The sequence below is a fragment of the Gordonia jinhuaensis genome, assembly GCF_014639795.1.
GTDB lineage: Bacteria > Actinomycetota > Actinomycetes > Mycobacteriales > Mycobacteriaceae > Gordonia_B > Gordonia_B jinhuaensis.
Genome location: NZ_BMGC01000024.1, coordinates 1 through 56538, shown reverse-complemented (window position 1 = coordinate 56538; position 56538 = coordinate 1). Strand labels below are relative to the sequence as shown.

Below are 56538 nucleotides of genomic sequence, written 5' to 3'. Positions count from 1 at the left end.
GTACATCCCGAGACCGGTCGCAAAGGTTTGTTCGTCAACCCGGGTTTCACCTCGCACATCGTCGGTGTCTCCGATGCGGAGAGCCGCGCGATCCTCGACATGCTCTACGCCCATCTGACGAAACCCGAACACATCGTGCGACACCGCTGGCGGCTGGGCGATCTCGTGCTGTGGGACAACCGCAGCACCGTCCACTACGCCAATCGCGATTACGGCGACGCCCGCCGCGTGATGCACCGCATCACCCTGGCCGGCGACGTGCCGGTCGGGCCGAGCTGATCACGGCCACTGGGCCCCGCCTTCAGGAGGCTGCGGGTGTGATGGTTCCAGACAGCCGCCAGAAGCCTTGGCTGGCCATGTCCGGTCGGGTGGCGGTCAGTCGAGCAGTTGCTTCTTCTGCACCTTGCCCATTGCATTGCGGGGCAATGCGTCGACGTAGCGAATCTCCCTCGGCCGCTTGTGATGTGACAGCTGGTCGGCGACCAGCGCGATGAGTTCGGTCTCCGGTACCCGATCACCCACCACATAGGCCACGATGCGCTGGCCGAGATCGTCGTCGGGAATCCCCACCACGGCGACCTCCGAGACGGCACCGTGCCCGAGAAGTACGGTTTCGATTTCGCCTGCGCCGATGCGGAATCCGCCGCATTTGATCAGATCGGTGGAAGCGCGTCCGACGATCCGGTGCATGCCGTCGGGGTCGATCACCGCGACGTCGCCGGTGGCGAACCAGCCATCGTCCAACCAGCTCTCGGCAGTTTCGGCCGGGCGGTGTAGATACCCCGAGGCGACCATCGGTCCGCGGATGTGCAGATCGCCGACGGTCTCACCGTCGTGCGGCAGATCCGTTGCACCGGAATCGACTTCGGGGCTGCGCAGGCGGGTCTGCACCCCCTCGAGGGGAAGCCCGACCCATCCGGGTCGTCGCTCGCCGTCGACCCGCGTACTGATGGTGATCAGTGTTTCGGTCATCCCGTATCGTTCGACGATCCGATGTCCGGTCAGTTCGGCGATCTGCTCGAACACCGGAACCGGGAGTGGAGCGCTGCCCGAGATGAGCAGCCGGGCAGACGAGAGAGATTGTGCGGCTTCGGGATCGGCGGCAACGCGAGTCCACACGGTGGGCACGCCGAAGAACATCGTGGCACCGTTGTCGGCGGCACGTGCGTAACCGTCCGGTGTCGGCTTCACGGTGTGGATCACTCGGCTGCCGCGACGAAGTGGGCCGAGGACGCCGAGCACCAACCCGTGTACGTGGAACAGCGGAAGACCGTGGGCGAGTGTGTCATCCGCCGACCAGTCCCATGCCTGCGCGAGTGCGTCGAGCCCAGCGGCGATCGCCCGGCGAGTCACCGGAACGCCCTTGGGCAGGCCGGTGGTGCCCGAGGTGTAGAGCAGCAACGCCACCGAGTCGTCGGGCGGTTCGGGATGGGTATGCCATGAACGTGCGTGTCGTCGAACCGGGATGGCGGGCAGCGACGACGTGACAGGCGCCGGGTCCAGCCACGCCTGCGCACCGGAGTCGTTGAGGATGTGGGCCAATTCGCGCTCACCGGAATCCGGCGGCACCGGCACGATGGTCACTCCGGCCTTCAACCCGCCGATGATCGCGAGAATCGTCTCCACACTGGGCGTCGCGAGTACCGCGAGCGTGTGTGCACCGCGAATGCGTTCGGCGGCAGCGGTGGCGGCACCGACCAGATCCTCGCGCGAGAGCACATCGTCGCCGACGGTGATCGCCGCCGGCTGATCGGGTGCGTCAGGGGTCAGCAAGGGAAACAGCACGTGTCTCACTCTGCCACGGCGCTATGGGGCCGCGACCTGATGGCAAAAATCGTCCCCGTGAGCGGAGCGGAGGGGAATGTTCCCTCGGCGTCCGTCACGGGGACGATTTTTGCTACTGGACTTCGCTGAGTCCGTCGAGCGTCAGCCCTTGATGAACTCTTCGAGTTCGGTGCGGGCGACGTCATCGGCGAGCTGCTTGGGCGGGCTCTTCATCAGGTACGACGAGGCCGGGTAGACCGGTCCACCGATGCCGCGGTCCTTGGCGATCTTCGCCGCGCGCACGGCGTCGATGATGATGCCGGCCGAGTTGGGGGAGTCCCACACCTCGAGCTTGTACTCGAGGTTCAGCGGCACGTCACCGAAGGCACGACCCTCGAGGCGGACGTAGGCCCACTTGCGGTCGTCGAGCCACGCGACGTGGTCCGACGGTCCGATGTGGACGTTCTTGTCCTCGATCTTGCCGGCGAGCGAGCCGGTCAGGTTGGAGGTCACGGCCTGGGTCTTGGAGACCTTCTTGGACTCCAGACGTTCACGCTCGAGCATGTTCTTGAAGTCCATGTTGCCGCCGACGTTGAGCTGGTAGGTGCGGTCGAGTGCGACGCCGCGATCCTCGAACAGCTTGGCCATCACGCGGTGGGTGATGGTCGCGCCGACCTGGCTCTTGATGTCGTCGCCGACGATCGGGACGCCGGCGTCCTCGAACTTCTTGGCCCACTCGGGGTCAGAGGCGATGAACACCGGGAGTGCGTTGACGAAGGCGACGTTCGCGTCGATCGCGCACTGGGCGTAGAACTTGTCGGCCTCATCCGAGCCCACCGGCAGGTAGGAGACGAGCACGTCGACCTTCGCGTCCTTGAGCGCCTGGACCACGTCGACACCGTCGCCGGGAGCCTCGGTGATGGTCTGGCGGTAGTACTTGCCCAGGCCGTCGAGGGTGTGGCCACGCTGCACGGTGACGCCGGTCGGCGGCACGTCGGCGAACTTGATGGTGTTGTTCTCGCTGGAGAAGATGGCGTCGGAGAGATCGAAGCCGACCTTCTTGGCGTCCACGTCGAACGCGGCGACGAACTCGACGTCGCGGACGTGGTACGGGCCGAACTTGACGTGCATCAGACCGGGCACGGTCTGGTTCTCGTCGGCATCGGAGTAGTACTGAACGCCCTGCACCAGGGATGAGGCGCAGTTGCCGACGCCGACAATCGCGACGCGCACCGGCGTGCTTGCAGTTGTGTCACCCATGGTCGGGTTCCCCTTCTACTTTCTCTGTTACTTGTGAGTCGCCGGACGATCCGGACGCGGATGAGCGGGCCGAGGCTTGGGCGGTTGCCTCACCTGGGCCGGCTGGAGTGGAGTCGACGTCGTCGGCGTGATCCGCCGATTCGGCCGCGATGAGCTCGTTGAGCCAGCGAACCTCACGCTCGCTGGTCTCCAGGCTCAGCTGATGGAGCTGCCGCGTGTAGCGGTCGACTGTGCGGGTGGACCGGCCGACTGCTTCGCGAAGTCCTTCGCGACGCTCTTCGACCTGACGCCGCCTGCCCTCGAGGATCCGCATCCGCGCAACGGCAGGGGTGCGGCTGAAGAAGGCCAGGTGGACGCCGAAGCCATCATCGGTGTAGTTCTGCGGCCCGGTGTCGGCGACCAGCTCGGCGAAGCGCTCCTCACCCTTGGGGGTGAGGGTGTAGACGCGACGTGCGCGGCGTTTGACCGTGCCCGTCGGGCCGGCCTCTTCGACGATCAAGCCGTCGGCCTGCATCCGGCGAAGCGTCGGATACAGCGATCCATAGGAGAACGCCCGGAACGCACCGAGCAGACCTGTGAGGCGTTTGCGCAGTTCGTAGCCGTGCATCGGCGACTCGAGCAACAGGCCCAGGATTGCCAGTTCGAGCATCGCGGGCCCCTTTCTCGTGGTCTCCGGTGTAGTCGACGGGTTCGTTCCCAACCGCTAGGTCGTGGTGACCCGTATTGCCGATGCTACTCGCGTATGTATCGGGCCGATATAACCGCTGCGGTGGACTGAACACTAACACACGGAATCGGCCAGTTGTCCAGAGCCGAACCTCCGGGTGTCGTGGTGTGCGCCACCCGGTAGCGGCCACAGCGCCGAGAGCCGACGTACCCTTGACGGGTGCAGCGACAAACCGTGGACTACGCCCTCCGGCGGCGATCCGTGCTCGCGGCCGTTCGTTCCGGTCGCACGGCGGTTGCCGAGGTCTGCGATGCAGATCCCTACCTCCTGCGCGCCGCGAAGTTCCACGGCCGCGGCAGCGATGTCGTGTGCCCGATCTGCCGTAAAGAGCAGGTCACGCTGGTGTCCTGGGTGTTCGGCGACTCCCTGGGCGCGATATCGGGTTCGGCTCGCTCAGGTGAGGAGATCACCGAGCTCGCAGCCACCCACGAGGAATTCAGCGTGCACACCGTGGAGGTCTGCCGCACCTGCCACTGGAACCATCTGGTCCAGTCGTATGCACTCGGCCGGCCGGCGACCGGCAAACCCCGACGCCGCCGCCGCGCAGCGGGGCACTGAAACTCCCGCCGCGCAGCGGGGCACTGAGAACCGAGCCGCGCAGCGGGGCACTGAAACTCCAGTCGCGCAGCGGGGCACGTGATCGGCGCTGTGTGCCGATCGCACCGGGCCCGCCCACCCGGATTCAGGCTGTCGAACCCTCGCGCTGACATGCGACGACCTCGACGATCGGTGTGCTTTCGGGCACCAGCAGTCCGTTGTGGTCGGTTCGGCCCGCTATCTTGGATGGTCGGCGCGGTTTGCTCGGTTTGGGGCTGCTGTGCCGCGGCGTGTGTTGGCGCCGAACGAGTAGTGCGATCGGAGAGACATCAGTGAGCAACCGTCCCGGCGGAGCCAATGGGCGTAGGTCCGCGCCGAGAGAAGGCTCGGGCCGAAACAAGGCCGTCGCGTGGACGGTCGGGATCATCGGCAGCATCGTCCCGATCGTGGTCATCGTCGGCGTCGTCGCCTTCCTGTTCACCTATATGACGGTCTCGGTGCCCAAGCCCGGCGACATCAAGCAGAACCAGGTCGCCACCATCACCTACGACAACGGCGCCACGCTGGCGACGATCGTCCCGCCCGAGGGCAACCGCACCGACGTGGCGCTCAAGGACATCCCCGAGGGTGTGCAGAACGCCGTCATCGCCGCCGAGGATCGCGAGTTCCGCACCAACTCCGGCTTCTCTGTCCGCGGCTATGCCCGCGCTGTGCTGGGCAAGCTCACCGGCAACGATTCCGCCGGCGGCGGCTCCACCATCACCCAGCAGTACGTGAAGAACGCCCTGGTCGGCGATCAGGTGAGCTATCAGCGCAAGTTCAAGGAACTGGCGGTGTCGACGAAGATGGCCACTTCCTGGTCGAAAGACCAGATCATGGAGGCCTACCTCAACACCATCTACTTCGGGCGCGGAGCCTATGGCATCGCCGCGGCGTCCAAGGCCTACTTCAACAAGGACGTCAAGGATCTGACCGTCCCTGAGGCGGCGGTCCTGGCGTCATCCATCCGGTCGCCCTCCTACTACGACCCGGCGGTCAATCACGATGCCGCCGTGGGCCGCTGGCATTACGTGATCAACGGCATGGTCAAGATCGGCGCGATCACGCAGCAGCAGGCCGACACGATGGAGTACCCGAAGGTGCTCAACCAGAGCCCCACCGAGGTGGGGGTCACCCAGGGCCCCGCAGGTTTGATCAAGAGTCAGGTGCTCAGTGAGTTGTCGTCGCTGAACATCTCCGAGCAGGAGGTGCGCACCGAGGGACTCAAGATCACCACCACGATCGACCCGCAGGTACAGCGCGCCCTGGTGAACAACGCCAACGGCAAACTCGACGGCGAGCCCGACAACCTGCGTACCGCCGCGGTGTCGATCGACCCGCGTACCGGCGCGGTCCGTGGTTACTTCGGCGGCAACGACGGCCAGGGCTACGATTACGCGCAGGCCGGTCTGCAGACCGGTTCGTCATTCAAGGTCTTCGCGCTCGCCGCAGCGCTCGAGCAGGGAATCCCGCTGTCGAAGGTCTACAGCTCGGCGCCCTACACCACCTCCACCGGCCAGGACATCGAGAACTCCGACGGTGAGAGCTGCGGGAGTTGCAACCTGGCGGTGGCGCTGAAGATGTCGCTGAACACCGTCTACTACCGGCTGATGATGGACCTCGACGGTCAGGCGCGCGCCGTGGCCGACGCCGCCCATCAGGCCGGCGTCGCCGAGAGTTTCGGCGACATCGCCCACACGCTGACCAACGCCGACGGCAACGTCGAGGGCGGTGTGGTCCTCGGGCAGTACCCCAGCCGGGTGATCGACATGGCCTCGGCCTACGCCACATTCGCCGCCTCGGGTATCTACCGCGCGCCGCATTTCGTGCAGAAGGTGGAGACCTCCGACGGCAACGTCCTCTATGAGCGCACCCCCGACAAGGGTGAGCGCCGGTTCCCCGCCAAGGTCGCCGACAACCTGACCGCGGCGATGGAGCCGATCGCCGCGTATTCGCGCGGCCACGCTCTCGACGGCGGGTCGCGGCCGTCGGCGTCCAAGACCGGTACCACCCAGCTGGGCGATACCGGATACAACAAGGACGCCTGGATGGTCGGCTACACCCCGCAGCTGTCCACGGCCGTGTGGGTGGGCACCGACAACGGTGCCAAACTGCTCAACTACTCGGGCAGCATCATCTACGGTTCGGGGCTGCCGTCGGACATCTGGCAGTCGGCGATGGACGACGCGTTGCAGGGCCAGGAGATCATGCAATTCCCCGAACCGGCCGAGGTCGGCGGTCAGGCCGGTGTTCCGACGACGTACCAGCCGACCACCACCTACGCGCCCAGCACCACTGAGCAGCGCACCGCGCCCTCCCCGACGCAGACCCAGGAACAGACCCAGCCCGCACTGCCGAGTTACATCCCGCCGGAGTTGACGATCGCACCGGGCATCACGATCCCGCTTCCCGGCGGCGGTCAGCAACAACAGACGACCGAGCAGGCGCCGGACGACGAACAGGGCAACGGCGTCAACAACAACGCGGTGCCGGGCGGGGGTGCCGGCACCGCCAACGACGAGGGTGACGGCGCCGGCCGCAGCGGTAACGGTGTCCGGACCGGTACCGGGGCCGGTGGTGGCGGATAACCGTCACCCTCGCGGGGCGCCCGGACCCGCCGGGGATCCAGACGAGTGGGAGTGGGCCGCCACCCCGGCGGCCGACCTGCGGGAGAACACCGAGCTGGTCATCCCGTCTCGATCGGACGGGATCGTGCGCTCGGCCACGAAACTCGTCGGCGGGCCACTGGGACGCCACGGGGTGGTCGGGCGCGCACGGCTGACCCCGCTGCGTGTGATCCTCGCTCTCGCGCTGGTGGGACTGGCGTTGGGCTGGTCGACCAAAGCCGGTTGTCTGCAGCAGCACTCCGGTTCCGACGGCTTGTCGCTGGACTGGGACCATCATCGTCAGTACATCGCGATGTGCTACACCGACACGGTCCCGCTTTACAGCGCCGAGCGACTCGATCGCGGTGCCTTCCCCTACAAGCTGTCGTGGACCGAGTCGAAAGCCGGCGGTGGCGAACAGCAACGCTTCATGGAGTACCCGGTGATCACCGGTCTCTACATGTACGGCGCGATGCGGGTCGCCAAGGCGTGGACCTGGATGCACGACAACTGGGGCGTGCCGGCTGCGCTCGAGGTGGTGCTCTTCTTCACCGTCGTCGCATTCGGGCTGGCGCTGTTCTGGCTGGTCACGGTGTGGGCCACCGCGATACTCGGGGGCAGACGTATCTGGTCGACGTGGCTGGTTGCCTTGTCGCCGTTGGTGTTCGTGCACATCTTCACCAACTTCGATGCGATCGCCACGGCATGTCTGGCTGTGGCGCTGCTGTTCTGGTCGCGCCGGAACCTGTGGGCCGCAGGCGTGTTCATCGGGCTCGGGACTGCGGCCAAGCTGTATCCGGCGCTGGCGCTGCTGGTTCTGTTGGTGCTGTGTCTGCGCACGGGCAAGGTGCGCGAGTTCGCGGTGACAGCGGTGTGCGCGGTCGCGACGTGGCTTGTGGTCAACGTGCCGATCCTCGCTCTCTACCCGCGTGGATGGTGGGAGTTCTTCCGGCTCAACTCCGATCGCAACCCCGACGTCACCTCCCTGTACCGCGTCGTCACGGAAGTGAGCGGCTACGACTGGGGCGCCGGCGGCGGCTCGACACCCACACTGGTCAACGCGATTTCGTTGGCGCTGTTCGTGCTCGTGTGCCTGTTCGTCGCGTTCCTGGGATTGCGCGCGCCGACGCGTCCGAGGGTGGCGCAACTGCTGTTCCTTCTCGTCGCGGGATTCCTTCTGGTCAACAAGGTCTGGAGTCCGCAGTACTCGCTGTGGCTGGTCCCGTTGGCGGTGCTGGCCATACCCCATGCCCGAATCCTGTTGACCTGGATGACCGTCGACGCACTCACCTGGATTCCGTTGATGGGCATCTTCCTGCCCGCCGACGCCCGATGGTTGCCACCCGGCTGGTTCTTCACCTTCCTCGTGGTGCGTGCAGTGCTGGTACTCGGCCTGTGCGCGCTGGTGGTGTTCGAGATCTATCGACCCGAATACGATCTGGTGCGCAATCCCGAACCGGGTGTGCGGATCGCCGACCCGATCGGCGGCGTGCTCAACGATTCCCAGGGTGAGACGGTGCGGCTGCGTGCGGGATCGTGGCAGCGGGCCGACACGGCACGCGCGTCGGGCTGACCTGTCGCGTCACGAAGTCCCAGACGCTGGTCACCACGTGCGGATGACCAGCGCAGCACCCCCGAGTACCGACAACATCAGTGCGGCGCGCGAGACGGTCGTCGCCGAGACCCTGCGCGAGAGCGGGATGGCAACGGCGAACCCCACCAGCACTGGACCGAGCAGCAGTCCGGCCACCGCCGCATCGTGCGGTGAGGTGCGGTTTCCGGCAGCCAGCAACGCGAGGGTGGCCACCGAGAGCACCGCGAAGATCGCCGACAGCGTCGAGCGCACGGTCGCCGCCGAGGGCCCCCGATAGGTGAGTGCGACGGGCGGCCCGGGAAGTGCGGCAAGGTAATTCAGCATCCCTGCACCGACACCGGCGGCAAGGGTCGTGCCGCCGGTGATCGGTACGCGCGCTCCGGCGAGTCCCGCGATCCCCGAAGCCACCACCACCGTCCCGACGCACATCATGAGGATGTGGGCCGGCAGCGCCTCGGCGATCGCGAATCCCACCGCGGTTCCCGGGACTGCCGCCGCACAGCACCGTTGGACGAACGGCCAGTCGACGTGGCTGCGTTCGCGCGTGGCGGTCAGCGTGCAGACGGCCGTCGCGAGCCACAGCAGCGTTCCCGGGATCACCTGCGGCCACAGCACGATCAGCACCGGTGCGGCGACGATGCCGAAGCCGGAGCCGGTGACCCCCTGCACGGCGGCGGCCACCACCACGGTGACCACGGCGGCGGCGAGCGACAGTGCGAACATGCTCCTATGATCGTGGCGGGCTGTCTCGACGAAAAGATCCAGAAGCAGCCCAACCGGTGGTGCCAGTAGGGATGGGTGGGCGGTCGATGGGCGATATGGACGACGAGTTCGCGGGCCTGCTTCTCGACCAGTCCTCGGCGGTACCGCTGTACCGGCAGGTGCGTGGTCTCCTCGAAGACCAGCTCGCACGCGGTGTTTACGGGCCATCGCGGCCGATGCCCTCGACCAGATATCTCTCGTCGGCACTGGGGGTCTCGCGCAACACCGTGGCGCTCGCCTATCAGGAGCTCACGTCACTGGGGCTGGTCGAAAGCAGGCCGAGATCGGGGTTGTATCCAGTCGACGTCGCACAACGCAGCGTCGCACGAGCGCGTCCCCGATCGGTCTCGGCGCCAATGGACTGGGGGCAGCGGCTGGAGACCCACCGCGCTCAGCTGCCCCAGTTGCCGGTCACTCGCGCGCCGGCGTTTCCCGACTGGCAGGACTATCCGTATCCGTTCATCAGCGCCCAGCCCGAACTCTCCTCGTTCCCCGCACGGGCATGGCAGCGCGCGATGGTCGAGGCGCTGCACACGCCGCATCTGGCTTACAGCGTGCGCGACGCCGGTGACCGCGACGATCCACTGCTGGTGCAGACGCTGTGCGACGAGATCCTCCCGCCTCGGGGGGTGGATGCCTCACCGGATGAGGTACTCATCACTTCCGGTGCGCAGCAGGCGATCTCGCTGATCGCCGATGTTCTGCTCACTCGGCAGTCGACGGTGGCCGTGGAGAACCCGGGCTATGTGGACGCCTGGCACATCTGCGCACGCATCGGTGCGTCGGTGGTCCCGGTGGCCACCGACCACTGGGGTGCTGCGATCGAGAACGCCCCGCATTTCGACGCGATCTATCTGACCCCGAGTCACCACCACCCCACCAACGTGACGTTGAGTCTGCCGCGCCGGCGCCTGCTGATGGAGATGCTCGCCGAGAGAGACGCATTCGTCATCGAGGACGACTACGACAGCGAGTTCCGGTTCCGTGGTCAGCCCACACCGTCACTCAAGGCGATGGACACCGCCGGTCGTGTCCTCTATGTGGGTTCGTTCTCCAAATTCCTCGCCGCCGGTGTGCGACTCGGGTTCGTCGTCGGCCCGCCGGAGGTGATCGCTGAGTTGCGAGCCGAGCGCCATCATCGGTCCAAACATCTGCCCGGTCATCTCCAGCGCGCGATGGGCATCTTCATCGAATCCGGCGACTATCACCGGATGCTGCGCAGTCAGCGTCGGCGGTTGCGCACCAGCTGGGAGACGTTGACCGACAGCGTGCTCCGTTACCTGCCCGCCGCCGAGGAATCGAGCGGCTTTCCGCCCGGCGGGGTGAGTCTGTGGTACACGGCCCCGCCCGAGATCGACTGCAAGAGATGGGCGTTACGTGCCCGGGAGCGTGGGGTCATCGTCGCCGATGGGTCGCGCTACTACTTCCCGGGCACGTGGCGCAATTCCAACCTGCGGATCGGATACAGCTCCATCAAAACCGAGTTGATCGAACCGGGGATCAGGGAATTGGCCGCAGCATTACCGTGACCGCCGGCGTCACAGTGCGCACAGTGCATCGTCCAGGATGGCCAGCGCCTGCTTGGTCTCCTCGGCGCTGACGATGCACGGCGGTGTCAGGTGGAAGCGGTTCATGTTCTGGAACATCAACAGCCCGTTGCGTTGTGCGCGCGAGGCGATCGCGGCCATCGCCGGCGACGATCCACCATAGGGTGCCAGGGGCTCCTTGGTGTCGCGATCGGCGACCAGCTCGATAGCCCAGAACACGCCGAGTCCGCGGACGTCACCGATCACCGGATGGCGTTCGGCCAACTCGGCCAGACCCGGACCGAGAACGGTCTCGCCGATGAGCGCGGCGTTGTCGACCACGTGCTCGTCGTGCATCGTCTCGATGGTGGCCACTGCTGCCGCACACGCCAGCGGATGCCCGGAGTAGGTGAGTCCCCCGGGGTATGCGCGAGTGGCGAATTCGTCGGCGATGCGCTCGCTGATCATGACGCCGCCCAGCGGGACGTAGCCCGAGTTGACGCCCTTGGCGAAGGTGATGAGGTCGGGTACGGCGTCGAAGTGCTCGAGTGCCAACCACTTTCCGGTACGACCGAAGCCCGCCATCACCTCGTCGAGGATCATCACGATGCCGAACTCGTCGCACAGCGCCCGGACTCCGGCGAGATATCCGGCCGGCGGCGGCATGATTCCGGCTGTGCCGGGGATCGATTCGAGGATGATCGCGGCGAATCCGGCTGGCCCCTCGAACTCGATGAGTGAACGCAGGTGGGCCAGCGCCCGTTCACATTCCTGCTCGTCGGTCTCGGCGTTGAACTGGCTGCGGTAGAGGAAGGGCGCGAAGAAGTGGACCGAGCCGGCGGATCCGTAGTCGCTGGGCCACCGACGCGGGTCGCCGGTGAGGTTGATCGCCTGCTGGGTGGCGCCGTGGTAGCCGCGGAATGCTGAGAGGGTCTTGTATCGCCCGGTGGTCAGCCGTGCCATGCGGATCGCATGCTCGACGGCATCGGCCCCACCGTTGGTGAAGAACACCTTGCGAAAGCCCTCCGGCGCGATGTCGATGATCAACTCGGCCGCACGTGCGCGCGCCTCGTTGGCATGTGCCGGGGCGATCGTGCACAGCTGATGGGCCTGTTCGGCGACAGCGGCGACCACCTTCGGGTGCTGATGGCCGATGTTGGTGTAGACGAGCTGAGAGGAGAAGTCCAGCAGTCGATTTCCGTCGCCGTCGATGACGTGCACGCCGTCGGCGCCGGTGATCACCAGCGGATCGACCGACGACTGCGCCGACCACGAGTGGAATACGAATGAGCGATCCTTGTCGTAGATGGCTTTGGCGGACGGGGTCGTTGGAGCGGGCACGGTGTCTCCTCGTGGGGATGGGTGGAAAACGTCGTCGTCTCGGGGCTGTTCACCCCGACCAGTCCACCGTGACACTCGCTTCGCATGCGAAGAAGAGCCAGAAATGATCATCTTGATGGTGCCAGTTCGCGCCGAGGTCGCCGCGAAGATCGCTCGACTGTTACGAAACCCGCTACGGGGTTACATCTGGCACTACAAATCGCCGTGGATGTGGATCTGTGCCGGTGCCAGATTCTCGCCGACGCTGGGTACATCCAGCGACCAATGCAGTTCGCGGCACGTGTGAGATCCCGGGATGTGTATCCCGAGAAGGGGGAGAATCCTCATGGCAGACAACCGCATCACCCACAGCGCGGCCGACCGCCCGGTCGCCGTGATCACCGGCGCGAGCAGCGGTATCGGGGCCGCGACCGCCTGGGCGCTGGCCCGCGCGGGCCACGACCTCGTACTGGGCGCCCGGCGCACCGACCGGCTCGGCGATCTGGCCGCCAAGATCGTCGCCGAGATCCCCGAGGTAGCGGTGTCGACCAGCGCACTCGACGTCACCGACGTAGACAGTGTCGACGCGTTCTGTGCCGGTATCAGCCGGGCCGATGTGTTGGTCAACAACGCCGGCGGCGCGATCGGTACGACCTCGATCGCCGACTCGGTCGACGACGAGTGGCAACAGATGTTCGACGTCAACGTGCTCGGTGTGCTTCGTGTCACGCGTGGATTGCTTGCGCTGCTTCGGAACTCACCGTGCGCGACAGTCGTGAGCATCGGCTCGATCGCGGCCGTCGAACCGTATCTCGGTGGCGGTGGATACAACGCCGCCAAACATGCGGTGCGGGCGCTGACCAGAGTCCTGCGACTGGAACTGCTCGGCGAGCCGGTGCGTGTGTGTGAGATCGACCCGGGGATGGTCGAGACCGAGTTCTCGATCAATCGGTTCGGTGGCGACGAGGACCGCGCCGCGGCCGTCTATGAAGGGCTCACACCGTTGTCGGCAGAGGATGTCGCCGAGGCGGTGGCCTGGGTCGCGACCCGACCCGCGCATGTCAACGTCGACTCGATGCTCCTGCTGGCCAGGGATCAGACGAGTGCCCAGCGAGTGCATCGGGTGACGGCATGACGTCGGGTCCGGCGCCGACCGAAGCCGACCGGGTCGACGCCGAGCACGCCGAGCACGGGCAGGCAACGGTTACCGCCACTGCCACCGCGACGTCGCCCGACACATCCGCAGCCGGACGCTCTGGACGGTCCTCGCGGTTGGTTCCATCGCAGAAGACTGTGCGGCAGTGGATCATCCGAGTCGCAGCCCTCGTGGTGTTCCTGTTCGCCTGGTGGGTCGTCACAGCGGCGGACCTCGTCAAACCGCTGTACCTGCCGGGCCCGGGTGCGGTATGGGATGCGTTCGTGCGGGCCAACACCTGGCATCAGGTGGCTCCTGGAGTGCCCCGCGAGGTCCTGGGTGAGCAGAACTACTTCTTGTGGGAACATCTCATCGCGAGCCTGCAGCGCATCTTCGCCGGCGTCGGTATCGCGATCGTCGTCGGGGTGGCGCTCGGTGTGCTGATGGGTACCTCACGCGCCGTGGCGACCGTGATCGAGCCCTACCTCAATTTCCTTCGCGCACTACCGCCATTGGGCTATTTCAGCCTGCTGATCGTGTGGTTCGGCATCGGTGACACCTCGAAGATCTGGTTGCTGTTCCTCGCGGCCTTCCCCGCCATCACCGTCGCGACTGTCGCGGGCATCTCGGGGATCAAACAGGACTACATCAACGCGGCGAGGTCACTGGGCGCCCGGCGGCGACAGGTCGTCACCCGGGTAGTGCTGCCTGCTGCACTACCCGACATCATCAACGGCATCAGACTCGCGGTGGGATTCGCGTGGACCACCGTGGTGGCCGCCGAACTCAACAACGGCATCCCCGGCATCGGCGGTCTCGCCTACATCGCCGGAACCCAGCTGCGGACCCCGCTCGTCATCGCCTGCATCATCGTCATCGGTATCACCGCGCTCGTCCTCGATTCGATCATCAAGTGGATCGGCGTGCTCGCCGCTCCGTGGAAGGGAAAGGCATGATGCCCGCGAGCCACACGACGCAGAGCCGTCGACCACGCATGTCGGGTCGCGCACTGTCCAAATTCGTTGCGCTGCTGATGTGTGCATGCGCGCCGCTGGCACTGTCGTCATGCATCGTGAAATCCGGTCGCGGCGAACAGAGTCGCTCACTCAACGTCGAGGTGACCTGCCCGGTCTCCCCTGACACGTCGGTAAACGGTCAGATCCGCATCGGCTATCAGCAGATCCCCAACGGTGACCTCGTGGTGAAAGACGCCGACATGCTCAGCAAGTGCATGCCGAATGCGAAGATCACCTGGACCCAGTTCTCGTCCGGCGCCGACGTCGTCCGCGCATTCGGTTCGGGCTCATTGGATCTGGGTCTCTACGGGTCGGCCCCGGCCGCCAAGTCGTTGTCGGCACCGCTGAATCTCGACGTCAACGTGGTGTGGATCCAGGACGTGATCGGTGGAGCCGAGTCACTGGCGGTTCGCGACCCCGCCATCAAGACGATCGATCAGTTGCGCGGCAAGAAGATCGGTGTGCCGTTCGGGTCCACCTCGCACCTGAGCCTCATGTCGGCGCTGGAGAAGGCCGGACTCACCAAGGACGTCACGGTGATCAACCTGGAGCCGAGCGCGATCCTCGGGGCATGGCAGGGCGGCCAGATCGACGCGGCATGGATCTGGGAGCCCACGCTCTCGGAACTGACAACCAGCGGTCACATCATCATGACCGCCGAGGACACCGCCAACGCCGGCAGTCCCACCTTCGACCTCGAGGGTGCACGTGGGGCATTCGTCCGTGACAACCCGGCGGCGATGAAGATGTGGACGGTTGCGCAGAACTGGGCGGTCGACCTCATCAAGAACCATCGCGACGACGCGGTCGGCCGCATCGCCGGCCAGCTCGGCGTGGATGCGGCGCAGGTGCGTACCCAGCTCGACGGATACATCTACCTGACCGCCAAGGAACAGGCCGAGCCCAAGTGGTTCGGCGGCGGATTGGCCACCGACCTGCGCAACACCGCGACCTTCCTGCTCAATCAGGGCGAGGTCGACGCGGTCAGCTCCCCGCAGACGTACGTGAACGCGGTGTACGGCACATCAATTCGAGAGGTTGCACAACCATGACCGACCAGACGACTACTCCCGACAAGGCAGCGACCGACATCGAGCCGGACCTGCGCAACCGTCTCACGCTGACCGCTGTCGGTCAGACGTATTCATCAGGGTCCGACGAAGTGGTCGCACTGGCACCCACCGATCTCACCATCGATCCCGGCGAGTTCGTCTGCCTGGTGGGGCCGTCGGGCTGCGGCAAGACCACGCTTTTGCAGATCATCGCCGGATTCCTCGAGCCCACCAGCGGAACGGTGATGATGGGATCCACACACGTCCGCGGGCCGTCACCCGATCGCGGCGTCGTCTTCCAGGCGCCGACCCTGTACCCCTGGATGTCAGTGCGCGGCAACGTCGAATTCGGTCCCCGCTCCCGCGGTGTCGGCAAAGCGCAGCGTCGCGAGATGGCCGACACGATGCTGGAGACGGTGGGGCTCACCGGGTTCGGCGATCGGCGGCCCTACGAGCTGTCGGGTGGTATGCAGCAGCGCGCCCAGATCGCCCGGGTGCTGGTGAACAATCCGCGGATCATCCTCATGGACGAGCCCTATGGTGCGCTCGATCCGCTGACCCGGGAACGCCTGCAGGTCGAGTTGTTGTCGTTGTGGCGCCGGGAACGCAAGACGGTCATCTTCGTGACCCACTCGGTGGAGGAGGCGGTGTTCCTGTCGACGCGGGTGCTGGTGATGAGTGCGCGGCCCGGTCGGGTGATCATCGACCGCAGGATCGAGCTGCCGGGTGACGGTCCGGAGGTCGTGCGGTCGCCCGCGGTGATCGCGACCAGCGAGTTCCAGCAGCTCAAACTCGAACTGGCCGAGGCGATCTACGCGGCTCACGGCTGATCACGGCACCGCTCAGCTGATCCGTGCGACCAGCTTCTCCTTGGCGCCCGGCCAGTCCTCGTCGATCATCGAGTACTGGGCGGTGGTGCGCCATCCGCCGTCGGTGGCGGGGCGGTGCTTGCGCAGCAGCCCTTCGAAGGTCGCCCCGAGTTTGGCGATGGCCGAACGGGATCGGGCGTTGCGTTCGTCGGTGTGCCACACCACGCGAACGGCTCCGGCGACCTCGAAGGCGTAGCGCAGCAGGAGCAGTTTCGCCTCGGGGTTGACCTTGCTGCCGTGTCGGCTCGCGGCATAGAAGGTGTAGCCGATGGCCACCGACCGGTTGCCGGGGTCGATGTCGTAGAAGCTGGTCGACCCCACCAGGTCGCCGGTGGAGTTGTCGATCACCGCGTACGCCACCCGGAACGGGTTGTCGAAGGCCGCGTCGATATAGGACTGGGCGGCCTCGGTGCCAATGGGCACCGCCGACAGGCGGAAGGGTTCGGGATCGTCGACCACCTCGCCGAGGGCGGTGGCGTCCTCGGCGCGCAGTGGCCGCAGCGTCACATGTCCACCGGCCAGGGTCGTCGCTTCGATCCACTCGCTCATGCAGGCACCTTCTCGAATTTCTTGGGCGGCAGAGCCATCCGGCCCACGGATGCGAGTGGCTCGCGCAGTCCGACCCGGATGAACATCACGATCATCACCAACAGGATCGCCGATTTGACCCACACACCCACGTTGACCCCCGTCATCACCCACCATTTCATATGCGAATGCGACGTGTAGATCCCGAACAGCCGGAAGATCGTGAGGTCGAGGATCGTGTCGGCGGCGATGTAGGCGACGATCACCGGCCACCACACGCGCAGCAGCACGAAGAACGGCAGAATCCACAGCGTGTACTGCGGTGAGTGCACCTTGTGGAACAGCATGAACCCGGCCAGCATCGACGCGCTGACACCCACCCACGGGTAGATGCCGTCGCGCAGCCAGACCCGGTAGCCGAGGTAGAGCGCGAACACGAACGTCGCCAGGATCAGCAGCGGTGAGGCCACACCCACGATCGAGTTGTAGGTGTTGTCGGTCCCGCCGGTGAAGTGTCGCAGACCCCAATACCAGATCGAGTTGGTGTCGACCACGGCCTTGCGCTTGCCCTGGAACGACAGCGACGCGCGCCACCCCCGCCATCCCAGGAGCATGAACGGCAGGTTGATCGCCAGGACGGTGACCGCCGCGGCGATGACCACCCACACCGCACCCACCCAGTCGAGTCCGGCCGCGCGCATGCGCGACCACCACGATCCCGACCCGGCGTCGGTGAGGGTGCGCCCGTAGAGCAGGACGAACAGGGCCAGCGGTGCGACGAAGAACCCGGGATAGAGCTTGAGTGTGAAACCGACGCCGAGCACCACCGAGGCGATGACCGACGACGTCCGCAGCGACATGTGGCGCTCACCGGTCGCCGGGTCGCGGGAGGCGCCGAAGGCCATCACCGCGATCGCGAGCACCGAGGTGAACACCACCGGCAGTTCCCAGTTGTGGAAGGCGTAGAGCAGCAGCGGGGGAGTCGCTGCCCACCACAGTGCCCACCAGCGGACCATCAGGCCGAGCAGGATGGTGATGGCCAGACCGAAGGGGGCCAGCAGGATGGCCGAGTGCAGCAGGAACTGCGTGTCGTTGTGCGCCCCGATCGCCCCGAGGTACATGAGCAGTCCGCTGGCCACCGGGTACTCCACGACGCCGCGGTGCAGCACGCCGGCGTCGTCGATCCAGCCGTGGATGTAGGGGAACACGTGGTTGTTGATGTCGCGCCCGGTCCACAGGTACATCAGGTCGGAGTAGCAGGGTGCGATCTGCGTCCCCACGCCGACAGGGAAGTGCACACTACGACCGTCGGGGTGGAACGGCGGACCGCCGCAGCTGACCTTCACCTGGTAGCCGAGGTACATCATCACCAGCGTGAGCAGGCACAACGTCAGCAGCATCACGATGAGCTGGCCGGAGCGGGCGAACAGGCGCAGCCGCCACTGATCGAGGCGGGAGGCGGCGGGCATGCGCTACAGGTTAGGCAACGCCGTCGGTGCTGTGGTCGTGAGCATCCCCTACAGCGGTCGCAGTGGACGATATGACCATGGCCGGTGCTCTCGGGGACCCTCTCGACCGGCAGGGTTCGGTGACACTGATTTCGCAGGTGGGGGCCAGTTCGTGTACCTTGGACGGGTTGCCGACGCAGGCGACCCTCCTGCCGCGGACAGTCCGCGGCCGATAGACCGTAGGAGGTGATGTGGTCACATGCGTCATTACGAATTGATGGTGATCCTCGATCCTAATCTGGACGAGCGCACCGTTGCCCCATCCCTGGATACTTTCCTCAATGTCGTCCGTCAGGGCGGCGGCAAGGTCGATGGTGTGGACATCTGGGGCAAGCGCCGTCTTGCTTACGAGATCCTCAAGCACAACGAGGGCATCTATGCCGTCATCGATCTCAACGCCGAACCGGACACGGTGACGGAGCTCGACCGTCAGCTCAAGCTGAACGAGTCGGTTCTGCGCACCAAGGTCCTGCGTAAGTGATCTGACCGAGTGAACCGATCGGGTTCGTCAGACGTCTGACTTATGTTCGAACCGAACAGGTTCGATGTCAGCTACGTTCGAGACCCAGAGCACCATCTACGTGCACTCACACCAGCGTTAGGGGATACCCATGGCAGGCGAGACCGTCATCACCGTGGTCGGCAATCTGACCGCCGACCCGGAGCTGCGTTTCACCCCGGCCGGGGCCGCGGTCGCCAACTTCACGGTGGCGTCCACTCCGCGGACCTTCGACCGTCAGACCAACGAATGGAAAGACGGCGAGGCACTCTTCCTTCGCTGCAGCATCTGGCGCGAGGCGGCCGAGAACGTCGCCGAGAGCCTGAGCAAGGGCACCCGCGTGATCGTGTCCGGACGCCTCAAGCAGCGTTCGTACGAGACCAACCAGGGTGAGAAGCGCACAGTGGTGGAACTCGAGGTCGACGAGATCGGTCCTTCACTTCGGTATGCCACGGCAAAGGTCAACCGTGCCTCCCGTGGCGGGGGCGGCGGCGGATTCAGCAATAACTCCGCGCCGGCCGGATCGCGTAGCGGTGGCTCGTCTTCTGCGGCCGCGCAGGACCCGTGGGGCAGTGCCCCGGCAGCGGGTTCCTTCGGCGGGGCCGACGACGAACCGCCGTTCTAGAGCACACCATTACTTGAGAACGAATCAGTGGAGTAACGAAAAACCATGGCTAAGAAGCCGAGCGGACGCAAGGTCCGCGTGGAGAAGGTCACCAAGACCAAGGCGTGCACCTTCTGCAAAGAAAAGAACCTGAAGATCGACTACAAGGACACCGCGCTGCTGCGTCGTTTCCTGTCCGACCGCGGCAAGATCCGCTCGCGTCGCGTGACCGGTAACTGCGTGCAGCATCAGCGCGACGTCGCTGTGGCCGTGAAGAACTCGCGTGAGGTGGCACTCCTGCCCTTCACCTCGACGGCTCGCTGAGCGGAAGGACGAGAAATCATGAAGCTCATTCTCACCGCTGAGGTCGACAACCTCGGTGTCGCAGGCGACACCGTTGAGGTCAAGGACGGCTACGGCCGCAACTACCTGCTGCCCCGCGGCCTGGCCATCCCGGCCACCCGTGGCGCACAGAAGCAGGTCGAGGACATCCGTCGCTCGCAGGAAGCCCGCGCCGTTCGTGGCCGCGAGCACGCCAACGAGCTCAAGCAGGCCATCGAGGGTCTCACCGACGTCAAGCTCGGTGTGAAGACCCACGATTCGGGCAAGCTGTTCGGTTCGGTGTCCACCGGTGACATCGCCGGTGCGATCAAGACCGCAGGCGGCCCGACCATCGACAAGCGCTCGGTTGCGCTGCCGCAGGGACACATCAAGTCCACCGGCACCTTCCCCGTCGAGGTCACGCTGCACCCCGAGGTCGTCGCGAAGGTCGATCTCGCCGTCATCGCCGAGAGCTGACCGCACTCGTCGCGTAGCGAATGTCCGCAGTGCCCGGTACCCCGTGGGGTGCCGGGCACTGCTGTGTTCGCGGGCCGTGTCGCGTGCGTGCTGCGCCCGGGCGTTTCGATCACGCGCTCAATGGATCACGCGCTCAATGGATCACGCACTCAATCGATCACGCGCTCAATCGATCACGCGCTCAATCGATCAGGCGGTCGTCGGTGGTCAGCTCGACGGTCGCCCACACCTGGTAGCCGAGCTCGCCCAGTCCGTCGGTGATCGAACGACGGATCTCGTCCTCGTCGTCGATACCGAATTCCTGGTGATCGCTGATCAGATAGTCGCCCTCCACATAGAGGCGCTGTCCGAGCTTGGTGGAGCGGATCACCGGTGTGGGCAACTCGAAGCGGCGAGACGTCGCCTCGACGACTCCGTTGATCTGGTGCATCAGTGGAGCAGGTGGGGCCGCCTCGAGCAGCTCGCGCATGCCCTCGCGGATCAACCCGATGGCCATCGGCGTGACGGACACACATGCGATGAGCACGAGGATCGGATCCACGTAGCTCGCGATCGTAGGGTGCCCGGACCCGTTCAGCGCCACCGCGATACCGCCGCCGACGGCCACCATGACGCTCAACAGTGAACTGGCCCGCCACGACACCCACTCGGCCTTGGCCAGGGCCGAATGGCGAGCGTAGGACCGTAGGACCGTAGCCACCCCATCACCGCAATCGAGGCGACCGCCGACACGACGCCGTAGATGACCACCGACGTCGCCGCGGCATCCGAGCCGCCGTCGCGGATGACGATGACCGCGTCTGCCGCACCGTAGGCCACGGTCGCCAACAGTGCCGCGCCCTGCAGTGCGACCGCGAGCGGGGTCGCCGCATGACGTCCGAATGGGTACTGCTTGGTCGGCGCCGAGACCGCGACACGGGCCGCGAGCATGGACACCCCCACCAACACGATCCCGGCGAGGCTGAACATGCCGTCGAACAAGACGACTCGTGAGCTGCTGATGACGCCCCAGATGATGGCGACGGTACCCAGAAGGGTCGAGGCGGCCAGACTGGTGGCCAGCGCACGCCATTCGTAGTCGCTGTCGGCTGATGCCATTCGTGCAGTCTAGGTCGGTGCCGCGACGCCGCATTGCCAAGTGGCCGATCCTTGGGCACGGTGGAGTCATGAGCGAAACGACGAGTGTGACCGTGGAACGTGTGATCGACAGTCCAGTCAACGAGATCTTCGACGTGCTGAGCAACCCCCACCGCCATCTCGAACTCGACGGTTCGGGGTTCATCCGCAGCGTCGAACACGGCGATCGGATCACCGAGGTCGGGCAGGTGTTCACGATGAACATGGAGGGTGCTCACATGGGTGGTGAGTACAAGACCGACAACCACGTGACCGGATATGCGAAAGACAAGCTGCTCGCATGGCAGACGGCGCCCGTCGGCACCGAGCCGCCCGGGTGGGAATGGGTGTGGGAGCTGGAATCTCAGGGACCCGACTCCACACTCGTGCGCCACACCTACGACTGGTCGAAGGTGACCGACAAGGACCTGCTGCAGAAGGTCAAGTTCCCGCTGGTCACCGAGGACGAGCTCGAGGACACCTTGGGGCGGTTGGCCGCAGCGGTGTCGAGCTAGCGGTTTCAGGCCAGAGGGTTTCGGCTTTGGCGAGACCCCTGACTGGCCGGAATTCGGGCTGATCGTCGAGTAGCAGGACGGTCGAGCTGCTCGACAACAGTGCCCGGCGGTGCGCGCACACGCCGCACCGCCGGGCACTGTCGTTGGGAGCCGCAACCGGGAGGCCGGTTGCGGCCGGTTCTCCCGCCGATTCGTCGGGGGGTGAATCGGCGGGAGAAGTCTCGGGGATCGGTGGGTGCCGGGCAGAGCGGTCAGTATCGATCCGGGAGGTTGAGGTCAGCTCAGGACCTGGCTTATGTGGTCAGAGCGGCGAGATCCTTGCGTAGGGCGGCGAGGTCGAAGCCGTTGATGTCGTGGCCGTTGGTCAGTTTCTCCAACGACAGATACGCCAGCGACTCGTCGTTGAACTGCTGATAGCCGGCTGCCGTCATCGGCTGCCCAGATCCCCACGTGACGATCGTCGCATCACCGGAACGTTTGGCGATCGCCGGAATGTAGTGACCACCTTCGATTTTGGGGTGCGCGACAGCATCCCAGGGCTTGTGGTTGTTGAAGGCATCCATCCATTGCGAGCAGAACTCCACACCGATCCCGACCCCGTCGAACAGATAGGTGGCGTACCAGAGTTCATTGAGGTCTCCGGGTTCGAGTGAGACGTACGCACCGATCTTGTGCCGCTTCCCGTCGGCATCGACGAAGCCCGTCTTGCGTCGATATTTCGCGGCCACCTCCATATCGGTGCCCCTGTCGGTTGAGGGATCGTCGGGGTTGAATCCGGTCACCTCCGAGTAGTTCTCCAGCGCCGCATCAGCGTCGACGTTGACGGACTTTCCGGCCTCGGCGTTCCAGAGCATGGTCTCGTGACCGGCACCGGCGAAGACGCAGTCGCCGTAGCGGTCGTTGCCGAGCATTCCCCATGTCGGGATCAGCGTCTCGTGGCCGAATTCTGTCGGCGGACTGGGCAATACAGATGTATCGATGTAGTTCGACAGCCGGAGCTTGGCAGCTCCGGGCCGGGCCGGAGTCTTTCCGAGCTTCAGCGTGGTCGGTGAATGTGGTTGTGCCTGGGTGGTCATGACGTCTCCCTTGGAGGTGGGTGCCCTGCGAACATCGCCACTGTGCGCCGCTGCGGCCACCTGCGAATGAGTAGTGAACTACTCGAAAATCGACGAATTCGCATACGTGCCGGTTCGCTGGCGACACCGCCGGGTGAGGCGGCAAATCGGGTAGTCGACTACTCGATCCGCGGCCGGCTAGGTCAGCCACGGTGAGAATGCCCCCGACGATCGGCGGGCACTCGCTTCCAGGAGGCAAAGACATGACCAGCACGACAACAACACCGGCCGCAACCCCCACGACACCGACCGAGACGGTCGGCGCGAGTCGGATCGGTGTCGAGAATCCGTTCCCGGTGCGCGGCGACATGCAGGCGCAGGCCCGGGGAGAGGGCACCGCCGCCGCGCCCGACAACCAGTACGGAGGTTGCGCGATCCAGGTGTTCGACGCGAACACCGGCGCAGGGAATCTCGGGAACACTCACGCGGACGCACAAGGGTTCCTCAGCTATGTCAACCAATTCGACCAGATCAACTTCTATTTCGAGGACGCCGGGGTGAAGCCGTGGGAGTATCTGCCGTCGACGGACGACTACCAGGGCTTCTACGGGATGGATGCCGTTCGCGTGTTCTATCACTCGGGACATGGCGCAATGGCCAGCGACGGAACGTTTTACGCACCGATGGGTGCAGCGTGGGGAGGGCAGGACTGGGCTGTTTCCTCGTCGATGAGCATCGGAGACCAGTACCTGCGGTACATGTTCTGGAGCACATGTGAGTCGCTGGAGGTGTTGGGCGGTCAATCCCCGATCACGACGTGGAACCCGGTGAACAAGGGGCTGCGGATGATCTTCGGATTCCACAGCACCAGCGTTGACAGTGGGGATTACGGGAAGAACTTCTTCAGCGAATGGGGCAAGGGGAAATCGTTCAGTCAGGCGTGGCAGGATGCGAGCCTCGACATCAGCACGAACATGATCGTGTCGTCGGCCGCCTGCGGTGCGACGCAGCAGGAATGCCAGGACCGGCTATGGAACGAGCGGTTGTTCTACGGGGACGCCGGCAGCAACGCCTGGTACTGGTGGCGCTGGGCGGGCAACGCGCCCGGCAGCGTCGCCCGCATCGCGAATCTTGAGGTACCAGGCGGTCCCACACGTATGCGATTGCTGCGAAAGCGTGGCGACGCAGAGGCATTCGCCGAACTGGCGAGTCGGTACGGACTGTGCTTGGACGGTCAGGTCCCGGCAGGTCACGGTTCTCTGTGCGCGCAGGGTCGCGGCCGCAAGGTCATCATGGCTCACGACGGGACCTACGAGGTTGCCTTCGGCGAGCCCGACCGCAACGCAACTCTGGCCTCACATCAGGATCTGCGTGCGGCGGCCGACCGTGCGATCGACCGGTTCGGTGTCGCCGAGGGCATCGAGCTCGTATACGACCGGACCACAGCCACCTACCACGCGGGTGGGCCGGTGGACGATGCCGACATCTCCGATCCCCGGGTCGCTGATGTCACCGTCCACTACCGGCAGGTGATCGGCGGGGTGCCTGTGGTGATGGGCTCCCACGGCCACGTCAGGGTGACGCTGGACCCGACGGGTGCGGTCACTCGACTTGTCGACCGCACCCGACCCGTCGGGGAAGCGGTTCCGAAAAACGCTGTAGCAGAGGAGATCACAGACCCCGAGGCGGAGCTGTCTGCTACGACGCAGGCCTTGCTGCGCACGCTGGCGGCCAGCGGGGTACTGCACGATCGGGTCGAGACCGTGCCGAATACGACCGAGGTCGGGTATCGGTTGACGTCGGGTATGGCTGAACTGGTCGCGCGGCGTGAGGTCGATGTCGTCACCGGGCCGGTGCGCAAGCGGCATGTGGTCGAGGCGGTGCTCTGAGCACCGTAGCTGAGCGAGATCTCGAACAGACCGCGATCTCAAATTGGTACCGGGTCGGGTCGGAACCCGGCAAGATCCGCATGTTCGACGTGCGCTCAGCTGACATTCATTCGATTGACCGACGGTGTTGGTTGAAGGTGACGTCGAAGCGCCCAACACGCCCGAGCGTCCGATGCGACGCGACACGCCGACGGATGCCAATTCCACAGCGCATTGGTTCGCCATAGGCGGTCTACCTGCGGTGACGGTGCGAAAAAGTCGTGTTGTCCACAGGCTTCCCACAGTTGCGCACAGTGTCATCCCCCGCTCGTCCCCAGGGTGTCCACAGATTCGTCCACAGACACGTTTTGCAGCGTCGGCATCCGCACCTAGTGTGCTCGGGAGTGTCGTCGTCATCCGCGGCTTGTCGGTGGTTGGCGATATGAAGGCGGTACGCGAAACACGTAAGGGGTTGACGTGTCTCGCGCACCGACTTCGTACCGAGCGCGAACAGCAGGAGGTGGATGAGCGTGGCAGTGGTCGACGACCGTGGACATGCGCCGCAAGACGATCAGCCACCGCCATCCGAGGAGTTCGGCCGTCAACCACCGCAGGATCTGATGGCCGAGCAGTCCGTTCTCGGCGGGATGATGCTGTCGAAGGATGCGATCGCCGACGTCATCGAGAAGTTGCGGCCGGGGGATTTCTACCGTCCGGCGCATCAAGCCGTCTACGACGCGATCCTGGAGCTGTACGGCCGTGGCGAGCCCGCCGACGCCGTGACGGTGTCGGCCGAACTCGATCGCGCCGGTGAACTGCGGCGCGTCGGTGGCGCGCCCTATCTGCACACGCTGATCTCCACCGTGCCCACCGCGGCCAACGCCGGCTACTACGCCGAGATCGTCGCGGAGAAGGCGATCCTGCGTCGTCTCGTGGAGGCGGGCACCCGCATCGTCCAGTACGGCTATGCCGGTAGCGACGGGCAAGATGTCGCCGAGGTGGTCGATCGCGCGCAGGCCGAGGTGTACGAGGTCACCGAGCGACGTACCGCCGAGGACTATGTGCCGCTGGAAGACCTGCTGCAGCCGACGATGGACGAGATCGACTCCATCGCCTCGCGCGGGGGGTTGTCACTCGGTGTGCCGACCGGCTTCGCCGACCTCGACGCACTCACCAACGGTCTGCATCCGGGCCAGATGATCATCGTCGCCGCGCGACCGGGTGTGGGGAAGGCGCTGAGCCTGGATACCCCGCTGCCGACACCCACCGGCTGGACCACGATGGGTGGTGTCCAGGTGGGTGATCGACTCCTGGACGCACATGGTCGTCCCACGACGGTGGTTGCTGCCACCGAGGTGATGACCGACCGACCGTGTTTCGAGGTCGAGTTCTCTGATGGTTCGCGTCTCATTGCAGATGCGATGCATCAGTGGGCAGTTCATGTGGGCGCCAACAGAGGGGTGTTGACGACCGATGAACTGCGCTCCCATGTGGGACAGGCGGTTGTGCGCAACGCCAAGCCGATCGATCTGCCGCGCCGCAACTTCGTGTACGGGCCGTACACGGTGGCGGCGCTGGCCGGAATGGCGTTCGACGACCCGGAGATCGGGATGCGTATCGATGCGGAGGGGCCCGTCGACGTGATGTCGTTGATGGCCGACCTCGGCGGACGTATCCCGTGGGAGTATCTCCGTGGTTCCATCCCACAACGTCGTGCGTTGCTCGCGGGCATCCTGGATGCCCGCGGCATCGTCGACGACGATGGTCTGATCACGATCCCGATCGCCACCCGGCACATGACTGCGGTGCTGTCGGATCTCATTGCCGGACTGGGGTATTCGTTCACGCGCAAGTCAACGGGTTGGCTGCGGGTGGACGTCGGCGACGACGATGTGTTCACTGTGCACGCGAAGTCGGTGCGCCACAAGGAATTGCGTCGTCCCAGTCGCGGTCGCGTGATCACCGCGATCCGGGCTGTGGCGTCGGTACCCGTGCGGTGTGTGCAGGTGGACAATCCCGAGCATCTGTATCTGGCCGGCGAATCGATGGTGCCCACGCACAATTCGACGCTCGCGATGGACTTCCTGCGGTCGGCGGCAATCGGGCATCACATGACGTGTGCCATGTTCTCGCTGGAGATGAGCAAGACCGAGATAGTCATGCGTCTGCTCTCGGCGGAGGCCAAGATCAAGCTCGGAGACATGCGCTCTGGTCGGATGACCGACGATGACTGGACGCGCCTCGCGCGCCGCATGGGCGAGATCTCCGAGGCGCCGCTGTTCATCGACGACTCGCCGAACCTCACCATGATGGAGATCCGCGCCAAGGCGCGCCGACTCAAGCAGCGCCACGACCTGAAAATGGTTGTGGTGGACTACATGCAGCTGATGACCAGCGGTAAGAAGGTCGAGTCACGCCAGCAGGAGGTGTCGGAGTTCTCGCGTAGCTTGAAGCTGCTCGCCAAGGAACTCGAGGTGCCGGTGATCGCGATCAGCCAGCTCAACCGTGGTCCCGAGCAGCGCACTGACAAGAAGCCGCAGGTGTCGGACCTTCGTGAGTCGGGATCGCTGGAGCAGGACGCCGACATGGTGATTTTGTTGCATCGCCCGGATGCTTTCGAACGTGACGACCCGCGCGCGGGCGAGGCCGACATCATTGTCGGCAAGCACCGAAATGGGCCGACCGCCACAATCACTGTTGCGCACCAACTGCATTTGTCGCGGTTCGTGGATATGGCGCGGGGGTAGTTGGGCCTCTCATTCCGACGCGCGACCTGACCGCCGGGTCAGGACTGCACCACCCAGCGGAGCGAATCCGGCTTGAAAAACGTGTGGACGAATCCACAGGTGGTGCAGACGGCAGCGTCGGCACTCTGATTGGCTCATTCCATCCCCACGAAGGTCATCCCAGTGGTGGTCATCTTCTCTTCTCTTCGGGGTAGGTGAATCGTCCTGCTCCGCTGATCACACACGCCAACAGCTTGCCCATCACGATCGCTTGGTGGCCTTCGATATTCGACATGCCGGAATTGTCTCAGCCTCATTCCGAGCCGGGGCGTGGTGGTGAGGTCTGCCTGGACGGTCGAGCCGAGCGCTCGCTGCTTCGGCGCGAGCGCTGGTTGCCCCGCGTCGGTTGCCAGCGAGGCTCGATGAAACTCGAAGTCCGTTACCGCCGGAGTACGAACGTGAGTGCCGGCGTGTTGCCCGCGATCCCGACGCCGTTGTAGCCGCCGTGACCGTCGGAGGTGAGTTCGTCCCGAACTCCGGGAAGCCCGGAGCGGGCGTAGTCCACGACGATGACCGGGCGGCCGTTGACCACGGAGTTGGCGCGGTACACGTCGGCAGGGACGATTCGTCCCACCACGGTGTCGTTGATGACGCTGTTGCCGGTGAAGTCTTTGCCGAACCAGATCGCGTTGGCAGGCGCCGACCATCCGGTCAGTTGTCCGTTGTAATGGCCGACGGGGAACGCCTGCGGAGCCGGTGCCGCGCTGGCACCGCCGGCGAGCGATGAGGCGCCGATGAGTGCGGCGGCGCTGGCTGCGGTGGCGAGGACAGTTGTGCGGAGGGTGTTGATCATTGCTTGTCTCCCAGTGGAGTGGAGCTGCGTACCCATGGGGTTCGTCACGGTCGGCGGTGCGGATGGTCCGGCGTACGTGCGCATGTGATCGATCATCCTGTCGGGCGCTCTTCCTGGGGCAACGATCGGGCGATTGCTGCTGGTCGAGGCTGCGTATGACCGGTGCCAGTCACAGCCCATGCGACCATTCCGCGACTCGGTTACGGTGACTGACAATCTGGGACGATGCTGATGAAGGCGACATGGTCAGGAATTCCGAGATTCAGATGAACGTCTCGGTGATCACTCGCGCGCGGCGCTGGATGGCGATGGGACTACTGCTTTCCGTCCTCGGCGGCAGGGTCGTCGACGGGAGCTCGGATGGTCTCGTCGCGGTGGGTGTGCTTCCACTTGTCTGGCTCGCGATCATACGGTCGTGGCAGGAAGCTCTGACCTTCATTTCGCCGGTGCTCGCGCGACTGTTTCGCCGGTTCGATCCTGGGCGTGTTCTGGTGCTGTCGGATTTGACCGAAGCCTGTGTGGCGGGGGTCTTCCTCGTTGCCATGACGTGCGTGCCGGCGCGGGCGACGCCACTGCTCGTGGGGTACTTCGTTGTGACCGCGGTGTTCCCCGCTGTCGGTGATGTGGTCGAAGAACTCTATGCCCACAGGGTGGCCGCCATCGATCACGCGCAAGCGCTGAAGTTCAACGCCGGCATCTACTCCGCTCTGGCATTCTTCGGTCTCGTGTTTGCCATGCCGGGAGGCGCGGCGCTGGCCGGACTGTCGGTGAACGTCATCGTTGCGGTCAATCTTGGCTTCTCGTTCATCGGCGGTGGATTCCGTTGGTTCAGTTCGCGCACGACACTTTCCACAGTCGGTGACACTGTCGACCAGCATGACAACGCTGCTGTTGCGCGCACTCATCGCAGCCGCAGACTCGTGGGCGATCTCTTCACCTCCGGGCCAGGCTCTCCCGTTGTCGAGTTCGTGATTCGTTTCGGATCCACGGTCGCCGGGGTCTTCGTCTACCTGTGGATCGCACGTGCGATGCCGGGATCGAACTCTGGGGCGCTGGCAATCGTGATGGTGTGTTTCGGAGTCGGCGCGACAATCGGACCGTGGGTTGCGGTGTTTGTACGCCGACGGTTGCCGTTGGACCGGGCAATTGAACGTACCTACCTCGCGGGATGCGTGCTGTTGGCGATTGCGATCATTGTGGTCACTGAAACCCCGAATCCGTTCGCGTGGAAGTTCATGCTGGCCTTTGTCGTGCTCTGCGGGGTGTGGTCGCGAGTTGCAGCAGTTCTCACCGCGACCAGTCGGCAGATGAGTTTCGGCGGCACGCAATTCGCACGAATCATGGGCTGGGCTTTCTCTTTCGGGTCTGCCGGTGCACTGCTCGGCGCATGGGTCGGCGCTGCGTTGTCGCTGCCCGCGCACCCTGCTCTGGCTCTGGGGATCTATCTGGCGACGGTCGTGGTTGCACTTGTGGTTATCAGACGACGCCACGCACAGACGTGTGTGGGCCAACCTCAGATTCCGGCTCCGGTGTCGCCTGCACCGATCGGCCTATCGGCGACTGCCGCGCATGTACTCGTCGATGGTTCGGAACACAGTGTCGCTGCCGCCCTCCCAGACCGGCGTCGGGTCGGCCTGACCCGGCACCGGCTGATACAGCCACCACAGGTTGCCCCAGGGATCCTCGATGCGAGCGAGCGTGATCGACCCGTAGAACGGCGTCGGATCGGTGATCACCGTTGACCCATGTTCGATCGCGTGCTCCATCGCGTCTGCGACGTCGGCAACCCACACCTGGAACAGCCCCGGGCGCGTCGACCAGCCCGGCTGCGTGTCGGAGAGGAGTATGAGCGCATCACCGATCTCCATCTCGCCGTGGATGATTCGGCCGTCCGGTGTCGTCGTGTGCGCTTCGACCACCTCACGACCGCCGAACACGGACTCGGCGAACCGAATGAAGGCCACGGCGCCGTCGAGCACGACGAACGGGTTCACCGAGTTGCCTCGACCGGGGATGGCACCGTGCGACAGGACCTGCGTCATACAACCTGACTAGCAGATGGCTCCGACACATGGTCACAGAGAACGAGCGAGGTTCGCTGTACTTGCCTTGCGTTCGAGTGCGCTCGAACTCCTACCGTTCCACGTAGTCCACGAGCCCTACTGAGCGACAGGAGAAATTCATGACCACACCACTGACCTGGCTGATCACCGGAGCATCCCAGGGATTCGGCAAAGCGCTCACCGGCGAGGTTCTCGGCCGCGGGCAGGCGGTGGTCGCCTCCGTGCGCGACCCGGAAACCGTCGCAGATCTGGTTCATCGCTATCCGGACACCCTGTCTGTTGCCGTAGCCGATCTGCGGGAACCGGGCGCGGTCGAGCATGTGGCTGACCATGCCGTCAGCCGTTTCGGTGCCGTCGACGTACTCGTCAACAACGCGGGTCGAGCGATCGTCGGAGCAGCCGAGGAGCTCACCGTGGAGCAGTTGCGCGAGGTACTGGAGCTGAATTTCTTCGCCGCAGCAGCGTTGACACGTGCGGTGCTGCCGGGGATGCGTCAGCGCAAAAGCGGTACCGTCATCCAGATGTCCAGCCAGGGTGGTCGGCTTTCGTTCCCCGGTATGGGTGCGTATTCCGCCAGTAAGTTCGCTCTCGAAGGGTGGAGTGAGGCGCTGGCCGCGGAGATGGCGCCGTTCGGGGTACGCGTTGTACTGGTGGAGCCTTCGCGGTTCCGAACCGGCTTCAACACCTCGCACTCTCTGGGTATGGCGACGACAATGGATGCATACGCCGACGTCGTGGGACCCGTGCGCGCAGATCTGTCTGGCGCTGATGGCATTCAGGAGGGCGACCCTGCGCGAGCGGCAGTGATTCTCGCCGATCTCGCACAGGCAGATAGCATCCCGCTACGGCTGCCACTGGGCACCGAGGCTGTCGCCAGGCTCGGTCAGTGCTACGAGCGCGAACTGGCGAACGTACTCGACTGGGCCGACATCGCTCGGGGCGCGGACTTCCCAGGCATGCCGGCCGCGGCCCAGGCGGTCTGATCCCATGCCGACACACGACATCATGGCTCGAGTCATCAGAGAGCTCGGTGAGTCGTCAGACATCGACGGCACGCTGTCAATGGAGATAGTGCACAGACTCGTCGACGTTGGCGACGAGTCTGTGCCGATGTCCATCACAGAACTCGCGGAGTTGCTGGATCTCTCGCCGCACACGCTGCGCTACTACGAGCGTGCTGGGCTGGTGGATGTCGGCCGTGACTCGAGCGGACATCGGGTGTACGACGCACACGCGCAGCAGCGCCTCGTGTTCCTGACTCGAATGAGGTTGTCGGGCATGCCAATGCGCGACTTACAGCACTACGTCGACCTGGTCGACCAGGGTTCGGATACTGAACCCGAGCGCCTCGACATGCTCATCGAACATCGCGACACGATCCGCCGACAGCTGCGTGAATTGACACTGTCGTTGGTCGCCACCGAATGCAAGATTGCCACCTACGGCGGTCGTACCGGCGACGAGTCGGACGGTGCCGCACCAGAGTGACGGCGATGTCGGACGACCCGGGGCATCTCCGCAACAGGTCTTATCAGTGGGGGCCGCGTTCGCCGGGTTGTCACTCACCACCGGATACGCAGAACACGTTGCCGTCGGGGTCGGCCATCGTCACCCAGGCGAAGCCGCCCATCTCGTGCTCGGTGAGCTTCGTCGCCCCGTCGGTCACCAGTCGTTCAACGATCTCGGGGAATTCGGTCGAGGTGAAGTCGATATGCATCCGGTTCTTTCCCGGGGTCGGATCGTAGACCTTTTGAAACCCCAAGCGGGGTTGACCATCGACACCTCCGACGATGACGAACCAGCCGTCGTTGTCGGCCAACACCGTTCCTTTGATGGCTGTTGCCCACCACTGCGCCAGTGGCACGGGATCGGCGGAGTCGACGGTGATCATGCCCACGGAAAGCGTCATGGCGCGATCCTATGGTGATTCGCCGACCCTGGGTACCGTGTGGAAGGCATGATGGATGAACCGATGCGAGAACGCTTTGTGAACGCGCGAATCGGTCGGCTCGCGACCGTGACCCCCCAGGGCGCAGCGCATGTGGTGCCGACGGTGTTCGCCGAGGCCGATGGTGTGGTGTACACGTGCGTCGATCACAAACCGAAACGCACCTATCGGTTGCAGCGACTGGCGAACATCGTCGCCAACCCCGCGGTGTCGTTGCTGGTGGACCACTACTCCGATGAGTGGAGTCGGCTGTGGTGGGTTCGGGTCGACGGGCGTGCCGAGGTGATCACGCCGGAGAGTCCGGTCGGGGCCTTCGCTATCGATCTGCTCGCCGAGAAGTACCCGCAGTATCGCGATCAGCGACCCGACGGACCGGTGATCGTGATCCGTGAGCTGACGTGGCACCAGTGGTCGGCGAGTTGAGCTGTCGAACATCGAGTCGCGTCGGCCTCCTGTGAGAGCGCGATGACGCCACAACCGGCACGTCGAGGCGGTACTCGGGGGAGGCCACAGCAATGTCAGACCTTCGAACTAGTGTTTGAACATCTGATGATCGCCACCATGCATTGGAGGGGCTGTGGAGTACCCGAATTTGTCCGAGTATCAGCGCGAGTGGGAAGTGTTCGCACGCCGACTGAGCGAGCGAATGCGCATCCTCGAACGAGGCGAGACGCTCGACCTCATGCGCACAGATCCGTCCAGCGGGCTAGAACGCCGCATTCTCCAGGTCACCGTCACAGGCTCGAAGCGAGTGCGCTGCACCGCCCGCCGCAACACGTGGCTCGAGCTGGTGCTGTCCGATCCGGCAGCGCAGCAGTGGCAGCGACAACGAGGTGTCATGGTGTCGCTCGGGTGGCGGCGGTTGCGTTCAGGCGATCACATCGTGGAGTCGGGCCGGCGGTCGGTCGCCGATCTCGCCGATCAGCTGATCGCCGCACTACGTGAGATATGGGATATCGCCGATCCCGCGGAGGTTCGGGTGCGTGACTCGTCGCGCGAAGCCACGGCACCGACAACCTCCTATGACCGGCCACCGCATACGCGTCCGATCCCCATCTCCTCACCAGCTGCGGCGACCGTCGACGCGACTCATCTGCTGACGCTCGCGAGAGAGACGCTGCAGGCAGTAGGGCTTGTGCTGACCGATGTGAACGACCGATCCATCAGTGTCGACGTCGACGGGGTCCACACCAGACTCCTGGTCTCGCCATACGCATTGCGAGTGGAACTGTGCACGGTCATTGCGCACGGGACCCCCGATCTGGTTCTGCTCGGTGCGGTGATCGCCGAGCACTCCGCACGCTGGCCAGATGTGTCGATCGTGGTCACCAAGGGTCACGTGTTCGCGGTGCGCGCCATCGATGCGACCGTGTTCCATCCATCGAATCTGGTGTCAGCACTGCAGGATTGGACGGTGTTCCTCCGCGAGGGGGCGATCGACATCATCGAGCAACTTCAGCCCGATCAGGCCGCGTGGATGCGGGAAACCGATGCCGTCGGCATCGATGCGATGCCAGAGGGGTTGGCTGCCCTGTTGAGGGAGTACCGAGAGGAGCCGGAGTCTCTGACGTCCGACGAGCTCGCCCGACGGACTCGGGCCAACACCCCGCTGCTGAGGCGCTACGCCCGCATCTGCAGCGAACATCTCGCCGCCATGAAGCCGTGGCTCGACGCTGACGTTCCCGGTGGCACAGCAGGCACCGAGTGGACGGAGCAGAGCCGCGACATCGAGGCGTTCCTGCCGGTACTGACACGAGCGGTGGGCGTTGCGGCGCGGTGGAACGGGCGCTGGGAAACAGCTGCGTGAGCCCGTCTACTCCCACAGCTGTGAGATCGCCGCGTCGCGCCCGAGGATGTTCTCGGTCGCGCGCCGACCCGACAACAGTGCCGCGGTGACGGTGGCCGGATCATCGGTCCACGTCGCCTCACCGGCGAGGTGCACAACGCCGTCGATCGGAGTCGCCAGAACGTCGTGGTCGGCGGTCGTCGAGCCGACGGTCATGTAGGCGTATGACCCGAGAGCGAACGGATCACGTTGCCAGTGAGTCACATCGATCTGTGTCGGTTCGGGTACCCGGTGGCCGTAGATCTCACGCAGCGCGGCGAGGACTGATGCGGCGACATCCTCGTCGCTCCAATCGATCACTTCCCGCGCACATGGCCCGGCCGCAAAGGTCAGCAACGTGGGTTGCCCGTGCAATGCAGTGAGGTCGTACCACGAATGCCACCACTGCCCGGCCTTGCCCTGGCGTCGAATCGCGTAGACGTCGTCATCCCAGAATCTGGCCGGAAAACGGAGGAACACCTTCTCGAAAGCGTTCATCTCCAGTCGGCTCAGTGCGCCCGAAACGGGCTCCGGCAGTGGAGGATGAAAAGACAACGCACCGGACTTGAGTATCCCCACCGGCACCGTCACCACAACCCGGTCGGCGGTGAACACGCCCCGTGACGACTCGACCGTCACTCCTGAGCGATTCCAGTCCACTCGGGAGACCACATGGTCCAACTGAACGGTCAGCCCGTCGCCCAGATGCGACGCGAGCCGGTCGTAGCCGTCGGGAAACACCACCTCTTCGCCGACCGTTTCATCGTCGTCGAGGCCGTGCGCGTCGAGATCGTCGATCCACACGCCGTACTGTTCCTCGGTGCGGTGGCGCAGGTACTCACGAACGCGGGCGCATCGCTCATCTGGCCAATCACACTGTGCCAGAACGTGATCCACAGCAGTTCCGTAGGAGGTGCCGGGACCGATAGTCGAGACGAACTCGGTCAGGAGACCGTCAACGAGGTGGATGTCGGCAGCGAACTCCGCAGTCTGGGCATCGGTGAGACGGCGGCCGTCGGGGTCGTAGTAGGCGATGGGGCGTCCGTCGGGTTGATAACTGCCGACCGTGAACTCGACGGTTCGCATCCCGAATGCTTGGGTCACCGCGTACAGCGGAGCATCGTCGATGCCGTGTATCCACGAGGCGCCGAGGTCGGTGACCGTGTCCGCGGTGCGCTGGGTGTGGACACGCCCGCCGATGCGGTCACGCGCTTCGAGGATCACCACCCGCTGCCCTGCGCGAGCGAGCAGGCGGGCGGCGGTGAGCCCGGCGATTCCCGCTCCCACCACGATCGTGTCGTGGTGATGGGACGGGATCGTGGCGCTCATGGATGTCAGTCTCGCAGCATCTCACGGCGCACGTTCGGCTGGCGCACGTTCGGCCCAGTCCTCGTTCGGCCCGGTCCGTGGCATGAGCGTCAGGGCAGCGACTTCTTCAGGAGCGATTCGGGGTCCATGCTGACTTTGGCGTCGACCCGATTCTGCGGTGTCACCACCGCGTCACAAGTGAACGGCAGGGTGGTGTCGGGTTCCGGCGACAGGGCAGCGGTGCCGGTGACGATGAAATGCTTGTCGGTGCCGGGCCGGTAGTCGAGAAGACTGTCCTCGGGCGGGGGAGCCGTTGACAGGGTCGCCGTGCTCATGTGGACGATGTGACCGTGTTGGTTCACTGCTGCGGTGAGCAGGTACATGGTCTCGGCGCGGCACTTCTTGGTCGCCACCTTCTGGGGCGAGGTGATGCTCCAGAAGAAGAGTGCAATGACGCCACCCACGACAGTCAGGGAAAAGACCGCGACCAGTGTCTGATTCCTCGAGGTCCTGCGGCGGGCGTCAACGGTGCTCACGCGGGAATGGTAGTGGACAGCAGCTGAGGTGCCGTGCTGACGGCAGCCCGCTCACAACCGCTCGGCGGCGATCCTCTCCAGCATCTCCTCGGATCCCTTGTACGGAGGTTCGCTCCGCGGCCACGCCAGGATCACATCGGTGAAGCCCAGGCCCGCGGCGCGACCTGTGATCTCGTCGAAGGCGCCGATGCTCTCGAGTGGACTGAGTGGACACGACGCGAGGTTGAGGTAGCGGGCGAACCTGTCGGCATCGGGTCGCTCGGCGAGCCGCGTCTCGAGAACCTCGCGGCTGCGGCCGAGCTCGGCGAACCAGGTCTCGACGTCGTCGGTGACCGCACCGTTGGTGACCCAGCCGTCGCCGAATGCAGCCGCGAAACGGATCGAGCGGGGTCCGTTGCCGGCCATGAGCAGCGGCACGCGGTCGCGGACCGATCCGCCGACCAGTCGCATGTCGCGCGACGAGTAGTACTCACCGGCCGCGCTCACGTGATCCTCGCGCAGGGTCCGATCGAGCAAGCGAGCGAATTCCTGTAGCCGGTCGACCCGTTCCCGTGGCGTCTGCGGGCTCTGCCCCAGGATCAAGTCGTCGGGAGTGCCGCCAGCGCCGAGTCCGGCGAGAAGCCGACCGTCCGAGATGTCGACCAGGGTCTGGATCTCACGGCTCAACGACACCGGATGCCGGAAGTTCGGAGAGAAGACAAAGGCGCCCAACATGATTCGAGAAGTGACTGCCGCCGCGGCGGTGAGCGTCGGGATGCACGAGAACCATTGCGAATCGGGTAACCCGCCCCACACGAGGTGGTCGAACGTCCAGGCGTGGTCGAAACCCAACTGCTCGGCACGTTCCCACGCAGGTCGGGTCTGCTGCCATGGGCGGTCGGGCAGAATGAACACTCCGTAACGCATGGTCAGCACCTGCCTTCGGCAATCACGATCAGCCACCTTACGGGACGCGATTCGCCTCCCAGCGTGGTGAACCCTGCCGGGGCGCGGCGGTGGACATAATGGTGGTCATGCGACACCGAATTCTGGCTGCTGCGATGGCCACCGCAGCGGGGTTCTCGTTGGCCGCGTGCGGCAGTGCCGGGTCCACGGACACATCGGGATCAGATTCCCGGCCGTCGTCAGCCACGCAACCTGTGTCGACCTCGCCGACTGCATCGCCGACTGCATCGCCGACTGCATCGCCGACTGCATCGCCGACTGGATCGGCGGCCGCCGACAGCGCCATGGTCATCGCTCCGGTCACCCGGCCGGTCGAGGACCTCGATGGCGCCACGGTCGACCTGGTGGTGGGCCAGGTGCTCAACATCACCACCGGGGACGCGCCGGGAGAGTATTTCGCTGGCACTGTCGACAAACCTGAGGTCGCGAAGTTCGTTGCAGGACATGACGATGGCAGTGCCAAGTTCAACCCGGGTGTGACAGCACTGGCCGCCGGACGAACCTCGGTCACGGTCACCGACAAGGACTCCACGGTTCGCCCGACCACGTTCACGGTGGTCGTCTCGCAGCGGTGAGTGAGACCCGGAGCTTGCCGGCAACTCGCCGGGCTACCGCTCCGCCGACGCGGCGAGATGCGAAATCAGGGCGGCCGCGATGGTGGGGGATCCCGACTTGACGATGAACAGCGACGCCGTCTGCCTGTTCGACACGTTCATCCGGATGCCATCGCGGTATTGCTCGAGGGCGATCAGCCGGTCGTAGCGAAACTCCAGGGTTCGCTTGCCTCCGATGAACACCGCGCGACGATCGGTGATGACGAGGTCGCCGGTGTCCTGCTCGGTCTGCGTCGTTCCCACCACCACGCTGCGCCCGCGTACCCCTCCGACGCGATAGTTGACCCCTTTCGCGATCCGGATCGACACACCCTGGGACCCGCCTCGAAACTCCCTGACCGCAGTCTCTTTCATCAACGCCACGCGACAGGAGTAGTGCGCGACCTCGCCAGATCGGGGGATCAGCGGCGAGTTTTCCTCGATCGGCAGTCGCCCGTCATTGATCTCGGCGACGGCGAGTTCCTCGAGCAGCTCACTGTCACGTGTGGCGACCTCGTCGAAAACCGACGTGATCCCGAAGGCCTCGCCGAGCCGTTGAATGTGCTCCGACTCGTCGGCGCTGAGGATGTCGTCGGCCAGTGCGACGCGAATCGCCTTGGTGATCGCCGACCATGCACGCGACTCGAAGTCCCTGTCGGAGTACAGGTGTCGCGCTGTGGCGACGAGTGCGGGAAGCGCTGTCATCGCCACGGTGTCGCCGAGTGCGGCGTCAATCGCGGTGGACTGCAGCTCATCTCGGCTGGCGTCGTCGGCGATCGCCTGTTGCCGTGCGGCCTCGCGCTTGCGGCGGCGGCGTTCGAGGAAACCCGGCTTGTCCGCAGCGGGAGTCGTGGTGGCGAGTGCGTCGGAGGCGGCCACTTCGGGCGCCGCGTTGATCGGAGTTGCCGGCGCCGTGCCGGGTGGCCCCATCGGATCGACGAGGGCGCGTCCGTCTGCGCTCACGTGCTCGGTCCACGACGTTCCCGACCAGAATCGCAGCTGGTACCTCTCGGCAGGGTCGGGAAACCAACCCGGAGGCGGGGTAGACGGGGCGTTCACACTGTCCACGCTAGGCCATGGGGGCGATGCCACCAGCGGTTGCCGGAAATCGGTCGCCGCGGCCGCCTGTGAGAACGCCCACCTGTCCACTATGACCGATCGGCAGGGGTGCCCAGACGGCTATCCTCGGGGAGGTGAGGACTTCGGTATGACGAGTGCGGCACCTGAGATCTTCGACGCGCACTTTCACATCATCGATCGGCGTTTTCCGTTGCGCGAGAACAACGGCTATCTCCCAGACGAATTCACCGCTGACGACTACCTCGCGCGAGTGGCAGATCTGGGCATCACGGGTGGCGCGGTGGTGTCCGGCTCGTTTCAGGGCTTCGATCAGACCTACCTGTCCGATGCGCTGACCACACTCGGTCCCGGCTACGTGGGGGTGACGCAGCTACCGGCCTCGGCATCCGAGGAGGAGATCCGCCGACTCGATGCGCTCGGGGTTCGGGGTCTGCGGTTCAACATCTTCCGGGGTGGTTCGGAGTCGGTCGACAACCTCGCGGACTTCGCGCGTCGCGTCCACGACGTGGCCGGCTGGCATGTCGAGTTGTATGCCGATGCGGCCGATCTCGTCGACCTTGTGCCCGTGTTGGTCGCGCTTCCGCAGATCAGTATCGATCACCTCGGCATGTCGACTGAGGGGATTCCCACGCTGCTTCGACTGGTCGAAGCCGGCGCTTACGTGAAGGCAACAGGTTTCGGTCGTGTCAGTGTGGACGTTCCGACGGTGGTGCGACAGATCGCGGAGGTGAACCCGGAGGCGCTGGTTTTCGGCACCGACCTCCCGTCCACGCGGGCCAAGACTCCGTTCGCCGACTCCGACATCGCCCGGCTGACAACCGCGCTCGGCGAAGAGAACGCGCGTAAAGCGCTCAGCGAGAACGGAAGAAGGCTCTACCGCCTCTAGCGCAAAAATGCGACCCTGTCACTTCAGTTCGTCGAGATGGCGACGGGGAGAACCTATTTGGCGATGTCCTGCGATGTCACGGGGTGTCCCGCCGTCGGAATCCGGCGAATCCGATCACCAGGAACGCGACGGTGAACAGGCTGATCCACAACAGACCCCACCCGTCGGACGAGCCGGTGGTCACATCGGGAGCGTGATGGAACGGGCTGATGTCCATCGCCCACTCGGGGAATTTGAAGCTGGGTCCGAACAGTGTGATGGCAAACGATGCCAGGACCCCAATCCACGATGCTAGGCGCGCCTGCGGCACCGCCCCGATCACTGCTACCGCTACGGCGACGACTGTCCACACCGCGGGAATCGTGGCGACGGCTTGCAGGAGCGCGTCACCGAAACTGATACCGATGTTGTGGTAGGCGGTGAAGATGCCCACCACAACTCCCGCGATCACCATGTAGAGCGCCGTCTCGGCGAATGCCACCGCAACGCTGCTGCCCAGGTAGCGGTTGCGGGTGACGGCCGTGGCGAGCACGGGCTCTGCGCGATCGTTGAGTTCCTCGTTGCGCACGAGATTGATGGTCTGGACACCGGCGATCGAGGCGATGATGCCGACCAGCGAGAAGATGGTGACGAGGAAGGCGCCGTACAGCTCTGCCGGGTTGGCAGCGCCGGAGGCGAAGATCTTTGCCATCTCGGGGTTGGCCGCGAAGAGGCTGCGCACCGATCCGGTGAAGTAGCCGAAGATGACGCCCAGACCCACGAATGCGCACGACCAGTAGATGATCGGGCTGCGGTTCAGGCGTATCGCCAGCCCCAGCACCGAGTGGATTCTGCCCCGGGCGGGTCCGGGCGGGGTTGCGATGAGCCCCTGACCGAAGTCGCGAGACACCTGGAATGCGAACGCGATTCCCGCGACGACAGCGGTGAACACGACGCCGAGTATCAGTGGCCACCAGTGGTCGCCGGTCGCCGGGCGAGTCTCCTCGATCCAGCCGAGCGGGTTGATCCAGACCGTCCAGCGGGGCGCGTCGATCGAGAAGAGAAAGCCGCGCAGCACGAACAGGACGCTGAGAACGCCAACTGCCAACGACGTGGCCGTCCGCGCATCCGACCCGATCTGGGCCGTGAGCGCGGCGACCGCACTGAACATCCAACCCGTCACGACGAACCCCGCACCCAGAAGCAGCGACGCCTCCCATCCACCCCCGAAGAGACCGGTGAGAACGCTGGAGACCACACCGACTGCAACCGAGGCGATCATCCCCATCAACATCGCGGTGAGCAGGCGCGCCTCGCGACCGAGAACCCCAGACGCCAACAACTCGGCCTGACCCGAGTCTTCTTGTCCTCGACTTGCTTTCACCACGATGAGGATCGCGCCGAGTGCGGTGATGAATCCACCGAGTGCCAGCGATCGCCACGCGTTGAACCCATCGACCGTGGAGAGGTCGTAGGCGGGGCCGAAGATCAGTCCCAGCGCAGGGTTGCTGCCCACGGTCGTGGCAAAGGCGTGACGGTCGTGCTGGGACGGGAACAGCAGCGGGTAGACGATCACCGACGACACAGACAGTGCCGTGACGATCACGACCCAGGGCAGAAACGACCGCGCCTCGTGGCGAAGCGATGCCTTCAGTAGTTGCGGCGTTCCGAGGACCGCCGTCGCGGTGGCCATCAGTGGTGTGCCCCGGTGGAAGTCTCATCGTCGTCATACAGCCGCAGGAACAACGATTCGAGCGACGGCGGTTCGACGGTCAACGCCTCGATGCCGCAGGGTGTGAGCTCTGTCATCGCATCGCCGATGTGGTCGGACTCCACGGTCGCGGTGAGACGGTTGCCGTCGATGGTGACGTCGTGGAGAACGGTGGAGGTGCTCTCACCGGGCATCTCGCGCAGTGTGGCGTGGATCGATGTACGGGTGTGGCCGCGCAGTTGCGCCAGCGTCCCCGTTTGGACGATCTCGCCCGTGCGGATGATGCTCACGCGGTCGGCGAGGGTCTCGACCTCGGACATGATGTGACTCGACAGCAGGGCGGTGGTGCCGCGGGCCTTCGCCTCGCCGACCACTTCCTGAAAGACGTTCTCCATCAGCGGATCCAGGCCCGAGGTGGGCTCGTCGAGGATGAGCAGTTCGACGTCGGAGGAGAACGCCGCCACGATCGCCACCTTCTGCCGATTGCCTTTCGAATACTGGCGGCCACGTTTGGTGGTGTCGAGTTCGAACCTCTCGACCAGATCGGCGCGACGTTGTTCATCGAGCCCGCCGCGCATCGAACCGAGCAGGTCGATCGCCTCGCCGCCGGTCATATTCGGCCACAACGACACATCGCCGGGGACATAGGCGAGCCGCCGGTGCAGAGTCACGATGTCGCGCCAGGGATCGCCGCCGAGAAGTCGGATGTCGCCGGCGTCGGCGTGCAGCAAACCGAGCAGCACGCGGATGGTTGTCGACTTCCCCGCACCGTTCGGGCCGAGGAATCCATGCACCTGTCCACGAGCGACGTGGAGATCCACACCGTTGAGTGCCTGGAACTTCCCGAACGACTTTCGTAGACCGTTCACGTCGATGACGAGCTCATCGCTGGTGGTCGACTCTTCCGAACTGGTCATGCTCGAGATAGTTCCACAGATGTGGAGATAACTCCACAGTCGTGGAGTTATCTGGGTTCGCGCGGTAGTGTGCGGCTGGTGAACTCCGACTCCTCCGTCGTCAAGAAGCGTCCGCCCGGTCGCCCCGCCGGGGAGGGCGCGAACCGGGAGGCGATCCTCGACGCGGCGAAGAGGTTGTTCGCCGATCGTGGGTACGACGGGGCGTCGATGCGTGCCATCGCTGCGCAGGCGGGTGTGGATCCGGCGTTGATTCGGCACTTCTTCACTGACAAAGAGGGCCTGTTCGCGGCGGTGGTCCCGGGTCGTTCCGAACTCCCGCAGCTCCTGCTCGCGGCGTTGGCCGGAGATCCCGACGATGTGGGTGAGCGGCTTGCCGAGGTATATCTCGCCGCCTGGGAAGACAGCGAGACCGAGCCGATCCTTCGCGCGATGGTGCGCACCGCATTCACCTCCGAGCGAGGCGCCGGTCTGCTTCGCGAGATCATCGCGACGCGGATCGGTGCGCAGATCCCGCCAGGACACGTCGCCTCCGACGAACCGATGCTGCGGCTCGCGTTGGCCGGGTCGCACCTTCTCGGCGTCGCCTCGGCCCGCCGGGTGGCTGGCATCGAAGCACTTGCCGATGCCGATCGTTCGCGGATCGTTGCGATCGTCGCCCCGGCGATCCAGCACTATCTGACCGGCGAGCTGCCCTGAGCTGGCGGAATCTCGACAGGAGGCGTGGTATCACCGCGGTATCATCGTCTCATGAGCATGACACTACGAACGAGCGACGAGCAGACGGCGGCACTGCGTCGACAAGCTGAGCTCGAAGGTCGGTCGATGCAGGCAGTCGCGCTGACGGCGATCGACGAGTACATCGCACGTCGCGCTCACACGAGTCGTGTGGAGGCGGCGGCGCGGCGTGTGGTCGACGAGGAGGCCGGTGTCTTGGAGCGCCTCAAGGACGCATGACGGAGTATCTCGAACTCGAGGACATAATCGCGATCAGCCGACTTGCTCTGGGTTCGGACGCCGAGGTCCGCGATTTCGGCCTGATCGAGTCCGCGCTCGCCCGACCGCGGGCGTCGGTCTTCGGCGAAGACGCTTATCCGGATCTGCATCTCAAGGCCGCGGCACTGTTCCAGTCGCTCGCCCGCAATCACGCGCTCGTCGACGGTAACAAGCGCACCGCGTGGGCGGCATGCCTCACCTTCCTCGGTGTCAACGGGGTGCGGATCGTTGCGCCAGAGGATGATCGCTTCGATTTCGTGATCCGTGTTGCCACCGGAGAAGATGGCGAACTCGCCGATATCGCCGACCGACTTCGGGAGTGGAGTCGAGGGGGTTGATGGGTGGCCGCGGCTATTCGAATCTTGCATTCACGCGAATCCCCCGAGGGTCACTCGCGCCATAATTGCTGCCAGTGACATTTCTGCAGCGCCGATGTGGTCAAATTTGCTGTCCGTATGTGCGAGGATAACCAACTGCCGCGATCTCGACTCGATGCCGACGGTGGTATCGGCCGGCGCCGCCATTTCACCAGCGATGAACTGCATCTGTGCTTCGAACTGGTGGAGTTGCTCTCGGCGATTGGCCTCAGCCGAAAACTCGTGAAAGTTCCGCAGTGAAAGCACTGTTCCAGCTGAGCCGTTGTCTTCCCCGCATTCGACGAGGCATTCATCGAGTGCTGCCGAGTTCATTCCACAATACCAGGGGAACTGCAGTGCGGCCGAAATTTCGCGATAGAAGTCTGTCCAGGTGGTGCAAAATTGACCGCGCACGTGGAAAACCTCGTAGCCGATAGCTCTGTATGAACTTTCTACTGAGCCCAGTTCCTGCAGTGTCTTACCCGCATGCAGTTCGACTTTCAGTGCGCCCGTTACATTCATGCTCACTACCTAACCTGACCGAAGGATCGGTATCGATCGCGGCTGAACCTGCGATTCGTGGATGGAGACGCAGTTTGCTGCAGGTTGCGTCCAACCCATGAATCGAGGGCATCGAGAGCCCTCGCTGCGACGTCGAGATAGCCGATGGTTCCAGCTCGCCATCGAAAGAGCAGGTCCACGACCCAGTCACGAGACTGTTTGATCTTGGCCTCGGACAGCAGCTCTGACTCCCACTGGGGCGGTCCGTCGATCAGTGAATGGATCAGCTGCCATCCGTGCCGAATCAGGGTGTCGCGACCATAGAGCAGAACGTGCTGGCCATCGACGATTCCGGAGGTGAACGCCCATCGTCGAGATGTCGGCCAGGCGCGTCCGGGCGGCAGCGCATAGCCCTGTTTCATCCCTGGGAACCGGTAGTAGGCGGCGTTGGAGATCGAAGGACTCGCCTCATCGCCGAATCGAACGATGCACAGCGGGACAGATCCGCTGATGATCGCGCAGGCGGTCGACGCTGTCTCGCTGACAGATTGGGGTGTTCCGTACCCGTCATCAAAGTGAACTATCACGTCGTGGGTCCTCCCTCGCATCCGCCTTCAATGCTGCACGAGCTTTGGTTTCCGGCGCATCCGGGATCTGCGTGATCGCGCTCGCCACGCGGGGGTTGGTGATTATGATCGAGTTCCGTTGACGGTTCACTACTGGTGAGCGCTGACTCGAGATGCACCCACAATCTCACAGGGGGAATCCCAGTTCGCCACTTGACCGTCGAGGTGTCGGAGGTCGATTTCGGTGTAGTCCGGCGGAACCGAGGGGAGTCCTGGAACGTCAACTACGTAGAACTCGCAGTGTTCGGCCTCCAGATGTGCCGTCCCGTGGCGATGAAGTGACAGGTGCAGGCCAAAGCCTCCGCCTGCGACCCCCTCCGTCTGCACCCTTGGTGTAGATCCGATCACCGACCAAGCGGTGTGCGGTGAGGAGGGAGTGTCAGCCGACCATTCGAGTGCTCGTACACCCCGGGCGACGAGCACAGCTGTACTCGCTTCCTGAAGTTGGAGCGCCTGGCGGAGCTCGAACAGTACCCCAACCACGCCGATTAACGCGGCGAAGCGAACGTCGAGGATTTGTGCTTCCTGCAATACGTCATCCTCGGACAATGGATCTGTCTCCAAGCGGAGATGCGCCGGAAATGCCGAAGCGCGCGCGGCAAGGAGGTCCTCAATCTTCATCATGGCAGAGGAATGTGAGCAAAGGGGTCGGTCCTTGCGATGGTATTTCCAATCAATGGATTGATGCTCGATCCGTTCGGATAGGCTGCGAAAACCGGACGGCCGTGGTTGTGGCCAAGCGTAGTGGCGCCGACTCAGAGTCGCCAGAGTAGTTGATCGACGTAGGCGGCAAGGTCGTGTGGTTGCTCGGAAACGGTGGTCAACTCGGCGAGCACGTCGTACGCATCCGCGCTCTCCAAGGCGAGATGGGATCCGACTGACGAGTCAAGTGCGGACAGCGCTTCACTGGCGACTTCCAGATATCCGGCGCCGCCGGAGCGCCAGCGAGAAAGTAGATCAACTACCCAATCGCGCGACCCCTCGATTTCCATTTCAGACTTCACATCGGCGTACCAGGGGCAGTCCTGTTCGATCAACGACTCGAACAGCGCCCACCCGTGACAAATGAGCATGTCCCGCCCGAAAAAGCCGACTTGGTGGTCGTTCACCAATTCAGATGTGACCTCCCAACGCCTGCTGGATGGCCAGCCCCCATTCGCCGGGGGAGTGTAGCCGCCTTCGACGCCCGGAAACAGAAATGAATCGGTGGGGAGCACATAGCAGGGTGACAAATCGCTCTCTCTGACGATGCAGAGCGGGGTACCACGCCCGATCATGATCGCGCAGACAGTGCTTGGCGATCGGCGGTCAGTTGACTCACCGGTGCTGTAAACGATCACGACACTCCAATTCACTACTTTGGCTCAATGAACTTGAAGTCATCAATTTCACCCGTTAATCGGTTTACAAGGTAGTGAATTGTGACCCTGAGGGGAAATCCTAACGGGGAGTGTACGTTCGACCATGAGGGCGCTCCCGGTTGTCGAACTATGTACTCGCGGGTCACCCGAGGGGCAATCGCGTCGATATTTCCGCTAGGGACATTTCTGAATCATTGGTTTGGTCTAATTCGTCATCCGAATGTATGAGGATAACCAATTGCCGCGATTTCGATTCAATCCCCACGGCGGTACCGGTAGGTGACGCCATTTCACCAGCGATGAACTGCATCTCTGCTTCGAGATGATCCAGTTGCTCTCGGCGATCGGCCTCTCCTGAAAAGAACTCCCCGAAATTCCAGAGAGAAAGTACTGTTCCAGCTGAGCCGTCGTCTTCCCCGCATTCAATGAGACATTCGTCGAGGGCTGCCGAATTCATGCCATAATACCAGGGGAACTGCAATGCGGCCGAAATTTCGCGATGAAAGTCCGCCCATGTAGCACAAAATTGGCTGCGCAGGTGAAAAACGCCGAAGCCGATAGCTCTGTATGAACTTTCTACTGAGCCCAGTTCTTGCAGTGTCTCACCCGTATGCAGTTCAAGTTTCAGCGCACCGGCTACGTTCATTCTTTTACCTGATCCTGTAGAAGCTTTGGTAGTGATCCTTTGTGAACCAGGCTGAGCCGTCGCTCCCTGTCAAGATTCTCTGTGCGTCACGCGGCTGGCCGGTCACCTTCGGATTCATGTCCCATTCACGATATTGAATCGCCCTGCCATCGGCAGTTTCCGCCGGTAGCAAATTGTCGCCAGTCGGGCGGTCGATATTTGCAAAGGCGCCGCCGCCACGCGTCCCCTTTCCTTGCGGCCATTGATTGTTGTCGATCTGGTCGAGACGTTGATGTACCTGATCAGTGATTGGGCCATGATTAATCGGCTGGCCTGAGTGCTGACCCGGATCCAACCCCAACGGATCGCATACGACTGTCGGGTTCGATGGGTAGGTGTAGTTGTTCGGTGCGGGGGCCAAACCAAGTGGGTCGGGGCTGAGGTAGCGTCCGGTGTCGGGGTTGTAGTACCGGAACACGTTGTAGAACAGCCCGGATTCGGGGTCCGCGTACTGTCCGGGAAAGCGCAGTGGTGTGGTTTCACCGGACCATGTCGCGCGTCCCCACAGCGATACCGCAGCTTGCCCGGCGACAGAGCCGTCAGCGGTGTCGACCAGCGCGACGGGCATGCCGATCTGGTCGGCGACGATCGCAAAGAACTGTCGATCGACGTCACCCTGTGACAGGCCCCGATCGGGAGGGCGCTGTCGGTGGACAGATTCAGAAACGATGTGGAGTCTGCTGGTGGCGTTTCGGTGCCATGGATCTGGCCGATCGGCACGATTTCGCCCGGCTCGAAAATCCAGGACAGCACCTCGCCGGAGGTTTCGTCGACTTGTTCGACCAGTTGCGTGCCCGACCAGACGAACCGTGTCCGCGATCCATCAGAACTCGATTTCGACACGCGTCTGCCCAGCGCGTCGTAGTCGTACTCCCATCGGATGCCAGAGGGGTCAACCATCCACCGCAGCCGGTCCCAGGCATCCCAACCGTATTGCCACATATCGGGTTTACGGCTGAGTCGCCGCCGTGTGGCGCGAACCACCCGGCCTGCTCCGTCGTAGCCGTAGGACGTCTTCCCGTCGTCGCTCAGTAGACCGCGGTCGTACGACCAGTTGTCGCCGGAGGCCGACGAGATGTTCTGACCGGCGTCATATGTGAATGTCTCGCTTGAATCACCCGCACGTCGAGACGTCACTCTGCCCACGACGTCGACACTGACTGCCGAATCGGGGATGAGAACAGTGTCGCCAGTTGCGGCTACGTAGTTGAGCGTTCCGTCCCCTCGATAGCCGAACGTGCTCGTCGCACTGCTCGGCGCACCCGGAGCACAGGAAGCGTCTTGGGGTGCAAGTGCCGGCGTGTGACTTGTCAGTGACTGGCGGACCATCCGGTCGGCGGCGTCCCACGTGAAGTCGATAGCCGTAGCTCCCCAACTACGACGTTGTGTCCGACCGGAAATGTCTCGAGAGAACTCGAAACGATCTGCACCGCAAGCGAGTTCGATCAGCCGACCACTGTGATCATATGAGTCTCGGGCTGCCACCCCACCAGGTGTCGTTCGCAGGAGAAGATTGCCTGAGGGGCTCCAGTCCGAGAGGACGGCTGCGTCATTCCAGCTCTCGCTGACAACGTGGCCACTCGCGCTGTACTCGAAAGCAAGTCGGCCCGCGGAGTTTCGGGCGCTCACGGTCTGACCGAGTTGGTCATAGGTGTATTCGACGCGCTCGTCTGAACTCGACTCGGCCACATTGCGCCCCAGTGAGTCGTATACGAAGTCGATACGCTGGCCGGCGCCGTTCGTCTTCCATGCCAGCCGGCCGGCCCTGTCGTAGCCGTAGGTGGTTTCCGTGCCGGCGAAGTCGGACTGGCGGGCGAGCTGTCCGTCGGGGAAATACTCGTAGTCCCATCGCTGGCCAAGGGCGTTGACCACTCCGATCAGCCGACGCGCGAGGTCGTATTCGAACTCGGTACGAGAGCCGTCGGCATCTATTCGCGCAATCGGCAGGTTGAAGTATCCGAACTCCCAGCGAGTTTCGGCACCGACGGGGTTGATGTGGGAAACACGGTTTCCTTCGCCGTCGTACGTCCACGTCTGCACTGAACCGTCGGGCGCCGTCTCGGACAGGACGCGACCTTCGAGATCGTAGCTACGACAACTGCGTCTACCATCGGCGGTGACAGTCGCAATGATGCGTCCGAACTCATCTCGCTCATACGCCGTCACGCGGCCGAGCGGGTCGGTCACCATGACCGCGAGCCCAGCAGCGTTCACCTCGATGAGTGTCTCGCGTCCTTCGGGATCGACGACGGAGCGCAGTGCCCCATTGGAGCTGTAGCTCATCGCCCGCGTGAAACCGGCTGGATCCACCGCCGTCACCGGGTTGCGGTGCTCGTCATAGACGAAGCGCTCACTTGTCCTGTCAGGGCGGATAACCACAGACGGGAGGCCGGGTTGCGCATACCGGATCTCGGTCACATTCCCAGCGGAGTCGGTGATCCGGGCGAGGTCGCCGGTTGGCGTGTAGGCAAAGTGCGTTTCCGCGCCCGCAGGGTCGGTGATGCTCAGCGGGTTTCGGCGGACATCCCATTTTCGGACCGTGGTTCGGCCCATGGGATCGATCACCCGCTGCGGGCGACCGTCCACATCGAGCGCGTAATAGGTTGTGGCGCCTACGGCATCCGTATATGACGTGACTCGCCCGGTACCGTCGGTGAGTTCGCGGTAGTCGAACGTACCTGCCCACACGCCACCGGGGCCGGACTGTGAGGTCACGCGCCCCATGTCGTCGTACACATTGGCGTAGCGTTGCCCGACGGAATCTAGCCACTCGACGATGCGGTGGGAACCATCGTAGGTGAATGTCGTCGTTGCTCCATCGGAGTTCGTTACGGCCGCGAGATTCCCGTCAGCGTAGGCAAATTCGCGGAGCACGTGAGCGTCGACCCCGTCCGGGGTGAGGATCACCGCGCGATAGCGAATGATCCGCGAGTCCGCGGTGTCGACGAGGATTCGATACCCGCCCGAGTGCTCGACCGAACTCGGCACGCCCATGTCCGTGTATCCGAAGAGGATTCGATTGTTGTATCGGTCGGTGACGGCAGAAATGGAGAATGCGCCGACAGCGGAATCTGCGCCGTTCAATTGAGGTTTCGGGTCGAACCAGTAGCAGCGATTGCCATGCTGGTCGCGAAGTGCGTACCCACCGAGGTGGCTTCGCTCCAGTGTCCACAATCGGCCCGTGGTCGATTCGACCTTCTCGCCAGGCGTGACCAGTGGGAAGCGCAGGACTACACCATCGGGATCGACCGTCGTCACACCGTCGGCATCGGTGACTGCTCGCGCATCGAATGTGCTCGACCAACTCGGCCCGAACCACTGCCCGTCCTGAAAGGCGGACCGATGCGTCCGCCCGAGGCGCAGAGGTAGGACTCCAGGGAGGTCGACGTCTACCACTGGGAGGTAGTACTCGCCAGTTGCAACATCGACAGGTTCGCCGGCTCCCGACACGTCTGGCGGTTCGGTCGATTTCGTGGGACTCGAGTCGACGGGGTGATCGTTGACGGCAGGATGATCTGGCTTCATCGACTCCGGCTGTGGCGCGTGTGAACCGCTCGCGGGTTCCTGAACGGGGGCACGGCTCGTGTCGGTCGAGCCGTGCAACGACTGCGACTCGACGGGTGATTCATGGTGTGTCGCGGCTGGGCTCGGCCCATCGGGACGCTCAGTCGAGACGCTCGACCCGCTGTCGGGTGAGTGCGTGGGCCCCTTCGCTTCGCCGGCGGCGCCATCGGCGATCTGCTTCTCGGCGTCGGCCGACCCTTTGGTGGCCGGCGCGGCGGCCCCTGCTGGTTTGGGCTCTGTCGGTTTGGCGGCTGCGCCTGGGCCTCGCGCCGTGGACCCTGCTCCAGATTCGGCGGCGCGTGTGCCGGTCGTGGCTGCAGCGCCACCAGCCTCGAGCGCTGATTTCCCGCCCGTCTCCGCGGCTTCCGCGCCCGCCTTCGCGGCTGATTCGCCGGCTTTCGCGCCGCTCCCCAGAGCCCCGACGCCCTTTGGGCCGGGAATCGCCATCTGCGCGAGATTGCCGATGACCTCCCCTGTCGCCTTTGCGGGGTCGCTCCCAGGGTCCTCGCCGGCCAGCCCCGTGATGAGTTTCTCCGGGTGGGCGGCGACATCCACCACACCTGCTCCGACAGCGGCCACATTGCTCAGATATTTGGCCGGGTGGCTCATGTTGTAGGGGTCAGTGGCTTGAATCGTCCGAATGAACTTGACAGTCCCGGTCACCGAATCGAGAGCGCCGGCGACAGCGTGACCGTATTCGATGGCCTTCTCGGCTGCCTGGTCATGCATGTTCTCGACAAGTCGCACATCGGCGGTCGGCATCGGCGGTGCCGCATCAGCGGCGGACGACAACGCTGACGCGGTGCTGTGGGCAACACTGTCGCGTTGCTGCCGGGCGGATTTCAGAATGTCCTCGGCGCGGCTCTTGACTGCCTCACCAGGGTCTGGAGCGTCGCCGCCGGACCGGGACCATTCGTCGTGGAGATGTTTCGCCTGCGCCCACAGCGACGCTGCCTCGGCTGCTTGGCGTTGCGCCCATTCGACGGTGTCGGCCAGCGATGTGAGAGCGGTTCCCGCGTCATGGCAGGCATCAGCTGCGACAAACCACTTGGGGAATTCGTTGTTGACCTTGTCGTGGTAGCCGTCAGCGGCCTCACCGGTCCAGTCGCCAACGGATATTCCGCGGAGTCCGTTGCCGCCTTCCTCCAACGATGCTGACAGCGACGCCAGCTTTCCGGCACGATCGCGGAGAGCGCCGGGGTCACCGTGTACGAGTTCGGTCGGGTCGTCGGTCTCGTCCAAGGATCGCTCCGGCACCGTTGCACCGAGGTGATCGGCTACCGCGTCCCCCAAATCCTCGACGGCGTCAGCCGCGCCATCGAGGCCCACATCCCGCAGTCCGTCGCCGACAATGTCTGCGCCTGCCGAGGCCGCCTTACCGACGAGCTTCTCGCCGGCGTCGATGGCATTCTCGCCGGCCGACAGGGCATCACCAAGCCAGCTCATCGGTGGTCGGCGACCTCGCCGGCGACGGTCTTGCCGGCAACCAAACCCGGCCCGATGCCGGGCACCGCCCCCAGCGCACCGTTTTCGGCGGCAGCCGGAAGATCACTCAGCGCAGAGGAAGCGCTGGCCTTCATGCTCTCGGTTGCTTCGTTGACAGACTCCGCCGACACGTCCGGGTGGGTCAGCATGTCGCTGTTGTGATCGAACAGTTCGCCCGCAGACATGTCGTCGGTGCCCTTGACCACTGTGCCGTCGGCCAGGGTGACCGACTTCTGCTGGAGCGATGGATCCCCGGCCAGATCGTTGGCGGCGTCCTTCAGGGAGTTCGCTGCGAATTTTTCCTGCTCGGCATACATTCCGGCGCCTATGTCCAGCTTCTTGGCGATGTCGTTGGCAGTCTGTATCAGCGAGCGCATGCCCCACTCCCACCGATCGCAGAAGTCGTCCATCGATGACTTTGCGTCCGCAGTGCTCATCTGACGGCCAGTCAGCTTCAGATCGTCGAAACCACGGCCCATCTGGGCCGCATACGACCCTGACACAGGTGCGGTGGACAAGCCGTCGATCACTCCGGTGATGCCGGCTGCCGCCTGCTTCAATGCTTCCGGATCGACCTGGAGGGTCATGCGTCACCCCTGTTCTCGTACATCGCATCACGCACCGTGTCGGCCGTGAACGCCATCACTTCGTCATGGCCTGGATCGACAGCCAGACCGGTTGATGTGTGGTCCGACGTCGGCACGTTCAGAACAAAGGTATCGAGAAGTTCGCCCGCGTCCAGCCGTGTCATTCGGGTAGTAGACACGTCTGCGCCGGTTCGGTCGAGGAAGGTGCGTAGGCGATCTGTGTCGGTGAACACCGGCATCCACCTCACCCCAGCGAAGGGAAGCGAATACAGCTCGCCGCCATCGTCGAGTGGGACATACAACTGCTCGGCTCGAAGGGACGCGATGACCTCGCGCGGGTCGCCGTACCCCGCTCGGTACGCCGCGCGCTCTGCACGAAAGTCCATGACCCACCCCTGACAGTCTCAGCCGGCGACGATACCTTCCCGGGCCGTGCGGCTTCGATGACTCGCGCGGGCTACCCATCCTGTCGGACCCGCGTGGTGAACTATTGAGGTAGTCGACTACGCGCGCCGTCTGGCTCGCACATTCCTAGTGGTCAAGGCAGCTGGTCGTCGGGTCGGCGATCAGAGCGGTTCGGGAGAACTCGAACCTCGGCTCCCCGTGTTCGACGAAAGGTTGCCAGCGACGATCGTCAACGGCGCATGGGCCAGCGAAACATCGGCTTCGACCCGACCACGCTTCCGGCAACCGACTCACATAATGGGGAGTTTCGGATCGGCGATCTGCAACGCGCGATCATCGACTTCGATTCCGAAAGCGCACAGGGACAAGAGTTTCTGGCGGCGACGTCGACGAGCGGCCTCAGCACGTTCACCGACATCCCGTGGCCCGTCGGCCTGGCACCCGGCAAAGACTCACACAACGGCTACGTCTTCACACCCACAACTTCGCTACGATCGCCGCCGCCATGAGCAAGGTCAGCCCGGCGGTGCAGCAGTCCCGAGTGCTCGGTGATCAGCTCGCAAAATGGAACCTCACGTGGAAACCCGCGCCGAAGCTGGCGCCCTCGCCGTTTGGATCCTGAGCGCCCGATCACTACCAGCAACGGCGGCCACGAGGACCGAGGATGACAGACGAAACGCCGTCCCCTCCACAGAAGACGGGACGCAATGGGAGACTGATCCGGGGACTCTGCGCACTCATCGGCATCCTTGTCATCGTGGTCGCCGCACTCGCTGGCTACACCATCGGTCACCGAAACGACCACACGCACACGCCCACCACCGCACTAGACCAAACCCGCACATCTACCACGGTCCAAGACGCTGCTGAGCGTCTCACCCTGCGCCAAACATTGGAGCAAATGGTCAAGCAGGGAGACGACGTCGCCAAGCGCGGCGCCAGCGACACCGACGGCTGGAAATTCCTCGACCACTACGCCGTCCCCGGATGCGCAGCGTTCATGCGAAGCCTCGCCACAGCTTTCGGCACCTCAGACGACACGTCGGAGCCCGACTCGCCGACGACAGTCGTCTCCGTCGTCGAGACGGGCGACCACGGAGTCACCGTCACCCAGGCGCCACACCAGTGGAGAAGGCGAGACGACCGTCTCCTCAAAAGGTGAGCTCGTTTGCCGCACTGGACAGTGGCTCACCGACGGCCACTAGGCAATCCGCACCCGATCCAACGAAGCCCCCACGCCGGCTGTGGGCGGCGCCGGGTTCGAGGCGTCCTTCAAGACCGGAGCTGAAGCCCACATCACCACCGTCTCCCTGGGAATCAGTCAGTTCAACGATCTTGGCTAGCGGGGCCTGGAAGTGACAGCCCCAGCCTGCGGAGCGCGGCCTCCACTTCGACCATCGTTATCATCTGGCGCTGCATCCGGCGACGACGGGGGCGGATCACGGGGAACACGCCACTGTCCTTGGTGTTGGTGGTGGATTCCGAGGAACAGGTATTTTCGGCAATGCAGCTGAGGAGCGCAGGTATGCGGAGAAGTCGGTGAACACGCTGCGCAGCCGGGCCGGGTCAGCTGAATGACGGGTTCACTGATGTGACGTCCCGCGAGGAACGGGCCGAGATGCCGGGCCATGGTGCGAACGCGGTCGACCACTGAGGACCATCGCAGGAATTCGGTACTCAGCGCGGTACGCAACCAGAATCGCACCCCTTCGGGAAGCCAACCGGACTGGATATGACCGATAGAAACGAACAGGACGTGTAGTGGTCGTGTTCGCGTTTCGGAATTCGCGGGTCGGACTGCAAGTCCCACATGTCGTGCCGCCACCACGCGACGTCGGTGCACCGCACGGACACATCCAGGTGGAATTGCTCGATGAGGTGCATGAAATTGCGTTCAGCGGTGAGCGGCCTGCCAGCGGCATCGACCCGGCAGGCCGCTCGAATCCATGCGGCGGATCCATCGCGAATCGAGCTGGCCAGACTATTTCCCCGGATTTTCCGGGTGGGATGCCTCCAGGTTGTCACGTAGCGCCCCGACTCGCTCCGCGGCTCTTGTTCGCTCATCGAGAGTGAATCGCCGAAACTGCGCTGCAAGACATACATCAACTTGCAGCTCTGTGAGTGGCGAGTTTCGGCGCAGTTCCTCCTTGGCGGCCGCCTCACTGCTGGCCGCATACACAGTATCGAGTAGCTCGTGGCGGTTGTCGCACATCCACAGAATCGCCAGTTCTATCTCTAGTTGCTCGAGCCAGCGGGCTCGTGCGGCCTCTGGGTTAACCTCCACCCTGCGTTTCCTGAACAAGACCCTCATACACCACTCTCCGCTGTATTATGCCCGGCTCTGTTACGAAAAGTACTGGTATCCGGACGAATCTTTCGTCCAGTTAGGGCTCTTGTACTCAACGTTCCCGCCGGACAGACCGGTCCTGGCATCATAAAACTCAAATTTTATGTCACACCAGTTCTGCTCATTGAAGTGATCGTGGCTGACGCTTGATTCGTGAATATCAAGGAACGTTGCTTGCGGTGCGGAGACACACCCACTGAAGGATCCACGCACCGGATCAGGCCACCATGAATCGTCCTTCTTTACTTGGCATGTAAAGCTCTTAATTCCAAACGAAGACCGCCCCGATGTCCGCATGTCGCCGTACATCGTAGCGACATTATTGTAGTAGAGATTGAGGTCGAAGCTAACATTTAGGGTGTCAGACTGTTGGCATCCGTCATCGGACGTGCAAGTGCCCACTGGATATGACTGTGACACAGTCCAGACCTGCTTTGTTGTAGCGCCGTCATTACCACCAAACGGCTGAATCAGCCCCCTGCCATTGCGATCTCCTGCAGACCGTCGTCCAGCCGCGATTTGGTCACGAACAGATTCGGTGGTGTTCGCCGGCAGATTCCGCTCATACCTGTCAACGGCAAGTGAGTGCCCGGCCTCTATCGCCGCGCGAACCGCAGAGGTCAGCGGGCTAGCGCCCTCTGCCTGAAGATACGGAAGGCACCGACCTGCATCGTAGTCGGACACGCTGCAGGTAGTCGTCGCAGGCGAAGCCATCGCTGGAGCAGTTGTAGATACCATAGCCGCCGCCCCGACGATTGTGGCTCCCGCTGCCGCCCAAATGTCGCGTCGGCGAGCACTGAGCGCGTTCACTGATCGCTGCTCACCGCGAAGACACCGATTGGCGTATGGCCGTCAGATTTGTAGAGTGTGACGGCGGCACCTGTCCGACGTTCGATATCTGCCGCGCGAATGTACCCAACCTGTCCTTCAGTGCCGTAGCTGAGAATTAGTTCGGGGACATCGGTGATAGATTCGGCATTAGCCGCGGAGCCGAATCGTTGGCCGTCGCCATTCTTGCCTGATGACATGTCGCCAACTGCGAACTTACCCTTTGTAGCAACTACTGCTGTCGAGTTGTAGTTGATCGCATTGGTCGGGAAAGTCACGTACTCCTGTGAATTCGTTCCGTCGCTGACGCTCACAAACCCATTGCTGTTATAGGATCCGGTCCCACAATCACCTGATGTTGCGCGCTCAAGGCGCGCAACCGACGTCGGATTATAGGTGAAGTTCAGGATTTTGCACAACACTCCACTCTTGAACAGCCTGGGCTGAACTCCCATGCGGAAGGCCGGTGCCATCTGCCCAAGGCTGGGATATACGACAGATGACGCTGAAAGTTCCGGAGTATCAGAGATCGTCGATGAGTGTAGGTAGACGGTGCCTCCGACTGGAAGTGTTGGCCCCACCCAGCCTGTTTGGGATTGAGCATTGCCCAGCCCGGCATTTGCTGTAGCTAGTATCTCGTGTCGTTAGTTAGTTAATGGTTGGGGGTTTGAGATACTCGGCTATGGCGAATTCTCCGGCTCCCGCTCTGGGCCTGCGTGATGGCGATGCTGC

General features: G+C 64.1%; 53 protein-coding genes and 2 pseudogenes (1 of these 55 only partly in view). 28 read left to right on the top strand and 27 right to left on the bottom strand.

The features are described from left to right. On the top strand, positions 1–279 hold the final stretch of the coding sequence (locus IEW22_RS14685) for a TauD/TfdA dioxygenase family protein (protein WP_188587368.1). 609 nt of this gene lie to the left of the window's left edge; only the last 279 of its 888 coding nucleotides appear in the window; the start codon falls outside the window, past its left edge; its stop codon occupies positions 277–279. Between the two features lie 96 nt (positions 280–375). Here the strand turns inward: IEW22_RS14685 and IEW22_RS14680 are convergent, their stop codons facing one another. From IEW22_RS14680 to IEW22_RS14670, 3 genes are all read right to left on the bottom strand, one after another. Further along, positions 376–1785 carry an acyl-CoA synthetase gene (locus IEW22_RS14680; protein WP_188587367.1) on the bottom strand — a complete coding sequence of 470 codons (1410 nt, stop codon included), beginning with the start codon at positions 1783–1785 and terminating at the stop codon, positions 376–378. A 141-nt stretch (positions 1786–1926) separates the two neighbouring features. Beyond that, positions 1927–3024 carry an inositol-3-phosphate synthase gene (locus tag IEW22_RS14675; protein WP_188587366.1) on the bottom strand — a complete coding sequence of 366 codons (1098 nt, stop codon included), beginning with the start codon at positions 3022–3024 and terminating at the stop codon, positions 1927–1929. Next, positions 3017–3673 carry a PadR family transcriptional regulator gene (locus IEW22_RS14670; protein ID WP_188587365.1) on the bottom strand — a complete coding sequence of 219 codons (657 nt, stop codon included), beginning with the start codon at positions 3671–3673 and terminating at the stop codon, positions 3017–3019. The genes IEW22_RS14675 and IEW22_RS14670 overlap by 8 nt, the downstream gene beginning before the upstream one ends. 237 nt (positions 3674–3910) lie before the next feature. Between IEW22_RS14670 and IEW22_RS14665 the strand changes: the two genes are divergently transcribed. From IEW22_RS14665 to IEW22_RS14655, 3 genes are all read left to right on the top strand, one after another. Continuing rightward, a complete protein-coding gene (locus IEW22_RS14665; protein WP_308421401.1) occupies positions 3911–4309 on the top strand; it encodes a DUF5318 family protein in 399 nt (132 codons plus the stop codon). 464 nt (positions 4310–4773) lie between these two features. Continuing rightward, positions 4774–6915: a transglycosylase domain-containing protein gene (locus tag IEW22_RS14660; protein WP_229742728.1), complete on the top strand. Its 2142-nt coding sequence runs from the start codon at positions 4774–4776 to the stop codon at positions 6913–6915. Further along, a complete protein-coding gene (locus tag IEW22_RS14655) occupies positions 6905–8506 on the top strand; it encodes a glycosyltransferase family 87 protein (protein ID WP_188587364.1) in 1602 nt (533 codons plus the stop codon). The genes IEW22_RS14660 and IEW22_RS14655 overlap by 11 nt, the downstream gene beginning before the upstream one ends. A gap of 30 nt (positions 8507–8536) precedes the next feature. Here the strand turns inward: IEW22_RS14655 and IEW22_RS14650 are convergent, their stop codons facing one another. Next, positions 8537–9250, bottom strand: a complete 714-nt coding sequence (locus IEW22_RS14650; protein WP_188587363.1) for a sulfite exporter TauE/SafE family protein — start codon at positions 9248–9250, stop codon at positions 8537–8539. A gap of 86 nt (positions 9251–9336) precedes the next feature. Here IEW22_RS14650 and pdxR point away from each other — a divergent pair, with 86 nt between their 5' ends. Next, positions 9337–10818 carry a MocR-like pyridoxine biosynthesis transcription factor PdxR gene (gene pdxR, locus IEW22_RS14645; protein WP_188587362.1) on the top strand — a complete coding sequence of 494 codons (1482 nt, stop codon included), beginning with the start codon at positions 9337–9339 and terminating at the stop codon, positions 10816–10818. 9 nt (positions 10819–10827) lie between these two features. Here the strand turns inward: pdxR and IEW22_RS14640 are convergent, their stop codons facing one another. After that, positions 10828–12156, bottom strand: a complete 1329-nt coding sequence (locus tag IEW22_RS14640) for an aspartate aminotransferase family protein (protein WP_229742721.1) — start codon at positions 12154–12156, stop codon at positions 10828–10830. A gap of 325 nt (positions 12157–12481) precedes the next feature. On the opposite strand from IEW22_RS14640, the gene IEW22_RS14635 reads away from it, so the two are divergent. The 4 genes from IEW22_RS14635 to IEW22_RS14620 are packed head-to-tail and all read left to right on the top strand — an operon-like array spanning position 12482 to position 16168. After that, the gene (locus IEW22_RS14635; RefSeq protein WP_188587360.1) at positions 12482–13270 is read left to right on the top strand and encodes an SDR family NAD(P)-dependent oxidoreductase; all 789 of its coding nucleotides are present in this window, start codon (positions 12482–12484) and stop codon (positions 13268–13270) included. Beyond that, on the top strand, positions 13267–14226 hold the full coding sequence (locus tag IEW22_RS14630; protein ID WP_188587359.1) for an ABC transporter permease: 960 nt from the start codon (positions 13267–13269) through the stop codon (positions 14224–14226). The genes IEW22_RS14635 and IEW22_RS14630 overlap by 4 nt, the downstream gene beginning before the upstream one ends. Then, on the top strand, positions 14226–15338 hold the full coding sequence (locus IEW22_RS14625; RefSeq protein WP_229742719.1) for a taurine ABC transporter substrate-binding protein: 1113 nt from the start codon (positions 14226–14228) through the stop codon (positions 15336–15338). The genes IEW22_RS14630 and IEW22_RS14625 overlap by 1 nt, the downstream gene beginning before the upstream one ends. Further along, the gene (locus tag IEW22_RS14620; protein ID WP_188587358.1) at positions 15335–16168 is read left to right on the top strand and encodes an ABC transporter ATP-binding protein; all 834 of its coding nucleotides are present in this window, start codon (positions 15335–15337) and stop codon (positions 16166–16168) included. The genes IEW22_RS14625 and IEW22_RS14620 overlap by 4 nt, the downstream gene beginning before the upstream one ends. A gap of 12 nt (positions 16169–16180) precedes the next feature. Here IEW22_RS14620 and IEW22_RS14615 read toward each other — a convergent pair whose 3' ends face one another. After that, a complete protein-coding gene (locus IEW22_RS14615) occupies positions 16181–16756 on the bottom strand; it encodes a GNAT family N-acetyltransferase (RefSeq protein WP_188587357.1) in 576 nt (191 codons plus the stop codon). Next, the gene (locus tag IEW22_RS14610) at positions 16753–18204 is read right to left on the bottom strand and encodes a hypothetical protein (protein ID WP_188587356.1); all 1452 of its coding nucleotides are present in this window, start codon (positions 18202–18204) and stop codon (positions 16753–16755) included. The genes IEW22_RS14615 and IEW22_RS14610 overlap by 4 nt, the downstream gene beginning before the upstream one ends. A gap of 238 nt (positions 18205–18442) precedes the next feature. Here IEW22_RS14610 and rpsF point away from each other — a divergent pair, with 238 nt between their 5' ends. From rpsF to rplI, 4 genes are all read left to right on the top strand, one after another. Further along, positions 18443–18724 carry a 30S ribosomal protein S6 gene (rpsF, locus tag IEW22_RS14605; RefSeq protein WP_188587355.1) on the top strand — a complete coding sequence of 94 codons (282 nt, stop codon included), beginning with the start codon at positions 18443–18445 and terminating at the stop codon, positions 18722–18724. Between the two features lie 130 nt (positions 18725–18854). After that, positions 18855–19367 (top strand): single-stranded DNA-binding protein, encoded by a 513-nt coding sequence (locus IEW22_RS14600; RefSeq protein WP_188587354.1) that lies wholly within the window; start codon positions 18855–18857, stop codon positions 19365–19367. A gap of 45 nt (positions 19368–19412) precedes the next feature. Next, a complete protein-coding gene (gene rpsR / locus IEW22_RS14595; RefSeq protein ID WP_188587353.1) occupies positions 19413–19670 on the top strand; it encodes a 30S ribosomal protein S18 in 258 nt (85 codons plus the stop codon). A gap of 18 nt (positions 19671–19688) precedes the next feature. Beyond that, positions 19689–20144 (top strand): 50S ribosomal protein L9, encoded by a 456-nt coding sequence (gene rplI / locus IEW22_RS14590; protein WP_188587352.1) that lies wholly within the window; start codon positions 19689–19691, stop codon positions 20142–20144. Positions 20145–20325: 181 nt separating this feature from the next. Here the strand turns inward: rplI and IEW22_RS20195 are convergent, their stop codons facing one another. Next, on the bottom strand, positions 20326–20763 hold the full coding sequence (locus IEW22_RS20195; protein ID WP_229742717.1) for a hypothetical protein: 438 nt from the start codon (positions 20761–20763) through the stop codon (positions 20326–20328). After that, complete coding sequence (locus IEW22_RS20190; RefSeq protein ID WP_229742715.1) at positions 20760–21242, bottom strand: cation transporter; 483 nt, start codon at positions 21240–21242, stop codon at positions 20760–20762. The genes IEW22_RS20195 and IEW22_RS20190 overlap by 4 nt, the downstream gene beginning before the upstream one ends. Positions 21243–21310: 68 nt before the next feature. On the opposite strand from IEW22_RS20190, the gene IEW22_RS14580 reads away from it, so the two are divergent. Further along, positions 21311–21775, top strand: a complete 465-nt coding sequence (locus IEW22_RS14580) for an SRPBCC family protein (protein WP_188587351.1) — start codon at positions 21311–21313, stop codon at positions 21773–21775. 293 nt (positions 21776–22068) lie between these two features. On the opposite strand, the gene IEW22_RS14575 is transcribed toward IEW22_RS14580, so the two are convergent. Further along, positions 22069–22851, bottom strand: a complete 783-nt coding sequence (locus IEW22_RS14575) for a hypothetical protein (protein WP_188587350.1) — start codon at positions 22849–22851, stop codon at positions 22069–22071. A 242-nt stretch (positions 22852–23093) separates the two neighbouring features. On the opposite strand from IEW22_RS14575, the gene IEW22_RS14570 reads away from it, so the two are divergent. Continuing rightward, complete coding sequence (locus IEW22_RS14570; RefSeq protein WP_188587349.1) at positions 23094–24719, top strand: DUF6345 domain-containing protein; 1626 nt, start codon at positions 23094–23096, stop codon at positions 24717–24719. A gap of 509 nt (positions 24720–25228) precedes the next feature. Next, positions 25229–27445 (top strand): replicative DNA helicase, encoded by a 2217-nt coding sequence (gene dnaB / locus IEW22_RS14565; protein ID WP_373284191.1) that lies wholly within the window; start codon positions 25229–25231, stop codon positions 27443–27445. A gap of 418 nt (positions 27446–27863) precedes the next feature. On the opposite strand, the gene IEW22_RS14560 is transcribed toward dnaB, so the two are convergent. Beyond that, positions 27864–28277 (bottom strand): hypothetical protein, encoded by a 414-nt coding sequence (locus IEW22_RS14560; RefSeq protein ID WP_188587347.1) that lies wholly within the window; start codon positions 28275–28277, stop codon positions 27864–27866. A gap of 242 nt (positions 28278–28519) precedes the next feature. On the opposite strand from IEW22_RS14560, the pseudogene IEW22_RS20585 reads away from it, so the two are divergent. Then, positions 28520–29653, top strand: a pseudogene (locus tag IEW22_RS20585) (MFS transporter); the annotation flags it as partial. A 174-nt stretch (positions 29654–29827) separates the two neighbouring features. On the opposite strand, the gene IEW22_RS20180 reads toward IEW22_RS20585, so the two are convergent. After that, complete coding sequence (locus IEW22_RS20180) at positions 29828–30319, bottom strand: VOC family protein (protein ID WP_229742711.1); 492 nt, start codon at positions 30317–30319, stop codon at positions 29828–29830. A gap of 140 nt (positions 30320–30459) precedes the next feature. Here IEW22_RS20180 and IEW22_RS14550 point away from each other — a divergent pair, with 140 nt between their 5' ends. Further along, entirely contained in the window at positions 30460–31323 is an 864-nt protein-coding gene (locus IEW22_RS14550; RefSeq protein ID WP_188587345.1) for an SDR family NAD(P)-dependent oxidoreductase, read from the top strand. A 4-nt stretch (positions 31324–31327) separates the two neighbouring features. Next, a complete protein-coding gene (locus tag IEW22_RS14545; protein ID WP_188587344.1) occupies positions 31328–31828 on the top strand; it encodes a MerR family transcriptional regulator in 501 nt (166 codons plus the stop codon). A 70-nt stretch (positions 31829–31898) separates the two neighbouring features. On the opposite strand, the gene IEW22_RS14540 is transcribed toward IEW22_RS14545, so the two are convergent. Further along, the gene (locus tag IEW22_RS14540; RefSeq protein WP_188587343.1) at positions 31899–32249 is read right to left on the bottom strand and encodes a VOC family protein; all 351 of its coding nucleotides are present in this window, start codon (positions 32247–32249) and stop codon (positions 31899–31901) included. 63 nt (positions 32250–32312) lie between these two features. Between IEW22_RS14540 and IEW22_RS14535 the strand changes: the two genes are divergently transcribed. Further along, positions 32313–32711 (top strand): TIGR03668 family PPOX class F420-dependent oxidoreductase, encoded by a 399-nt coding sequence (locus IEW22_RS14535; protein ID WP_308421400.1) that lies wholly within the window; start codon positions 32313–32315, stop codon positions 32709–32711. 154 nt (positions 32712–32865) lie between these two features. Further along, entirely contained in the window at positions 32866–34095 is a 1230-nt protein-coding gene (locus tag IEW22_RS14530) for a TY-Chap domain-containing protein (RefSeq protein WP_188587341.1), read from the top strand. Positions 34096–34101: 6 nt separating this feature from the next. Here the strand turns inward: IEW22_RS14530 and IEW22_RS14525 are convergent, their stop codons facing one another. The 3 genes from IEW22_RS14525 to IEW22_RS14515 all read right to left on the bottom strand — a co-directional run bounded on the left by IEW22_RS14525 (position 34102) and on the right by IEW22_RS14515 (position 36863). Further along, complete coding sequence (locus IEW22_RS14525) at positions 34102–35442, bottom strand: flavin monoamine oxidase family protein (protein ID WP_188587340.1); 1341 nt, start codon at positions 35440–35442, stop codon at positions 34102–34104. An 89-nt stretch (positions 35443–35531) separates the two neighbouring features. After that, the gene (locus tag IEW22_RS14520) at positions 35532–35957 is read right to left on the bottom strand and encodes a hypothetical protein (protein ID WP_188587339.1); all 426 of its coding nucleotides are present in this window, start codon (positions 35955–35957) and stop codon (positions 35532–35534) included. Positions 35958–36008: 51 nt separating this feature from the next. Beyond that, positions 36009–36863: an LLM class flavin-dependent oxidoreductase gene (locus IEW22_RS14515; RefSeq protein ID WP_188587338.1), complete on the bottom strand. Its 855-nt coding sequence runs from the start codon at positions 36861–36863 to the stop codon at positions 36009–36011. 323 nt (positions 36864–37186) lie between these two features. On the opposite strand from IEW22_RS14515, the gene IEW22_RS14510 reads away from it, so the two are divergent. Further along, positions 37187–37477 (top strand): hypothetical protein, encoded by a 291-nt coding sequence (locus IEW22_RS14510; RefSeq protein WP_229742710.1) that lies wholly within the window; start codon positions 37187–37189, stop codon positions 37475–37477. A 33-nt stretch (positions 37478–37510) separates the two neighbouring features. Here the strand turns inward: IEW22_RS14510 and IEW22_RS14505 are convergent, their stop codons facing one another. After that, positions 37511–38554 carry a DUF2510 domain-containing protein gene (locus IEW22_RS14505; RefSeq protein WP_188587337.1) on the bottom strand — a complete coding sequence of 348 codons (1044 nt, stop codon included), beginning with the start codon at positions 38552–38554 and terminating at the stop codon, positions 37511–37513. 148 nt (positions 38555–38702) lie between these two features. Between IEW22_RS14505 and IEW22_RS14500 the strand changes: the two genes are divergently transcribed. After that, positions 38703–39461: an amidohydrolase family protein gene (locus tag IEW22_RS14500; protein ID WP_188587336.1), complete on the top strand. Its 759-nt coding sequence runs from the start codon at positions 38703–38705 to the stop codon at positions 39459–39461. Positions 39462–39537: 76 nt separating this feature from the next. On the opposite strand, the gene IEW22_RS14495 is transcribed toward IEW22_RS14500, so the two are convergent. Together IEW22_RS14495 and IEW22_RS14490 are read right to left on the bottom strand one after the other, a co-directional pair. Further along, on the bottom strand, positions 39538–41133 hold the full coding sequence (locus tag IEW22_RS14495; RefSeq protein ID WP_188587335.1) for an ABC transporter permease: 1596 nt from the start codon (positions 41131–41133) through the stop codon (positions 39538–39540). Continuing rightward, the gene (locus IEW22_RS14490) at positions 41133–42068 is read right to left on the bottom strand and encodes an ABC transporter ATP-binding protein (protein WP_188587334.1); all 936 of its coding nucleotides are present in this window, start codon (positions 42066–42068) and stop codon (positions 41133–41135) included. Before IEW22_RS14490 ends, IEW22_RS14495 begins: the two co-directional genes overlap by 1 nt. 78 nt (positions 42069–42146) lie before the next feature. Between IEW22_RS14490 and IEW22_RS14485 the strand changes: the two genes are divergently transcribed. Genes IEW22_RS14485 through IEW22_RS14475 form a run of 3 tightly spaced genes read left to right on the top strand, consistent with a single transcriptional unit; the run spans position 42147 to position 43399 of the window. Further along, on the top strand, positions 42147–42764 hold the full coding sequence (locus IEW22_RS14485) for a TetR/AcrR family transcriptional regulator (protein WP_188587333.1): 618 nt from the start codon (positions 42147–42149) through the stop codon (positions 42762–42764). A 51-nt stretch (positions 42765–42815) separates the two neighbouring features. Then, positions 42816–43022, top strand: a complete 207-nt coding sequence (locus tag IEW22_RS14480) for a CopG family transcriptional regulator (protein WP_188587332.1) — start codon at positions 42816–42818, stop codon at positions 43020–43022. After that, entirely contained in the window at positions 43019–43399 is a 381-nt protein-coding gene (locus IEW22_RS14475) for a type II toxin-antitoxin system death-on-curing family toxin (RefSeq protein WP_188587331.1), read from the top strand. The genes IEW22_RS14480 and IEW22_RS14475 overlap by 4 nt, the downstream gene beginning before the upstream one ends. Positions 43400–43429: 30 nt before the next feature. Here the strand turns inward: IEW22_RS14475 and IEW22_RS14470 are convergent, their stop codons facing one another. The 7 genes and pseudogenes from IEW22_RS14470 to IEW22_RS14445 all read right to left on the bottom strand — a co-directional run bounded on the left by IEW22_RS14470 (position 43430) and on the right by IEW22_RS14445 (position 52612). Beyond that, positions 43430–43939, bottom strand: coding sequence for a barstar family protein (locus tag IEW22_RS14470; RefSeq protein ID WP_229742725.1), 510 nt, complete (start codon positions 43937–43939; stop codon positions 43430–43432). Positions 43940–45299: 1360 nt separating this feature from the next. After that, complete coding sequence (locus IEW22_RS14465) at positions 45300–45884, bottom strand: hypothetical protein (protein ID WP_188587329.1); 585 nt, start codon at positions 45882–45884, stop codon at positions 45300–45302. A 163-nt stretch (positions 45885–46047) separates the two neighbouring features. Continuing rightward, positions 46048–46551: a barstar family protein gene (locus IEW22_RS14460; RefSeq protein WP_188587328.1), complete on the bottom strand. Its 504-nt coding sequence runs from the start codon at positions 46549–46551 to the stop codon at positions 46048–46050. 4 nt (positions 46552–46555) lie between these two features. Further along, positions 46556–47158: an RHS repeat-associated core domain-containing protein gene (locus IEW22_RS20170; protein ID WP_229742723.1), complete on the bottom strand. Its 603-nt coding sequence runs from the start codon at positions 47156–47158 to the stop codon at positions 46556–46558. A 2663-nt stretch (positions 47159–49821) separates the two neighbouring features. Continuing rightward, positions 49822–51600: pseudogene (locus IEW22_RS20670) on the bottom strand (putative T7SS-secreted protein); the annotation flags it as partial. Next, positions 51597–52226, bottom strand: a complete 630-nt coding sequence (locus IEW22_RS14450) for a type VII secretion target (protein ID WP_188587326.1) — start codon at positions 52224–52226, stop codon at positions 51597–51599. The gene IEW22_RS14450 and the pseudogene IEW22_RS20670, both read right to left, overlap by 4 nt. Next, positions 52223–52612, bottom strand: coding sequence for an SseB family protein (locus IEW22_RS14445; RefSeq protein WP_188587325.1), 390 nt, complete (start codon positions 52610–52612; stop codon positions 52223–52225). Before IEW22_RS14445 ends, IEW22_RS14450 begins: the two co-directional genes overlap by 4 nt. 258 nt (positions 52613–52870) lie before the next feature. Here IEW22_RS14445 and IEW22_RS14440 point away from each other — a divergent pair, with 258 nt between their 5' ends. Both IEW22_RS14440 and IEW22_RS14435 read left to right on the top strand, forming a co-directional pair. Next, positions 52871–53140 carry a hypothetical protein gene (locus tag IEW22_RS14440; RefSeq protein WP_188587324.1) on the top strand — a complete coding sequence of 90 codons (270 nt, stop codon included), beginning with the start codon at positions 52871–52873 and terminating at the stop codon, positions 53138–53140. Positions 53141–53532: 392 nt separating this feature from the next. Beyond that, complete coding sequence (locus IEW22_RS14435; protein WP_188587323.1) at positions 53533–53793, top strand: hypothetical protein; 261 nt, start codon at positions 53533–53535, stop codon at positions 53791–53793. A 1991-nt stretch (positions 53794–55784) separates the two neighbouring features. On the opposite strand, the gene IEW22_RS14430 is transcribed toward IEW22_RS14435, so the two are convergent. Beyond that, positions 55785–56279, bottom strand: a complete 495-nt coding sequence (locus IEW22_RS14430; protein WP_188587322.1) for a hypothetical protein — start codon at positions 56277–56279, stop codon at positions 55785–55787. Positions 56280–56538 lie beyond the last annotated feature (259 nt).

What these genes read in the sequence shown, in the direction of transcription:
- IEW22_RS14675 (WP_188587366.1), bottom strand. Translation starts at nt 3,024, where the DNA reads ATGGGTGACACAACTGCAAGCACGCCGGTGCGCGTCGCGATTGTCGGC.
- IEW22_RS14670 (WP_188587365.1), bottom strand. Translation starts at nt 3,673, where the DNA reads ATGCTCGAACTGGCAATCCTGGGCCTGTTGCTCGAGTCGCCGATGCAC.
- IEW22_RS14660 (WP_229742728.1), top strand. Translation starts at nt 4,774, where the DNA reads ATGACGGTCTCGGTGCCCAAGCCCGGCGACATCAAGCAGAACCAGGTC.
- IEW22_RS14650 (WP_188587363.1), bottom strand. Translation starts at nt 9,250, where the DNA reads ATGTTCGCACTGTCGCTCGCCGCCGCCGTGGTCACCGTGGTGGTGGCC.
- pdxR (WP_188587362.1), top strand. Translation starts at nt 9,337, where the DNA reads ATGGGCGATATGGACGACGAGTTCGCGGGCCTGCTTCTCGACCAGTCC.
- IEW22_RS14635 (WP_188587360.1), top strand. Translation starts at nt 12,482, where the DNA reads ATGGCAGACAACCGCATCACCCACAGCGCGGCCGACCGCCCGGTCGCC.
- IEW22_RS14630 (WP_188587359.1), top strand. Translation starts at nt 13,267, where the DNA reads ATGACGTCGGGTCCGGCGCCGACCGAAGCCGACCGGGTCGACGCCGAG.
- IEW22_RS14625 (WP_229742719.1), top strand. Translation starts at nt 14,226, where the DNA reads ATGCCCGCGAGCCACACGACGCAGAGCCGTCGACCACGCATGTCGGGT.
- IEW22_RS14620 (WP_188587358.1), top strand. Translation starts at nt 15,335, where the DNA reads ATGACCGACCAGACGACTACTCCCGACAAGGCAGCGACCGACATCGAG.
- IEW22_RS14615 (WP_188587357.1), bottom strand. Translation starts at nt 16,756, where the DNA reads ATGAGCGAGTGGATCGAAGCGACGACCCTGGCCGGTGGACATGTGACG.
- IEW22_RS14610 (WP_188587356.1), bottom strand. Translation starts at nt 18,204, where the DNA reads ATGCCCGCCGCCTCCCGCCTCGATCAGTGGCGGCTGCGCCTGTTCGCC.
- rpsF (WP_188587355.1), top strand. Translation starts at nt 18,443, where the DNA reads ATGCGTCATTACGAATTGATGGTGATCCTCGATCCTAATCTGGACGAG.
- IEW22_RS14600 (WP_188587354.1), top strand. Translation starts at nt 18,855, where the DNA reads ATGGCAGGCGAGACCGTCATCACCGTGGTCGGCAATCTGACCGCCGAC.
- rpsR (WP_188587353.1), top strand. Translation starts at nt 19,413, where the DNA reads ATGGCTAAGAAGCCGAGCGGACGCAAGGTCCGCGTGGAGAAGGTCACC.
- rplI (WP_188587352.1), top strand. Translation starts at nt 19,689, where the DNA reads ATGAAGCTCATTCTCACCGCTGAGGTCGACAACCTCGGTGTCGCAGGC.
- IEW22_RS20190 (WP_229742715.1), bottom strand. Translation starts at nt 21,242, where the DNA reads ATGGCATCAGCCGACAGCGACTACGAATGGCGTGCGCTGGCCACCAGT.
- IEW22_RS14580 (WP_188587351.1), top strand. Translation starts at nt 21,311, where the DNA reads ATGAGCGAAACGACGAGTGTGACCGTGGAACGTGTGATCGACAGTCCA.
- IEW22_RS14575 (WP_188587350.1), bottom strand. Translation starts at nt 22,851, where the DNA reads ATGACCACCCAGGCACAACCACATTCACCGACCACGCTGAAGCTCGGA.
- IEW22_RS14570 (WP_188587349.1), top strand. Translation starts at nt 23,094, where the DNA reads ATGACCAGCACGACAACAACACCGGCCGCAACCCCCACGACACCGACC.
- IEW22_RS14560 (WP_188587347.1), bottom strand. Translation starts at nt 28,277, where the DNA reads ATGATCAACACCCTCCGCACAACTGTCCTCGCCACCGCAGCCAGCGCC.
- IEW22_RS20180 (WP_229742711.1), bottom strand. Translation starts at nt 30,319, where the DNA reads ATGACGCAGGTCCTGTCGCACGGTGCCATCCCCGGTCGAGGCAACTCG.
- IEW22_RS14550 (WP_188587345.1), top strand. Translation starts at nt 30,460, where the DNA reads ATGACCACACCACTGACCTGGCTGATCACCGGAGCATCCCAGGGATTC.
- IEW22_RS14545 (WP_188587344.1), top strand. Translation starts at nt 31,328, where the DNA reads ATGCCGACACACGACATCATGGCTCGAGTCATCAGAGAGCTCGGTGAG.
- IEW22_RS14540 (WP_188587343.1), bottom strand. Translation starts at nt 32,249, where the DNA reads ATGACGCTTTCCGTGGGCATGATCACCGTCGACTCCGCCGATCCCGTG.
- IEW22_RS14535 (WP_308421400.1), top strand. Translation starts at nt 32,313, where the DNA reads ATGCGAGAACGCTTTGTGAACGCGCGAATCGGTCGGCTCGCGACCGTG.
- IEW22_RS14525 (WP_188587340.1), bottom strand. Translation starts at nt 35,442, where the DNA reads ATGAGCGCCACGATCCCGTCCCATCACCACGACACGATCGTGGTGGGA.
- IEW22_RS14515 (WP_188587338.1), bottom strand. Translation starts at nt 36,863, where the DNA reads ATGCGTTACGGAGTGTTCATTCTGCCCGACCGCCCATGGCAGCAGACC.
- IEW22_RS14510 (WP_229742710.1), top strand. Translation starts at nt 37,187, where the DNA reads ATGGTCATCGCTCCGGTCACCCGGCCGGTCGAGGACCTCGATGGCGCC.
- IEW22_RS14500 (WP_188587336.1), top strand. Translation starts at nt 38,703, where the DNA reads ATGACGAGTGCGGCACCTGAGATCTTCGACGCGCACTTTCACATCATC.
- IEW22_RS14495 (WP_188587335.1), bottom strand. Translation starts at nt 41,133, where the DNA reads ATGGCCACCGCGACGGCGGTCCTCGGAACGCCGCAACTACTGAAGGCA.
- IEW22_RS14490 (WP_188587334.1), bottom strand. Translation starts at nt 42,068, where the DNA reads ATGACCAGTTCGGAAGAGTCGACCACCAGCGATGAGCTCGTCATCGAC.
- IEW22_RS14480 (WP_188587332.1), top strand. Translation starts at nt 42,816, where the DNA reads ATGAGCATGACACTACGAACGAGCGACGAGCAGACGGCGGCACTGCGT.
- IEW22_RS14475 (WP_188587331.1), top strand. Translation starts at nt 43,019, where the DNA reads ATGACGGAGTATCTCGAACTCGAGGACATAATCGCGATCAGCCGACTT.
- IEW22_RS14470 (WP_229742725.1), bottom strand. Translation starts at nt 43,939, where the DNA reads ATGAATGTAACGGGCGCACTGAAAGTCGAACTGCATGCGGGTAAGACA.
- IEW22_RS14460 (WP_188587328.1), bottom strand. Translation starts at nt 46,551, where the DNA reads ATGAACGTAGCCGGTGCGCTGAAACTTGAACTGCATACGGGTGAGACA.
- IEW22_RS20170 (WP_229742723.1), bottom strand. Translation starts at nt 47,158, where the DNA reads ATGCCCGTCGCGCTGGTCGACACCGCTGACGGCTCTGTCGCCGGGCAA.
- IEW22_RS14450 (WP_188587326.1), bottom strand. Translation starts at nt 52,226, where the DNA reads ATGACCCTCCAGGTCGATCCGGAAGCATTGAAGCAGGCGGCAGCCGGC.
- IEW22_RS14445 (WP_188587325.1), bottom strand. Translation starts at nt 52,612, where the DNA reads ATGGACTTTCGTGCAGAGCGCGCGGCGTACCGAGCGGGGTACGGCGAC.
- IEW22_RS14440 (WP_188587324.1), top strand. Translation starts at nt 52,871, where the DNA reads ATGGGCCAGCGAAACATCGGCTTCGACCCGACCACGCTTCCGGCAACC.
- IEW22_RS14435 (WP_188587323.1), top strand. Translation starts at nt 53,533, where the DNA reads ATGGTCAAGCAGGGAGACGACGTCGCCAAGCGCGGCGCCAGCGACACC.
- IEW22_RS14430 (WP_188587322.1), bottom strand. Translation starts at nt 56,279, where the DNA reads ATGGCACCGGCCTTCCGCATGGGAGTTCAGCCCAGGCTGTTCAAGAGT.